The sequence below is a fragment of the Paraburkholderia steynii genome (genome assembly GCF_900100565.1).
GTDB classification, from domain to species: Bacteria; Pseudomonadota; Gammaproteobacteria; order Burkholderiales; family Burkholderiaceae; genus Paraburkholderia; species Paraburkholderia terrae.
In genome coordinates this window covers 1-57,671 of sequence record NZ_FNDI01000019.1, presented here as the reverse complement: position 1 = coordinate 57,671, position 57,671 = coordinate 1, and the positions used below count along the sequence as shown (strand labels likewise).

The following is a 57,671-nucleotide window of genomic DNA, read 5'->3' as shown; positions in this document are numbered from 1 at the left end:
CCTGAAGTTGTCACGAACTTGCTATCAATAATAAGAAGCTGGTGTTTTATGCCTAGCGAATTGCTGCACGACTCAACAATCTGATCGGGGCGACTCCGGTATGAAGAAGACGGGGACAGGGGCACCAGGCACAACGCTGTCGCTTGTCACGCGTACGGCAAATCAACTGCTGCGGTTAGCGGTCTGCTAGACCAGACAGACTGAGCGTAACTAGACACATCGTCGGCCTTCAGTGCCCGAAAGCACACTGACGCCGCGCGAGCGAGAAATCCTGGATTTGTTGCGCCAGGGGATAAGCAACAAAGCAATTGCGGCTCGCTTTGGCATAAGCGTCGATACTGTGCGTCGCCACTGCAGTCGCATCAAACGAAAATGCGATGCACCCTCCGCGTCAGCCGTCATCCTTCGGCGGATACCTGACCCACAGCGATATTCCCTGGAATTGACAGAGGCTGCCGCTCTGCTAAGCGCAGCCGAACTGCGCGTGATGCAACTGCTGTGTGAAGGTCTGACGAGCAAACAGATCGGGCGAACCTTGATGATAAGCCACCGAACCGTCGATAAGCATCGAGAAAATCTGTTTCGCAAGCTCGGCTGTCGGTCTACGCGCGAGGTCACCGCCTGGCTCGCTCGTCAATACGCAAACAGTGGCATACCGGTTTCGTCAGACGAATCCTAACTTACACATACCGCGGTCTCCAAGAAGAACGCGGTACTGCCTGGGTAAGGTCATCGCAAGCCGAGCGACCTTACCTCTTCAAACGAGCATAGGAGCTTCAAATGCCACGCACTTTGGTCGTTCCCGGTGACATCCTGAAATCGTGGACTGGAGTAGAAGTTTGGCAACGTCAGAAAGGTCGATTTGTCGACATCACGCATGAATGGTCATGGCCTGAGACAGTCCATCAGCACTATGAGGTGTCGGTGGTTGCGGAAAAAGACGGTTCGTATTGGGTGCCAGCCTCTACGCATCCGCCGAAAGTATGGTTTGGAGAAACGTTGATTGAAGGGACAACACCTCGAGGTAGCCGACCGGTCAACCGCGACGACAACGAATATCGCCCCAACCAGACCTATATCTGGATCCCCAACGGAAGCATTCCATACAACTATGTCTGCGGATCGACGACGAACGCCGTCGTGTGCAAGGCACCGTCAGATTATCGCCCCGACGCAGGCAATCAAAAGGTGTTTTCTGCACCGCTGGCCAGCAACGCCCATATGCTGCTCGACAGCGTCATGGCTGCTACCGGCGACAAGGACCAAAGTGCCTTTCAAGATTCCGATGGTTTGATCGGTTTCGTCAACCTCTCGAGCTCTTTCGTCACGGACAATCCGGAATTCAAAGTCGGCCGTGACGTCTGTGACAAAGTTTCGAACTTTTTTTCGACGCTTCGCATCAAGGTGTTTGGCGCACTATTGAAGGATCCGTCGAAGGTACTTCCCGGAGACAAGCCGCCAAAGTCTCAGTGGGATCTGTCGGTGACTCACTATATGCAGTACATGCTCACACAGGCGGGCGGGCTCACCAACTACAAAATCACGACGGAGACTTACTCAGTCACTCAGATAGTCGCAGAATTCAGCACTGCATTTCTGAAACTGATCTTCGATGCTGCAGTCGTACCGGAAGCGGTGATTGTCGATGTGACCAACTTTATCCAAGGTGTAGGAGGTAGCCTTCGAGCAAGTTGGGATGACCGTTCCAGAAACTTCGAGACGGCATTGCTTGGGCAATGCCACGAAGCCGTCCAGACGGATAGCTCGGGCAAGACAACAGTCTACTTCCCGAAGATCAAGTACTACCACATCAAGGTTGACTCCAGTCAACAGGAGTTCACTTCACCTTGCTCATCCGTGAAAAAAATCACCTTCAACTTCAAGTACGAATATTACGTGACGGCGCTGAAGCACACGATCCTCGATCCGACATCCAAAGACTACAAGGATTTTGTTGCGTTTCTGGATCGGGCGCAGGGCATCTCGTACAAACAGGCCAACAACAATCTCGACCAGATTCTCGAAGATACAGTATCTACGCCGGGTGGCCACACGGCGGCGTTCGCGCTGCTGTCGGGACAAGACTTGTTCGGAGTCAACCTTGAGGAATATCCGCGCACTGTGCGTACACCGCCCTCGATCATTGAAACTGTCTTGAACCAGGCAGCGAGAGATGTGGTCGAGGCTGGCTAGTCCCTCCAGTGCTTGACAGGACCAACGAGGTCCTCGCCTCAAGTCAGTCGGCGAGGCCGTTTATCGCAACACGGAGGTATCAAGTGAATATTGTGATTAACGTGAACGTGGAAGATGAGCGCACGTACGACAAGGTCGCGTACGCGGCGCAGGCACATTACAGGAAGGACGTGGGCACGATAACATTGGTAGATGGTGTGAACATCTACGTTCCGCTTGTGCCCGCGAAAAGGTACATAATCAGCAGCAAATTCATCGAGAAGCCAATCGCAACCAGTTACGCTGGACCGACCGCAAGCGGAAATCCGGTCTTCCTGACCTGATCGTAACCGTTGATCTCACCAGTAGATGCCGAAGACACTGCGGCGGCCGCCGAAGATCCTTTCAAAAGACGGTCGCCGCGTATGTCTGAAAGCAGCCAGTTGCTGTACTCTTTGCAACCGAAATTATCCGCTACAGCGTGCGTGATCTCTCACCGGCCTGAAGGCCGGTGCTTCCAGCTTCGCAGCTATCAATTTCTGCTTCGAGGCACACTGCGCGCCTGTCATCTTGCGATAGCGGTAGCAAGAGCCGGCATTTACGCACTACGCTGCCTCGAAGCCCGTAGATTCGGCTGATCGAAGGTGCAGACCCGCCTTGCCGGCGGCCTTCGTGAACGAATTGAAGTCCAGCCCGACAGGGATCGCTACTCGCGCTGCCAGACCTCCAGCTATAGCCAATGAAATAATTCCAGACGAAGTTGACCTCGCACGGCAGTTCACCCAACGTGTTCGCGTGCTCGTCTTTGAGACTGAAGCGCAGAGTGCGGGCAGCGAGACCCCTGTGGTGATACGTTTTTTGCTCCGCACCCCTTGTTTTTGCCGCCAGAATCAGGTCGCTTCTGCTGCGCCGTTCGCATGCACCTTTCGTCTCCGGCCCGAAAGCCGAAGTCCCCAAGCCAGCCTTTGGATAAAGTACCATCAACGCCCATCAACCCACCGCGGCATCATTTGCGACCTTTGCCTCCGGCGTTGGGACTCGATCTCTGCGCGGTGCCGTTTCCCGTAAAAACAGCGACGCGAACAATGAAAGAACTGCCGATCCCGCTGCAATCAAAAGCGGTGCGGTCGGACCGAACGTATCCGCAGAAAATCCAGCAAGCGTGGGGGAGACAAACCCGCCGATCACCTCTCCAGTGCCGATAACCGTTGCCACCGCACGGCTGATGAAGTAACGAGGCACGCTCTCCGCAGGAATCGTCGCGAGGAAGATCGCAGAACAACCGTAACCGAAGTAAGCAACGAAAATGGCGAGGCAAAGAGTCGTGAGTGTACCCGGCAAGAATCCGATGACCAGTGGTGCGCACACAGCGACCGCGGAAAAAACAACCAAAGTCGGCTTGCGCCCGACGCGATCGGACAACGCCGGAACAGCGAAGCCGGAAATCACACTAGAAACGCCAAGCACAGTCATGAACACGCTCATGTCCATCGGCGAAAAGTGCCGTTGTTCAATCAGGTATGCAGGACCGAATGTGACGATGGCAAGAAACCAAGTGATGAAAAGACAACTCATGATCATGCAGATCACAATATTTCGATCCATCAATACTTTCTTGAACGACACGTCTCGCTGATCCACCGGGAGGAGGCGACTCTCTTTCTTCTCGGCCACAGCCGGTTCGCGGATGTAGATTGCCAACAACAATGCGAGTACAAGCCCCGGGATGCCTGCACAGTAGAAGGCGAAACGCCATCCGTGGGCACTTGCCAACGGTACGATCACCGCAGGCGCCAGCACCGAGCCGAGCAACCCCACCGCTGAAGCCTGAATAAACCCCATATTGAAGCCGCGCCGTGAGTCGCTCGAGGCGAACGTCATCAGCGACTGGCTGACTGGTAACACTGGTCCTTCCGCCAATCCCATCAATGCACGCGCCAGCAGAAGCGCGCCGAAGGTGCTCGCTAGGCCCGAGGAAATCGAACACAACGAAAACACGATAACAGCCGCAATCAGCACCAACTTCCGACGATTCTGATTGTCGGCATATGCACTTAACAAGACCCCCGAGATCGCCCACGTGAGCGCTAGTGCAGACGTAAGCATACCAATTCGAGAGTTCGTCAGGGCGAAGTCCCCGCGCATGAACGGAAACAGAAAACTGATCGACAGTCGGTCAAAGAACACTGATCCGACCGTAAAGAACAAAAGAACCACTAGAAGGTTTTCGTACCTTTGATTTCTTGCTTGCATGGTATATCTCCTCTGAATTTTCCAACCTCGTGCTATGAATTGCATCGAGTTCTATTTTTTTGTTTTTAAATAGGTAGAAGCACAATCCACGCATCGTTTCAACGTCAAGCCAAGGAACGTTGAGACGACACGCGACAAATCTGTTTGACGCTAGAACAAGTGCCGGATGCCGACGTTGGACCCAACCGTGGTACCGGAAACGCCGAACAACGCGCCGTTGACGGTCAGCCCCGTGTTCATCCGACCATGGTTGTCCACAACGCCGACTTGCCCGTACAGCGTCGTCCGTTTTGACAGGAAATACTGCGCCCCGAATGCACCCATTACCGAACGATTTGCGTGATCGTTCCGGTCGACCGTCACGTAGATACCCGAATCCAGGGCAAGTTGCGGAGCCACCTGATAACGTAGTCCAGCGCTGTAAACGTAGTCGTTGAACGAATTGGAAACCTTATAGTTCACTACCGCAGCCGATGCGGTCACTGTGCCGAAGCTGTACGATATGCCAATCATGCGACCGACAAATGCCTGGGTGGAAGGCACTGGAGTCTGCGCGGTGCCACCTGCATTGCCATCGTAGAATCCGGCATCTACCAGCAGCGGTCCGTTGTGGTATTGCAGACTCGCCGAATATTGCCGGCCCGCCTGAAAATCACCCGCTTGACCTCCCAAAGCCAGCATCGCACTCCCTTGGAATCCGGCCAACTCCGGACTGGTATACGACACCGCATTGGCATTGAATGCACCCGTGACAAATACGTTGTCCGCGTAGGTGACGAGCCCGCTCACGAAGTTCGAATAACCTCGGGTGTCGGTCGCATGGATTGCCGTGAAAAACGGCGAAAACTGCAGACCAGCCTTCAGCTCGCCGAACGTTCCCGACAATGCCAACCACGCCTGACGACCAAACAGATTGCCATTTGAATCGTTAAAGCCACCATTAACCATGCTAATACCGCTTTCGAGTTTGAATTTCGCCTTTAGGCCGGCTCCCAGGTCCTCTGTGCCAGTCAATCCAAACTGGCTCGGCGAAAGCCCGCTGTCGACCAGCGCGAATCTTTTACCCGCGTTGCCACCGGTCTGTGCATCCAGTGACTTGTTTGTAAAAAGCAACGCGCTATCGGCAATCCCGTACAGCGTGATGCTCCCCTGCGCATGGGCCCCCATCGAAGCCAAAGCAGCTACAAGACCACTGATCGGCACGACCTTGCGGAATTTACTCATAAGTTGTCTCCTGATTTTTTTGTCTGCACGAGCTTGCGTCGCGCATTTCGATAACACCAACTTCGTGGTTACTGTGCTATTAGTCTCGACCGGCAAGCATGATCGCTTCGGCGAAGCGCGCGGGATTCGTGAAAAGGACTTCGTGGCTACCGTCGATCTCAACGTAGCGGAACAGGCCGAGACGCTCCGAGAGTCGCGGGTGCCAAGGCAAGCTATGTGGCATCGCTACGTCCTGTCGGCAATTAATGTAGGATTTGCCTATCGGAAGTGCGGCGGTTGGTTGAGACAGCGACACCTGATCGACAAAGCAGCGATAAGGCTGTGGATTCAGTTGCTCATACGCATGGCGTGCGAGTGCGGCATCTGCATCGTTGATAAAATTTTCTCGCCAGATCTCGTATGGCAGAGTCAATGCCCCGTTGTTCGCGGCTGCCATCTCATTAAACAGCACCATGTTGTGCGGTGGCGCCATGTCGGCGAGTCTTTCTCCTGGCAGAGGCACAAACGCGTTCGCGTAGACGACCCTGCGAATGCGCGCTGCGACGCGATCCGCGGCAGCCGACACTAGCATCCCACCATAGCTGTGGCCCACGAGACGTACATCACGAAGATCGTTCCGCTCAAGATAATTCACGAGCGACTCTATTGCGTCCTGCAGACCGATTTTGTTGCAGTCGTCACCAGGACGATTGCCTGCAAGCGTCGGACAATGCACGACATGACCCTGAGCACGAATGTGCGCCGCGGTAGGCTCGAACATCTCGCCCACGTGCCAAGCACCGTGGACGAGAACATAAATGTCGGACACTCTGTCTCCTTTAAGTTATTGACTGGATCTGACGTCCATCTGGGCAATCGCGAAAGATGCTGATGTGTCGCGGCGAATCGGACAGCACAGCCGCCGTTGTGAGTGCTCAGATCAGAGCACCTTCTCGCAGACACTTGCACTCTTCGGTGAGCAGATCGTAACTGGCTAATTTTTAAAAAATGCCCCTGAAACGGATCGTTCTGAAAATGGAACGATGGATTAGCATTCCTATGAATATTCATTTTTCCATCGTGAGATAACTCACGACACAAGGCCGACTACATTTGAGCTAGTCAGACGACCTATAGTCGTTCACGTTGTCCCGCGCGCACGCCTGGATATCAGACCTATGTCGAATGTTCTCAAGGGAATATGCAGCGCTCGGCTTACACGAGAGTCTTGCGTGACGGCCCGGAAACCTTGCCGATCATCGGCTGACGTCAACGAGACTTCGTCTGGCAGGGATTGTTGGTTGACTTATCATGCTCGCGCGCAGAGTTCAGCCGAAGCGCCAGTGCACGCTGAAAGCAGAATCCACCACTGCCTGGTTACAGAAGGTCATCTTCACGCTCGAACTGGCCACGCCGATGCACCCGCGGTGTATCTAACGGGCGTCAACCCTGGAGCCGTGTTAGTGAGAGATCACCGTAGAAGGGTATCTCCCGGCCGCTCGTGTGGCTGGGCTGGCGGGCTCGCGGCCAAACCTGTAGGGTGGACGGCGGACCTAACAGCGACACTTCTGCCGGCGGCCCTCGTGAAGTCCATGAAACTCAGGATTCTCCATCCTTCAGGCGAGCCGCCGTGAGCTGAAACAATACTGTGTCAACGACCATGCACGACATCGCTATGCTGACCCCTATGTTCGATAAGGCTCCAATGCTCGCGCCCCCAGCTCTCTCTCGACACCTCAATTAGCCTACGCGCTACTTATGACCTACGGCTTGTCGCACTCACTTCCGGCTGTGCATCGTAAAATTGACGCTGAGGATTTGACGCATATTAGAGCGGACGTACCTCGTCATCGAGCTTAAATACCAATACGGCGCCGCTAAGGTTCTTAGCCTGCTCCTCAAGCGCGTGGGCTGCCGCCGCAGCCTCTTCCACGAGCGCCGCGTTCTGCTGCGTAACCTCGTCCATTTGACTTATAGCCTGACTGACCTGCTCGATGTCCCGGCCTTGTTCTTTGGACGCTATAGCAATCTCACCAACGATGTCGGATACCTGTTTGATCGCACCCTTCACTTCGCCCATCGACGCCCCCACCTCGCTCGCCTGCTTCGCGCTATCGTGGATCATTGTGACGGAGGAACTGATGAGCTCCTTGATCTCCTTCGCAGCCGCAGCCGAGCGCTGAGCGAGGCTGCGAACTTCGCTCGCCACAACAGCGAAACCGCGCCCTTGCTCACCAGCACGGGCCGCCTCAACGGCGGCGTTCAAGGCGAGAATGTTTGTCTGGAAAGCAATGCCCTCGATGACGCCTGTGATATCGGATATCTGTGTCGAACTACCACTGATTTTTTCAATGGTCTCGACCATGTCGCGCACCGCGCTGTCGCCGGCGTTGACAACTGCAGTCGCCCGCGTCGCCAACGAATTAGCCTGCAGCGCATTGTCCGCATTCTGCTTCACGGTCTCGGTAAGCTGCATCATGCTCGCGGCCGTTTCCTCAAGCGAGGCAGCCTGTTCCTCTGTACGAGCCGACAAGTCCTCGTTACCCGATGCAATTTCCAATGCAGTGGTATGCACCGCGTCAGCGGCACTTCGAACGCCGCCGATTGTATTGGCCACGCGTTCGATCAATTCATTGAACGCCAATGCAGTTCGCCCAATCTCATCGTTGCGTGACGTTTCGGCGCGCCTCGTCAGGTCGAGCGAGCGGCTCGCGCCATGCAGTGTCTCCTGGATGCCGGTCAGGCTAAGACCGAGCAAGCGCATCTGCCACCATGCAGCTAGCCCGCATGCGATTCCGCCAGCCATAAGAGCACTGATCATCCATGCTCGCATGTGCGCATAACCGCTCTCGGCCCGCGCGTGTGCAGCCTCTACCTCCGAATTGAACATCGTCGTCAATTGGACCATGTCCTGACCCGCCGCAATGCCAGAGGGGCGCATCCGCAACATCGCGTCCATCGAAGCGTTGACATCGCCTTTTCTCGCCAGTTGCTCGGATTCGAGCAAGCCGGACATTGTCCTGTCGAAATCGCTCACGAATGTCGATTCGACGTGCTCCAAAACCGCCGACTTTCGGCTGCCCTTGAATAATTCCATGTCCTTCTTCAGAATGGGTAAGATGCGATCTACCATTTCAAACTGTGGCTTACTCGCATTCAAGTCGTTCAGCCGGTTAGCTTCATACACCTGCAGCACAACGATGAGCATGTTCCGGTAGGCGTCGGAAAGATATTGACTAGGAAGCGCAAGTTCCCGGTAGCTCTGCTCCGCACGTTCGTTGGCTTCGGTCAGTCCATGAAGGGCCATCGAAGCAATGGCGAAGCACAACACGCCAAGGGCCACCAAGATAAGTGAAAGTCGCGTTCTGATGTTCGTCATTGCTGCATTCCGGGGTGAATAGCCAGGAGACGTCGACTGGCAAAGGTTTAGAACCTCTTTTGAACTCCAAGGCGCACGACCGACTGGAGACCCGCCACTGGACGCGCCGACCGGATCAGACTCGCCGCTGAACTGTGCTTGCCCACCGTTGCTCGCTATTTGATACACTGCCGTCGCGTAAGCTAACGTGCACTTCGACAACGGATGCTACGGCGCGAACCGGATTTGGTGTGCGTGGTTCTCATCCGCTCCAGATTGCCCTTTATGTACGTGTAGCTCACGCCGAAAACCCATTGCGGCACCAACCGCGACGCGCCTCCGGCTCCAGTCATCCACGGTGAGCTCCTCTTCGACCGTAACACGGCACTTTATGAGCGAATGCATTGAAGAGTGCATTAGAACCCGACCGATCCCGTAACGTTCGTCCCACTTCAATGTCGAGATCGATCGCTCGCAACTCACCGACTGAAACGAATTCCGGTCTCAGCAAACGCCGATGAACTTGCTAGATGGGTGAATTGCGGAATGGCAGTTTTACTTCAGCTCGCGTTGCCGACACAGTTCACCTGGAAGCGAAACACCCGTCGATAGCATTAAAAGCTGCGCAAAAATCACACGTCTAGGAGGAGGTACAACCACATGCAAAGAAACCGAATAACTGGACGAGCGAAGCAGACACCGCAAGTGGCGAGTTGACAACATTCTTGCCGAGTCTTTTTCTCGGAAAACGGCCTTCGAGAAAGTTAAACGATGTCTCTGAATTGTGCGCTTTCAGGCTCATACAGAAAATCGCACGCTGATCTGAACAACGAACCGTTTGTCGTTGCTAGCGTGCTCCGCGCTGCTCCTCGCGTCCGTCCCTTGCCAGTCTGAAAGGAGCAGCGCGAGGCGCGGAGGGGCACGACAATCAGACGTAAGTCGACGCCAGACCACCGTCGACCGGCACGTTAACGCCGCTCACCCAGCGTGCTGCGTCACTGCAGAGAAATGCCACAACCGATGCGATTTCGTCGCTAAATGCCGGTCTCTTCATGCGTGACTTTGCATTTTGCATATGCTCCGGGCCGACCATCTGCACGAAGTCATTGAGGATAGGCGTGAACACCGGCCCGGGCGCGACGCAATTCATGCGCACTCCGCGGGCGAGAAAGATCTTTTGTGATTGCGTAAGCGTCCAGACGATTAGTGCTTCCTTGAAATACTGGTAGCACGTCTCCTGCAGCACCGGATTTGCTTCCAGCCAAGCGCGACCAGCCTCGAAGGTGGGAGTCTCAGCTAGCGCCCTGTGTTGCGCCAGTCGTTCAGGCCACAGCCTGCCGAGCATGGAGGAAATGTTGACGACGCTGCCACCCTCCGGCATTCGCTCAACGAGCTTGAGCGTAAGGTGTCTCAGTCCCAGGTAGTTGACACGTGCCACAGTGTCCGTCGGCGCGGTCCCCGGCACGCCGGCGATATTTGCGAGTGCGTCGACGCGCTCGGGCAACTGGTCCAGAGCGTCATCGATGGCACCCGACTGCGAAAGGTCAGCCTTCACGAATCCATCGACAGTGAGCGTTGGATCGTTGCGGTCGACGCCAATCACCCGCGCTCCCTGCAGACGCAGCAGTTTGGCAGTGTCGGCGCCGATGCCGGAACTGACGCCAGTAACAACGATGGTCTTGCCGTGAAAGTCCATGTTTTGAGTCTCCATTTACGTTTGTTTGAGCATTGCAAGACTGGCACAGCTATGGCTGCCGGAGCGGCCAGACGTTTGCCTTAGCCGCACGGATGCGAGTCAGAAAGGGAAGGACGGAGGCGCCGACTTTACGGTCATCCATTGCCAGCGCGTGTACTCCTCGATATCCGCCGGTCCGCCCATTGCACTGCCGTTGCCACCCAACCCAGTCCCTCCAAAAGGATTGGTGCAGTCGTTATTCACAGTCTGATCATTGATATGTACCATTCCGGCGTTCAGCCGTTCTCCGATAGCCATTGCTCGCGCCACGTCACGGCCAATCACAGCGGAAGCGAGCCCTCCCTGGCTGCTGTTTGCGAGCTCGACCGCTTCTTCGTCGGTGCGGAACGTAATCAGATTAACCAACGGTCCGAACGGCTCTTCATCAAAGCTGCGCATTCCGGGCTTTACACCAGACAGCACTGTCGGCTTGTAGCAAAGCCCGTTATAGGTGCCGCCCGCTTCGAGGTTGGCGCCAGCGCGAACGGTGTCCTTGACCAGTGTGTCAAAGCGTTCGAGTTGTCTCTTGTCAATCATCGGTCCGAGCGCCACCTTGCCACTAGCGCCGTCGCCCACCGGCAGCGCCAGTGCCTTCGCCACGAGGCGCCGTTTCAGCGCTTCCGCCAACGATTCATGCACGATAATGCGGTTGCTCGCCATGCAGATCTGGCCTTGATGAAACCACGCACCGAAAGCCGCCGCGCTGGCCGCTGCATCGACGTCGGCGTCGTCGAGAATGATTAGATTGTTGGCGCCGCCGAGCTCAAGCGAAACCTTCTTCAGATGACGGCCGGCAAGCTCGCCAATGCGCCGACCCACGCCCGGCGACCCAGTGAACGCGATCATTGCTACGCGCGGATCGGACACCAGTACCTCGCCGGCCTCGGCGTCCCCTGGCAACATTTGCAAGACGCCCTCGGGCAGCCCGGCGTGCCGGAACGCTTCTGCCATGATGATCCCGCCTGAAAATGGTGTGCGTGGATCCGGCTTGAGTACGACCGCATTACCCAATGCCAGCGCAGGCGCAACCGAACGAATGCCGAGAATCAGGGGAAAATTGAATGGTGTGATCACGCCCACCACGCCACGAGGCATTCGCCGTGCCAAGGACAAGCGGCCCGGCGTGCTGGGTAGTACCGAGCCTTGAGCTTGCATCGGCAATCCCGCTGCGACCTGGCAGAGCGCCATTGCCTCCTTTACTTCACGCTGGCCCTTGGCCACGATGCCCCCAGTCTCACGTGCGATCGCTAGCGCGAGCTCTTCCCCGTGCCGCTGCAGCCACTGGACTGCGCGAAGTAAAACTGACGAACGGTCGCGCGGACTTAATGCTGCCCAGCCCGGTTGCGCTGCATGTGCGCCGGCGATTGCCTCACCCATGTCTACGGTATTGGCGATCGCGGCCTCGCGCAGTACTGCTCCAGTGGCTGGTTCCGACACTGTGCGCACGCCACCACGCGCTGCGCGCCAAGACCCGTTGTTGAACAAATGGCCGCTGTGCGCGTCCAGGTCGATAAATGTGAAGGTTTCCGTGTCGGCCATGTCGTCTCCTAGCATCGGTATAAGCCGATGATATTTAGTAAGTGAAAAGTCGTAAGTGGGAGGCTTAGCAAGATGCGGTGACCAAAGCCAGACTATCAAGGTAACGAGCCTGCGCGCTCCTTCTATCTCCCCTCGCTCTAAGAGATGATCGTACCGCTGCGGCAGCGCGATAGTACAATGGCAACGCTTCGTTACATAAATGGAACGATCAATGGATTCCATGGACCCCAAGGCACTATTGCTTTTTGCAAAGGTTGTTGAGTGTAGCGGCATCAGCAACGCCGCTCGGACGCTATCGGTGCCGAAGGCAACGATCAGTCGCGCGATCTCAAGGCTCGAAGCATCGCTCGGAACCAGACTACTCGAGCGAACATCGCGCCAGATGCGGCTAACTGAGTCTGGTGAAACAATCTATAGCTACTGTCAGCGCATCGCGGAAGAGATTGAGGAAGCAAAAGCTGCGGTCGGGTCAATTCAAGGCGTGACCCGCGGCAAGCTTCGGCTGGCGTCACCGCTCACTTTTGGACGGTCCTTGCTGTCACCAGCACTGCCAAAGTTTCTTGCTCGATACCCAGAATTACACATTGAGCTGGAATTGACCAATCGAAGAGTCGATCCCGTTGAAGAGAATTTCGATGTTGTAATACGGTTGGGACCGCTCGCAGATACATCACTCATCGCAAAGAAGCTGGGGGTGGTGGAGTTCGCGCCATGCGCGAGCCCGGCTTATCTGAAAGCAAAAACGAAACCGAAGCATCCTCATGATCTGGCTCGGCACGCGATTATCGATTTCTTCGGCGGAGCCGAGCGGCATAACTGGATATTTAGTCGTAGCGGGGAGAAAGTGGAGGCTGAGGTTGTACCAAGTTTTGATGTAAACGACCCAATTGTCCGTCGAGACGCAGCAGTGGCCGGGTTGGGTGTCGCGCTGTTGCCTTTGTTTTTGGTCAGAGAAGAGATCGAGAATGGGCAACTGCAGGTGATCCTGCCCCAGTGGCAGTCGACAAGAACCAATGGCATTTACGCGCTGTACCCGAATCGCCGCAGCCTATCCTTGAAGTCCCGAGTATTTCTCGCGTTTCTGGAAGAAGAAATGCCATCGAGGCTGGCTGGTGAATTACTCCCGGAAACACCGATTCCGGCAGAGCGCCGGTAACTCGGCAAACCGTGGACCGACACAAACTCTGCCTGATGCCCGGAGGCACACACCGACGTGTCAGGCGGCGCCCCCTCGAACGGTTCTGTTGACGTCACTGGTCAATCGGACGGCCGATTAAGATCATCCGTCAACACACTCCCCGTGCAACGCTTACGGTGAGAGGGAATCCGAGGTAATCATGCCGCAATCTATCGGTCCAATGACGCTAGTGAAACGACGGTGCAGGGAGCACATAGACTTTGTGTTAGTCGCGCACCCAACCCCGTCGATCTGGCGAGTGCACTCAGGACATAAGCACTTTGACGCTCATACTCCCCAAACCGTCAATGGAAGCATCCATCACATCACCTTCCAGCACGCGTCCGACTCCCTCACAGGTTCCTGTCATGATGATGTCACCAGGAAGAAGCGTATAGAAAGTCGATGCCCATGCAATCTGGCGGGCGATGCCCATGAGCATGTTGCGAGTATTGGATTGCTGTCGCAGCGTACCGTTAACGCTTAAACACAGATCCAACGTTTGCGGACTAGCGATCTCATCGGCAGTAGTCAACCACGGCCCGAGCACAGAATAGGAATCCACGGATTTTCGAAGGGAGCGGTCCTCCTTACCTCGCACAGTCATATCCAACGCGATTGCATACCCTGCTATGTATAAGAGCGCATCCGCCTCCGAGACGCAGTTAGCCGACTTGCCGATGACGACGCCCAACTCTATCTCGTGATGCGTCTGGCGCTCCGGGAAGCGCAGTCTTACGCCTTGTCCGCTGCCTACCAACGAACTATTCGCCTTCAAGAAAAGGCCCTGATCTTCGACACCGCCCTCGTAATGCTTGAAAACGTCCAGATTATCTTTCGCCTCTTGCACGTGGCTCGGGTAATTGACCGGCACGCCGATGATCTTTGATGGATTTGCGACCGGGCTTAGAAAACTCACATCTTCGATCGGATATCGAACCGCGAATTCCTGCAAGCGCTCGATCTCCAACCGAATCGCATCCAGATGGGCCACGAGCATATCGCCAAATGGTGCGGGATAGCGAACCGCCGGCAGTATATTCAGTGCTGTAGTCACGTCGCATACTTGATCGCCCGCCACAACTCCCAGCCTGTTCTCGTTAAACCAACAAATCTTCATTGGGAAATCTCCCCCTGTTGAAACACAGTTCGCCCAACCATCCGTCGGCGTAACTTCAGCTTACGGTCTGGCGGGCGTTGGCTCGATGCATGCCCTACCGCCGGAGATCTTCCTTGGCGAAACCCGCAACCTTTCGATAACGCGCTTGCCACTGCTCAAACTCCTCCTTGGACAACACGTCCTCGATCGTATTAAAAGGCTTTCCGCCCGTTCGTTCCTCTACTACCCTGAGGATCGCATCTGGAGATATCTGCCGGTTCGCCAGGACGACCTTACCCGTCACCTCGAGTCGTTTCTCCTCGTACTCCTTTAGCGCTGCGACCGGGTCGGAATGGTCAGCCAGCAGGCCGGCGAGCGTAATCGCGTCAATGATTGCGTGTGCCGAACCGTTCGAGCCACGGGGCATCATCGGATGTGCGGCATCGCCCAGCAACGTTACCCTGCCTTGAGACCAGAACGGCAATGGATCCTGGTCCACCATTGGATATTCAAAGATGGAATCCGCGGAGCGCATGATGGCAGGAACATCTAGCCAGTCAAAGGCGCAATCCTTAAAGTTATCAATAAACTCTTCGACCGAACTCGGACGGTTCCAATCGCGCAGCAGCATTTCGCTGGGTCGCGAAATCTCCACGACCCAATTAATCAGCTGGTGGCCCTCGTCATCGATATCGTTGCGAATGGGGTATATCACCAGTTTGCCGGTTTCATGGGTACCGAGGTACACCATGCTGCCTCCAGTGAGAAATGGCTTCCAGCGTGTCGTGCCGCGATACTGCATGGTCCCCTCGTAACGTGGCACGGCTTCGGCGGGATGCATGTGAGTCCGGACCACGGAACGCACCCCATCGCAAGCAACGGCGATGCTGCCCCTCAGTGACGCAAGCGGCTTCCTGTCTGCATCCTCGAGATGTATTTCGACAACATCCCCTTTGTCCTCCACGCGTGTGCATCGATGTCCAAGCTCTACAGCGTCCGGACCAAGACGCTCGCGCACTGCGCCGAGAAGTACTTCGTGCAGGTCAGCACGGTGAATGGACAATTGCGGCAGTTCATACCCTGCGAACCGGCCTCGTGGCTCACTGTTGACCAGTTGACCATTGTGGGTATAGAAGCAAACCTCTTGCGTCGCCACACCTTTCTTTTCAAGCTCTTCAGCCACACCGAGTTGATTCAGCGCGCTCATCGCGTGTGGCAGCAAATTCAACCCCACCCCGAGCGGCCTTATCTCTGGAGCTGCTTCAACGATACGACACCGCACGCCTTCTTTGTGCAGAGCGAGCGCAAAACTCAGCCCGCCGATGCCGGCACCAATGATGATCACGTCCGAATCCTGGACGCCGTCCTTCTTGTTGACCGCTTTGGTCATGAATGAAATCTCCTCTCTTTCGCGATGGAGCAATTGCGCCATCGGAGAATATGTAGTGGAATATGCTCTGCGCTAACGCGAACCGTTGCCCTTGGTCGCCTGTGGCACGGGCATTTCTTGAAGCTACGCCCGACGAACGGGCGCGCATATCCGCCCGAGCCCCTGCAGCCACCATAAGGCTCTCTGGGAAGTCGATTGGAATGTAATCACCTTCGAGCGGCACGCCGGAAATTGCAGTGCAGACTAGCCAGATATGAGTCAGACCTGCCTGTCTTGCACTTCTTCAACGAGATAGCCGAGCCGAGCTAGCACTTCGCGATCTGTCATCATGAAGAGGCGTGCGCCAGTTCCCTTCGCTTGATGCGAAGCCCAATTCCAGTGCGGAATAGTGAAGATGTCGTTGCGCTGCCAGCGAATCAGTTCAGACCCAATTTGTGTCTGGCCCTCGCCCTCCAGCACGGCAACGATCGTATTGTGTGTGGTCCGGCGAGCGACGGTCTCGCTATTGGCCTGAAGCTCAAGTGCGTAGCAATCGATTGTAGGCATCACCGCGCCGCCGGTAAGCGGATTCGTGTAGCGCAACAGCTTGGAGCCATCTGCAGCCGCAGTGGTGGATTCGAACGTCTGAAGCGTCGATTCCCAGCTGTAGCGTAGCAGCGGCGAGTAATGTCTGGCGCTCGTCTCCCCTTGAGGAAGAATACCGCCTTGAGTAAAGACATTGTCGCTCGGCATCGGATCGGCAACGGGACCCGCCGGACCAGGCTGAAACGAGACGATACCCAGGTCATGCAGCGCCAAAGGTAAATCCAGGCCATCGAGCCAGACCATACGCTCGTCACCGTCGTTGACATGACCATGCCACGTCAACGACGGCGTCAAGATCAGATCGCCGCGCTTCATCGCGCAATGCTTTCCGTCCACGATCGTACTCGCTGTATTGCCTTCCAGCACCAAGCGTATCGCGGAAAGCCGGTGCCTATGCTCGTGCGCGTGTTCGCCAGGCTCGAGTATCTGCAAAGCCGCGTTCAAATTCGTCGTGGTCTTGACCTTGCCGCCAAACGCGGGATTGGCAAGCAAAAGCACCCGCCTCTCCGCGTCATTCATGTGTACTTCTCTCGCTGCACGCTCAATCAGCGGGAGCATTGACCTCCAGCTCCAAATATGTGGTGCGTCGGGAGCCTTTGGTTCGGGCGTTACCAACGTCTTGAAGCGATCCCACAAAGGTTGCGCGTTGACTCGTTCGAGAGCCGCAATCAGGTCGCTGTAGTCAGTCTGGTGCGGAAGGGAGGATGGGTTCATGCTTCGTTCGTCTCTAAGTTAGAGTTATCTGTACGGCTGACTATAGCGTTACATTTTTGTCATCGACAGACCTAGACAGTGAACGAATCGTTGCATATTCGGAACGACCGCCTTGCTCGCGAAGGAAGGCTGGAATCGTCGACTCCGTTTAGCGCCGACCATTGCGACTGGATGACCTATCAACTGCCGCGGCGGCCGATTGGCTGTGGTGCTGACCGCGGTAGTACTGCCCCGCGAACGCGGCTATCCGGGTAAGACGGCGTGGAGTCGCATGCACCCAGCTCTAAATTATCAATGTATTTCTTAAGCGGGAACGAAATACAGGACTTGTGGCATTGGATTACGACACGATCCCATCAGCGGAAAGCATCTATTCCGACCCGCGAGAGCAGGCGATGAAAAATCTAAACGCGAAAACGAGAGAAAATGCGGCCTGCCTACGCCGCGTGGCGTAAGCACGTTACCGCATGGTGATTGGTCGGAGCGGGGGGCCCCGTGGCTCTACAACTACACCAAGTATTACAGTGCGAACAACTCCGCCGGGCCCGATGGTAAAGGTTTGGCACCTGGTTCATCAACAACGTGCAGGTGAACGCGCCGCACGTCATCCTCACCCGTGGTAAAGCGACACACCCCATCGCCTTATCGAATGACATCGCGGTACAGATTTGCAATCTGAGTGTGGATCGCGCCCATTTCGCTCACAGCGACAAAGAGCCATTTCATTGCTTCAGGCATAAGTGAATATCGCCTTGCTAATCATTCCGGCGGCAGAAATACCGCGCTGACCAGCACACCGACCGCTCACAGTGGCACAGGACCGGTACAGTCCCCCCTAGCTTTGACCCGGTCATCAATTTATCAAACCCCGTGACTACCCACAAATTTCGCCCGAGGACGAAGCAGGAATCCCATTGTCCTTTGCTCAAGAACATGGGCGACCCAACCACTCGTGCGGCTCAGGATCCATATGGCAGTCGCCGAACCGTCTGGCATACCAAGCGCGCGCGCAAGCGCGACAAGTGCGACTGCGACTCCCGGATAGGCCTGCTGTTGCGAGCGAATATCGTCAAGAAACGCAAGTGTATTGCGCGTACCGGCATTCAATTTAGGCAACGTTCGGATCACATCCAGGATAACATCAGCCCGCGGGTCACCTCCCGGATACATCGGGTGATTGAACCCAAAAAGACTGGCACCATACTCCTTGACAAGATCTTTGCGTTCGGCAAGGTCCTTTGTCGACGTTGTTTGCAACAGAGCAGACTCTACTTTTTTCGTGGCCGTACCAGTCGAAAAGCCAACGTGCGAACCAATCGCGGCCGCCACGCAATTGAAGAGGTCCGCATTCGTCGATGCAGCAATACGAGCAGCAAAAGTCGCCGGCGCAAGTTCGTTATCAGCCAGCACGATCATTGCTCCATTAAGCGCTCGCATCGATTCTGGTGTGACCTCGATCCCATTGATACGCAAGATGAAAGCCGCAAGCGACTCATAGGGACGACGCACGGCAAAGCGGCGCGTCGATTGCAAAAGACCGAGGCATCCGGCCATGGTTTGCATTAAGAGTCGAGCAGCTGGAACCGAGGCGCCGTCTGCAATCTCCCCCATTCCCCGCCCTTGCATGCCCAAAGCGAACGTAACCATTCCCAGCAGATCGCCGATGTCGCCTGCCACTTGCAAATCCTGGTAGCAGTGCAAAAGGCGCCTGACATCCTCGGGAGTTTCGATCGCAGGCCACGGAGCAAAGTTGTCCTGCCACACCCCCGTTATTAGCAACTGTGCGACAGATTCGAATGACACACCTGCACGTGCTGCATCAACCGCTGACCGACCTCGATAGAGTGGCCCAGACGCTGTGACCTGAGTTATCGCCGACGCGACGACGGGCGCTCCCCAATGCATCGTCGACTCTGCAGCGGCCGCCTGCGACGGCCTCCCCCGCTTTCGGCTCCGAACCCTTTCGACATCCGTTCTGTAGTAAAGGCTCTTGCGTCCGTCGGGGTGCGGCGCCGTCTTGATCATGCCACGACTCACATATGCATACAGCGTGCTCTGCTTGATGCTGAGGAGTTCGAGCACTTCATTACGAGTCAACAGATCTTTGCGCATCGAGTAGATATCCAGCCGGGAATTTTGGTCGGATCGATTGTACAGGTCTGCTAGAAGCCCCTTTCGAAGGACACTTTCAGCCTCAGTGGGCAGTTTAGTTGATTTAAATTATCAATCTTGATAATTGATTGGATGAAGTCTATCGTCTTTCCACCAGCCGTAGAGGCGGCGCAAGACGCTTGAACACCAAGCACATCCATAAGTTCGGAGATAACCATGCACGATTTGAAGCGCGAATTCGAGCGACGGCAAGCACTGTTCGTCGATCAAACCGCGAAACACCCCCGCGACAATCATTATTGGGACCCCGTTGTCATTACCGGTGAAGAGATCGAGGCGGAAGTTGCACGCCTTGCAGACCTCCCGGCTCCGGTTGATGGCCGACGGCAGTCGTTGATCGTACATCCGGCCGCGCGCGAACACGCACCTGGCCTTGCGCCGGGTATCCAAGTGATGTTGCAGGTGTTGTTGCCCGGGGAATCAACGCGACCTATGCGCCACAACGCGACTGAGGTCAATTTTTGCATTCGCGGGGCTGGTCGCACAATCGTCGCAGGACGTTCCATTGCTTTCAGTCAGTACGACGTCTGGAACCATCCGTCTTACGTGCCGTACCAGCATATCAATGACACAGATGAGATCCAGGTCCGACTCGTCTACTCGAACATTTCGCTTTTGCAGCAATTAGAGATCTACGTGCCCGACTTTGACGTATCGCTGAACGATGAAAGCGGCGCCGCGGTCATGCATGCAGGGGACGATCCGAAGAGAAAGAATCCGTTTGGCACATTTCCGATTGGTACCGACGGCGGCCTGCTGATGCCATACGAGACGCTGATCAATCCGACCGTCGTCGAATCGAAGCCCCTTCATTTCCCCTGGCAAAACGTGAAAGCGGAACTCGACAAGCTCGCTGCGCTCGGCAGTGACTACATCGGACGTCGCCTTTACATGCTCTACAACCCGACCACAGGTCGTACGAACGGCATCACACCGAACTTCTTCGCGACGATGACCATCCGTCCGCCGAAAATCGTCGATCGTCCGCACCGTCATGTGTCAGCCGCAATCAACTACTACTTCTCTGGTTCGGGATACAGCATGGTCGCCGGCAATCGCTATGAATGGAAAGCGGGAGATCTTATGCTCTCGGCGCCGGGGTGGGCGGTGCATAACCATGCATCCTACGACGAACCCGTGTACGAACTGACGATTCAAGATCAGCCGCTCAATATCCAGATGGAATCGTTGCTTTGGCAGGAGAGCATGAAAGAAGCACCGGCGCTGCTCGGCACGCAGACCGGTTTCCAGACCAATCGTCAAAAGACGCCGGCTTAAGGATTCGACTCATGCATGAACTTTCTTCTCTGAAGGGCTCAATTACGCCCATCATTACACCGTTCAAGGGCGATGCCGTCGACTACGATACCTATGCCAAGCTTGTCGACTGGCAAATCGTCAACGGAGGGCACGGTGTGCTCGTCAACGGCACCACAGCCGAACCGAGTTCGTTGACAGTGAGCGAGCGCAACCGACTCGTCGACGTTGCGATAGAAGCGGCTGCAGGACGCGTGCCGGTGATCGCCGCGACAGGTTCGCAGTCGCTCGCTGAAACGCTAGAGCTGACTACGCATGCAGACAAGGCCGGCGTCAACGGGTTGCTCGTCGTAACGCCCTACTACATCAAGCCGCCGCAACGCGGGCTAATCGAGTATTACGCCGAGGTGGGACGTCGAACCGAGCGGCCGCTCATGATTTACCACATCCCGGGGCGCGCGGCGGTCAATGTCGACCTTGATACGGTCAAGGCAATCAAGGAGCGCGTACCTAATCTTGTCGGCATGAAGCACGCTGTGAACGACATGGGCTTCGTCACGCACATGCTCGCCGCATTCGGCCCTGAATGGCGCGTATTCGTAGGCCTCGAGGAGTTGAGCTTCCCCATGCTGACAGTCGGAGCATGCGGCCTCATGAATGCGGTCGGCAATCTCGCTCCACGTAAGGTATCAGCACTCTACGAAGCAGTGGCGCGGGGCGATCTCGAGGCGGGGAGAGCCTTGCACTTTGATCTCTTCGATCTAAATCTCGCGGTGTTTTTCGACACAAATCCGATCCCGATTAAGTACATGATGAAGCGCATGGGTCTGTTGCCAAACAATGAGCACCGCTTGCCGATGATGCCTGCCACGCGCGATCTCGAAAAGCGTCTCGACGGTGTACTCGAACGCGCAGGACTTATTTGAGGGACGCGCGTTCAAATGAACACCACTACAGACGAAACTATCGTGCCTGCACTCTCGCGTCCCGAACTCCTGCGTCAGTCAGCTTATGTCGGCGGAACGTGGCTCGACGTTGGCGAAGGTCCTTCAATCATCGTGCGCAATCCGGCCACAGGCGACGCTATCGGAAGCGTGCCGGCACTTGACGCCGAAACTGTGCGCACTGCGGTCTCACATGCTGCACATGCTTTCCAGGAATGGCGGCGAGTACCTGCAAAACAACGCGCCCGTGTACTTCGAGCGTGGCACGACAAGGTCATTGCACACATTGACGACCTTGCGTTGATTCTGACGACCGAACAGGGCAAGACCTTGTCCGAGGCGCGCGGCGAAATCCAGTATGCGGCATCGTTCATTGAATGGTTCGCTGAAGAAGCGAAACGCATTAACGGTGACATTCTTCCGGCGGCAGCAGACGGCAACCGTATCCTCGTATTGAAGCAACCGGTCGGCGTATGCGCGGCTGTCACGCCGTGGAATTTCCCTGCGGCCATGGTGACACGCAAGGTTGCCCCGGCCCTAGCCGCAGGCTGCACAGTCGTCCTGAAGCCAGCCAGTGCGACGCCATTCACCGCGCTCGCGCTTGCCGTACTGGGAGAGGACGCAGGTATTCCGCCGGGCGTATTCAACATCGTGACGGGCAGCGCACGCCAGATTGGCGATGAACTTTGCCAGAATCCGCTGGTTCGCAAGCTGACTTTCACCGGGTCGACCGAAGTCGGACGCGAGTTGATGGCCAAGTCCGCGACCACGATCAAGAAGGTGTCGATGGAGCTAGGGGGCAACGCCCCGTTCATCGTTTTCGACGACGCCAACATACCAGACGCGGTGGCCGGCGCGATGTTCTCGAAGTTTCGCAACTCCGGGCAAACATGTGTGTGTACCAATCGCATCCTCGTACAGGCCAGCGTCTACGACGCGTTTTGCCACCAATTCGAGCACGCAGTCTCCAAACTGCGTGTTGGACCTGGCATCGCCGATGGAATCGACCAGGGTCCGCTAATCGATGCAGCTGCCGTCGCTCATCTGAATGAACTGGTCGCCGATGCAGAAGCTCTTGGCGCCACCGTTACGGTTGGCGGCAAGTCCCATTCGCTTGGTGGCAATTTCTTCATGCCCACGGTGGTGCGCGACGTCGCGCCCGAAATGCGACTGTTCCGTGAAGAAGCGTTTGGCCCGATAGCCCCGATCGTTCGCTTCGACACCGAGGAAGAGGGTATCGCACTGGCAAACGATACGGAGTACGGACTCGCAGGTTACTTTTTCGCGTCACGGATGGACCGTGTTGTACGCGTATTTGAGGCACTCGAAACGGGCATGGTCGGCATCAACACCGGTGCAATCTCGTCAGAAGTCGTGCCTTTCGGTGGTATCAAGGCGTCGGGTATCGGACGGGAAGGATCGAAATACGGTATCAACGATTACCTTGAGATCAAAGCCGGTGTGCTCGCCGGCGCATTCTGATCCTGAAGCCAAAATGGAGACAGGCATGAGTACACATATTCCTCGGCTCGAGATGGACGCCCTGCGCCCGGATCTCGCCGAGTATCTTGAGCCCCGCGTGAAGCGTCTCGGGTACCTGGGCGAACTCTTCAAATGCGCAGGCAATGCACCCGACGTAATCCTGCATTTCATGCATTTCACCGACGCGTTGAAAGATGCCTTGCCTGACCGCTTGACTGAACTCGGCGCCCTCACCGTCGCCAGCTACATGGAGAACCAGTACGAACGCCATCAACATGAACGCCTGAGCATCAAACTCGGCTTTCCCCGAGAGTGGATCGAGCAGATCAATCAGCTCGATCCGGCAGCAGCCGATGCATTAACGGAGGTCGAGAAGACCGCGCAAACGTACGCATTGGCAGCATTGCGCACGCGCGGACTCGACGTCCAGCAGGAGTTCAAGGCACTCGCACAGCTTGTCCCGCCGTCCGAAGCGATGGCTTTCGTAATGTTGATCGGGCGCTACATGACACACGCCCTTGTGGTCAACACGCTGCAGTTGGCGCCTCCGGTGCCATCGATCTTTGAAGGATGAAAGCGAGATGAACTCACCGATCTGGATTTCCGAGCAGACCGTCGTCAGGCTGATGAACTTGCCCGACGCCATCGGCGCGCTTGAGCGTGGCTTGGCACAGCAGGCGAGCGGCGACGCACGCAACATGGTGAAGACGCATGTCGCCTGGGGCGAGAATAATTTGCATGCGATCGGAGCCACCTACCCGAAAGCCGGCATCGTCGGGACGAAGACCTGGGCACACACGCTCGGCGGAACGTGCCCGCTCCTGATGCTGTTCGATGCTGAGACAGGCCAGCTAAAAGCCATCATCGAAGCGTTCGCGCTCGGGCAAATGCGTACTGGCGGAATATCGGGCGTTGCAACGCGCTGGCTCGCACATCGCGACGCCGACGTGCTCGCCCTTATCGGTACCGGAAAACAGGCCTTGGCGCAGCTGGCCGCGGTCGCGGCAGTGCGGCCGCTACGCCTCGTTCGGGTTTTCAGTCCCACACCAGAGAAGCGCGCGGCCTTTGTTGCACGCGCAAGTGAGCAGTTCGGCTTCGAAATTGTCGAAGCCGACTCGGTGGAAAAGGCCGTCGCCGATGCCCCTATCATCACGACTGTCACGCGCGCCAGGCAGCCATTCCTCTCGACCTCTGCGATAGCACGCGGTACGCATATCAATGCGGTCGGAGCCATTACAGAAGAGCGGATTGAATTGGCAAACGATGTATTTGCCCGCTGCACGCGCGCAGTGGTCGACGATCTGCCTGCTGTGCAACGCCTTTCCACCGAACTCATTCATGCTTATGGCGATTCACAGCGATGGAGGGAGGTGACTCCGTTATGCGAGGTGATCGCTGAATCCGTTGGACGCACCGACGACGACGACATAACCATCTTCAAGGCAATGGGAATGGGGGTATCCGACCTGGCCCTCGGTATCGAGATTCTCGAGCGGGCAACAAGCGCAGGGCTCGGTACACCGCTGCCACTTCCACAACGCGAAGCTCCGCGGCTGGTGTGAAGGTTTCCAGCTTTCCAGGTCCCTTTCGGTACTACTGGGAGGTTTGGATAATGCCGCTGCACGCGTCATATCTGACGTCGCATAGAGGTCGGATAGCGAAAGAATAAAGATGCGAGATATAGGAGACAAATAGTGAAGAGTAAAGCCGCTGCCGCGATAGCTATCGCCGTATCATCTGACGCCAGCTATCAATCGGTCACTCCGGCGGTCACCGCCGATGCTTCTTCCCCGCTTGATGTACGGAAAGAGCTGGAAAACGCGCCCCTCGGCATCTTTCACCTGCGGATAGGCTTGCTGATTTCTTTAATACTGTTGTCTGACGGCTACGACCTGTACAACTCGGCCTATATCGTTCATTCCGTTGCGGGTCCGTGGGGACTCTCGCCGAGCGGCATTGGCGTGCTGCTATCTAGTGGCCTGGCAGGTTTTGCGGCAGGCTCGACCATCTCCGGATTTTTTGGCGATCGGCTCGGCCGCCGGAAGGTTTTGCTGTTTGGATGCTGGGCATCGGGCATCATGAGCCTCGCTATCGCCGTCCTGGCGCAGGATCTCGCTTCCTACGTTGCTTTACGCGTGTTGATGGGTCTCGCGCTCGGTCTGCTCATGCCGATTGCGGTCACATATATCAACGAAATCGCGCCGTCTCGTGCATCGAACGTATTCACAGCATGGTTCTTTTCGCTCGGGTGGCTCGCGGGTGCTTCATCGGCCGGGCTGGTCGCAGGGTGGCTTACGCCTACCCATGGCTGGCAAAGCCTCTATTACGTTGGCAGCGCAATGCTCCCGTTCGCGCTTCTCATTCATTGGCTTCTGCCCGAATCGCCGCTTTTCCTCGCGGGTCGCTCACGCTGGTCCGAGGTGAAGACGCTACTCGTCAAGATCCGTCCCGACCGTGCGGCGCAATACGAATCGGTGAAGCTCATCTCGACGCTAAACGACGCGCATCGGGGATCGGGGAGTATTCTGCTCTCTCGCGGTTACTTCGCCCCTTCAGTCAGTTACTGGTGCGCCGGTGCACTGAGCCTGTTCGCGGCCTATGGCCTGTCTGGCTGGTTGCCTACCATCATGCTCAAGCGTGGTGAGAACCTGTCTTCAAGTTTCGCTTACGGCTCCCTGCTCGCCGGTATGGCTGTCGCTGGCGGGCTGCTGGCAGGTTACATTGCCGATCGTTTGGGCGATCGCCGACGTGTCGTTGCGTTGAGCTATGTGTTCGGTACCGTCGCAATCGCCATTCTCGCGCGCTCACACGATCATGCGACAACCCTAGCGGCCGTTGCTGCGGCAGGTGCATTCGTGGTGGGATCCCAGATAGTACTCAACAATCTGGTCGCGTCCACTTATCCCACGGAAGTTCGAAGCACAGGCGTTGGCATCTTCCTCGGACTGGCACGCGTTGGCGCAATGCTGGGACCGTCTGTGGCCGGCCTGCTGCAGCAGTGGTCAGGCACTACGGACATTATGTTCGCGACGATCGGCACTGCAACCTTGCTAACAGCGGGATTGGTGTATGGAGCTGCGTCCACGAGCACACCCGAGTCTACTGTACAAGATAGCTGACTCGCTATTTCGGGGACCTGACAACGAAAGGGCACTCTTCGTTGATGCGATCGAGTGCAGCGGTGCTGCGTTTAGTCTTCTGCTCGGAAAATCGAACAATTCTACAAGGACATCCGCTGGATACATGAGAAGGAAAACTAGATCTTAGCTCGCTGTAAGCGAAGACTTCGGTACCTATCGCGCGAAGATCAAGGGCTTTCCGAGTAGTCTGGGACGGTGTCGCGCTGGTAGACACCTTTTACCATCGTTCCATGCGAACGTTTCATGGTCGACACCGAGCCTAGTGTACAGGTGTTGAAAGTTGCTGACGTTGTCGGTTACGCGAACACATTTTCCCCGTACCTCGGCTCAATTTTCAGGTTCTCTGGCTCGGAGGCTGGCGAGTCGACCTACCAGATAAAGTTTGACGTAGAGGCTATCTCCCTTTTCGCCGAGAAGCGTACGAGCGGAATGTACAAAAATGACTGCTTCGCCAAGGAAGTTCTTGCGGAAGCTCCGCTGGAACTGACGCGTCAATCGAAAAAGGCGGCGGAGAAAAGGAAAGCGAACCCGGTCGCTCCTGTTGGTCTTTGAATCTGTTGACTTCTGAAATCGTTAGTTTTTAAGCGACAATACGGAGAGTCACTGCTATCGGCGCGACATCGTTGTGTATGCCGGTCGCCCAGCATTCGAAAACTCCCAAACGGCACACGTGACCGCAACGGCGATCATCGTTCGGCATTTCCTTTGAGCTAAACACATCATGGAACCTCTCGTCTCCGCATCCTGGTTACACAGCAATCTAGACCGTGCCGATCTTATCGTGCTGGAGGCTGGGCTGCCGTCGGCAGTTTCCACCGGGGCAGTGTCAGTCTCTGGTGACAATGGGATACCCGGCGCGACATACGTCGATCTCAACAAACAGTTCATCGATGACGTCCAGCCGTTTCCTCACATGCTGGCGGCCGCAGACAGATTTTCGGAAGACGCACGCAAGCTCGGCGTCAACCAGAACGATACGATCATCGTGTACGACAAATTTGGCATCTATTCCAGCCCGCGCCTGAGACTGGCGTTCAAGGCGATGGGACACGAGAAGGTCGCAGTGCTGGACGGTGGGCTACCAGCTTGGCAGGCGCTCGGTCTGCCCACGATACGTCTCCAGCAGGAGAGTCGCCCCACGGGAGATTTTGTTGCCCTCGTCCGGTCAACCTTTTTTTGCAATGCTGAATTCGTGGTCGAGTCGACACGATCCTCCAATTTCACGGTCGTTGACGCCAGATCAGCTGGCCGATTCAAGGGAACCGCGCCTGAGCCGCGCGCCGGCTTACGGTCCGGGCATATTCCCGGCGCGCTAAATCTTCCTTTCGAGGCAGTGCTTGAACATGGCATGATGCGGCCAAGTGCTGAGTTGCGACGAGTCTTTGCCGAGTTATCTCTTCCACAGAGCAATCTCATTTTCAGCTGCGGCTCCGGCGTCACGGCATGCATTCCCGCGCTAGCTGCGGAGCTGATCGGTTTTAATGACATCAGAATCTATGACGGCTCATGGTCTGAATGGGGTGCCCGATCCGACCTACCGGTAGCCGTCGGCTGACGCGTCTGTAGCCCCGCTGTCTCAACGGCAGCGTGTACCCGTTTTTCTCTCCCACCAGCCAAGACTGACGCATGACTCCCGATAGGAAAACGCGGCAGCGACCAACGACCTCTACCGTCAAGTCATCCGCCTCAAACAGATACCCAGGGGCGCTCCATTCTTCCGGCTGTAGTCAGGGCGTCGACCGTACTATTTGACTCCGTCGAACAGATTGCTGAACAAGCAGAAGCCATTTGATGTGACTCGCTGCTTCGCATAACAGTTACGACGGCGACCGGCAAGCCTCTGGTCGTCGACTGGCGAGCAGCCACGAGATTGAATGGGATGCCGTGCGCCGTCCCTGATGTGCAGCAAAGCGGATCGCCTGCAACGCGAGGCAGCCCTGGATTGGTGCCGGACGGCTCATCGGAATGAGTGAATCTTCTTTCAACCGGTCACCCCTTCCAAGGCACCACGACAGGCATGCTCCAACTCTAAATTTATGCACGATAAATGTAGAAAAACTACAAGCTAACGTCCAGGTGTTTTTTGTCGAGCCGATGCCGTATGCATGAAATATATCCACATTTTCGCTCGTTCAAGGTGCTTGACGGTGGCGACACTTGCAAGTATTGTAGAAATACTACATGCCTTAAGTGATCATTCTCCTTGGCGGACTGACCCGTTTATTTGGCGGCGGCGCCCCCTGAAAGCAAAAACGATAGTTATTACGAAAAAGAAAGGAGTGCAAGGTGTTTTGTCTGAAACTTGGATGATGTCGAGAAAGAGGGGTTCCTTGTCGAATGGGGCTCCAGTACGAGCCATCGCTTGCTGGTGGAAAAAGACGGAATGGACTATGACGTGTGTCACACGGTGGTACGCGCGGGCACCGATTCGCTGCTGCAATACCGCAATCATCTCGAGGCATGGTATTGCATCGCGGGTGAACGAGAAGCCGAGGACATGAACGGCAACGCCATTCTCATCCAGCCGGGGACCATTTACGTGCCCAACAAGCACGACCTGCACAATCTGCGGGGCGGCAACGACCAGGACCTCGTCCTCATCGTTGTGTTCAATCCACCGCTCAAAGGACACGAGCGGCAAAATCTTGAAGCCGCCCAAACGTTCACCTACTAGAGCCCGATTCGATCATCCCGGAAAGCCTCTGGGTTCTGGCTCTTCAAGAAATGTACACAGGAGCGCGAACACAGCACGTGCTCCACGCAAAAGAAAGGTGACCGTTCGTGCGCGCCCAGCATCAAGCATTCTTCTATTCGCTTTTCTTTGCCCGCCTCGCGGATCAGATTCTGCTGTTTCTCGTGCCGCTGGTCATCTTTCAGACGACCGGGCGTGTGTCCTGGTCGGGCATCGCGTTTTCGCTCGAGACGTTCCCGAGATACCTGTGTTTCCCGGTTCTGGGTGCGCTTTGCGACCGGTATTCGCCGACGAAGCTGATGCGCATCAGCCAGATTCTCCGCGCGGTAGCCTGCGTCGTCGGCATCACTGCACATGATCTCGTCGGTGGACTAGGATGGCTGATCGCGCTGTCTGCATTGTGCGGCATGCTGACGAGTCAGGGCGTCGTCGCACGCGAGGTGCTGCTGCCGCAGATCTTCAGCAGCCATCGCTTCGAGAAAGTGCTGTCGTATTCGCAACTGGCCGACCAACTCGGCTTGGTGCTGGGTCCGATGCTCGCGGCCATTCTGCTGTCCTGGTGGCGCTGGGAGTTTGTCGTCGCCGCCGCAGCCGTGCTGTTCTTTACCGCCGATATCGCGCTGGCCTATTGGCAGAAAGCGAGCGCCTTCGAATTTACCGTACCGGAAGGCACACACGGCACCTGGTTCAAGCCAATCAAGACAGCGCTCGATCACGTCATCCATCTCCCCGGCCTCAAGTCTGTCATCCTGCTGGCAGCTGCGGAGAACCTCGTGATCGGCGTGACGCTCGCGACGTCCGCCGCGATGGTCACCGGCTTTCACCACCAGAGCGGACGTTACTACGCGGGTCTGCAAACGGCAGGTGCCTGCGTGACAATTGCGATTCTGCTGATGACAGCCAGACTGCATTTTTCGAGGCGCATCCTTGGCCTCGTGGGATTCAGCTCCATCTGCATCGGCGGTGTCGTCGCGGCGGCCAGCCCGGGAATAGCGGGGTACGTACTTGGCTTTCTGCTGATCGTCGGATTCGACAAGATGTTCAACGTATATATCCGGAGCACGCGGCAGAAAATCATTCCGGCGCGTGACTACGGGAAAACCACCGGCGTCGTCATTCTCCTCAACAACATGACGCAACCACTCGCCGGACTCGCGGTGGGCGTGTTCTCGACCCGTCACGGCCCGGGTGCGGTGATTCTGGTTATGTCGTTGTGTATGGGCGGACTTGGCCTGCTGGTCTCGCTTATCCCCCACATCCGGAAAGACCAGAACCCCTCGGCGGCGTCAGCGTCCTCGTATGAGCGCTAGCAGCATGATGGAACGGTTTCACGAATACTTCGAGCACGGCGCGATTCGCCTGCAATACAAAATAGCGCTGACAGTCGACGGACGTTCGACAACCTACAGGAAATTGCTGGACTACACGTGGACTATTGCGGAAACACTCTACCATCTCGGCGTTCCTGCCGGCGCGCGGGTTGCGATCTGTTCGGAGATGTCGATGAACGCAGTAGCGGCCGCGTTCGGCATTCTGAAGACCGGATGTGTACTTGTCTGCGTTCAGCATATGAATTCCACCGTGGAACATCTGCACGGGTGGAACGGCCACCACGGCCGTCCGTTGTAGCGCGAAGCTCGGCAAAACCAGACGCAGTCTTTGACCCAGGTTTCGTAGTTCCTGTCTGGTGGCGGATATCGCACTTCGAATGCAGATGATCCATCGCAATTCCTCATCTTCTTGATCGGAGCAGAGATTTGCCACCCTAATGCGTTTCTGGAATAGGCGAAGAGGCTGTACCTTCAAGAAAGTGTCTCAGGCGCCGCTCGGCTTCAATCACCTTGTGAAGTGGTGTGATGGCTAACTGCGAGTCATGTAACGCAAGCAGCCTCTCAAACGCCGGAATGGCGTCCTCCGTGAGAATCCATTCCTTAGATTCGTGAGCGCGTGCTAAAGCTTCCTCGACCGCGTACTCGGCCGTCTTGTACTGCTCGACAGGTTCGTTGCCGTAGCCCGACTGCTGAAGAAACCACGCAACGTAAACGGCGCGCATCAGTTCATTTAACAGATATCCGTTCCCGTGACCGTCGCGGCAAGTCGCGAGCGCCAGATGATAAGTCAACGATTGCTCTCGCACCGTAGCCTGATCCATGGGCAACAACATCGTCTTGGTGAGGGGGCGCCTATGTTTTACCGCACCTCCGCCGCTTCGCTTCGAGCTCATTTGGCTAATCACCGGACTTCTGACAAGACACAACATTGTAGCGAAATCGCACACTAAGGCCGATGAAAGCCAGCAACATAAAGTTAACGCTGAAGAAGTATGGTCAGGTCCTGTCATGTTGCTCGAATCGGGCATGCCGCGATGGCTCCCCCGGAAGCGAGCTACGACGCATTCACTGCGTCCTTGAATGCTTTACCTGCGGTGAACTTGACCGTCTTGGCGGCGGGAATCGTAATGGTTTCTCCCGTTGAAGGATTGCGCCCACTCCGTTCTGCCCGCGCGCCCACCGAAAACGAGCCGAATCCGATCAATTGCACCGTATCTCCGCGCGAGAGCGCGTGCGTAACCGCCTCGATAATGGCGTCAATTGCCTCGCCGGTGCTTGTTTTGCTCTCATCCGTGGTCGTAGCCACAGCGTCAATCAGTTCCTGCTTGTTCATTCATGAGCTCCATCATGGCGTCCGCTGTTGCGAACAGAACTGTCACGCTACAACATCTGGAGGGTAAAAGGCAAGATCGCACCGTCTTAGTATTAGTCGAGCGTTCACAGCTTAGCTTTATTGGGCTCAAAAGCCGCTCGCAATTGCTCCGCGATTTTCGCGCAGACCTTCGCTGACGGCTGTTCAGGCATTGTGGCGCGAATTAGAACTCTCGCCGCTTGCCTTTGACGGCAGACACACCGTGAAACTTGTGGATCGCCGGGACTTTAATCCTCTTCCTCATCCATTGCCTGACCAATTCTCCGTTGTTGCTCGATGTCCGAATCCGCGTCACGAAGCAAGGCTTCATACAATTCATACGCGGGCTCGAAGCGACCAATCCTCGACAATACGGCGTCGGCCGCATCCCGAATCGCTGGTGCCGACGGGAGACAGATGGAGGAATTAAAGGGCTTCCTGTTTAGCCGCCCTGTGTCGCTCGACAATCCTGTCGTGTGGTTTGCGGGGACAGCGTCCGGATATCGTCAACCCTGAGCGAAGGCATTCGCAGCTTCTATTGGCTTAGGTACGCGTCAAGCTAGCGCGCGCATCAGCTCATGCGTGATCGTGCCGGGCGCTACTGTGACTTCGTCTACCTTCACTGGGTCGCTCAATAGTTCGACATGGCTGTCGTTACTTCGCCGCGTTTCGTGATGGCTGAGAACTGTGAGTCACCTCAAAGCAGTTACGACGCCGTGCTCTGGGTAAGCGCGGCGTCACTTACGGCGCTTAGACTCCGAGAGTCAACTGCACCTGAGCTGGTGCCGTAGCCCGACGCCAGAGCCAGGCGTCGAATTCGCGTCGCGGTAGTGAAAGAAGATCCGCTGCGCAGCAGAACGACTTACGCAGAAAATGATAGTCATCGTTTTCGACACCGACCGTTTTCGCGAACGTCCGCACATGACGGTCGACCGCGATGGAGTCGATACCAACGAGACACGCCATGTAATCCACGGTCTTCGGGCCAATCCCGTTGACGGTCTGAATCGCGTCGCAGAACTCGTCGGACGCCAGACCGGCGCGCAAATCACTCACGTCCTCGATGCCCCAATTCTTCATGAAAACAACCAACGCTTCGAACCGGGTCACCTTCTCGTGGTGGCGCCAGTTCAGGAACACCCCAGTCTTGCCATCTTCAATCACCGCGAGCAATGACGAAATCTTGTGGTGGTTCGGGTACGCCCGCAGGATGGCCAATACCCGCGGACGCACCACAGTCGTGTAGTTGAGGCCAGCCTGGAGCACCGAATCCGCCAGAACGGCTCCCAGGTGCCCACATGTAGCACGCGGGTGCTTATCCTCGAGAAGCGCGCCTTCGTCCTTCGCATGGTCAGCGATGCGCCGCGCTGCAAGCAACACCTCAATGGCGGACCCTTTGGCTCCAGTCCTGCTCATACCAGCTTCGCCTCTTTCAATGCGTTCAGACGCTCGACGCAGTTCGGACACGCGCCGCACGGAAACTGTGCAGACGCCTGGCATGAGTAGGTTCGTCCGATAGGCACGCCAAGCTCAGCAGCCGCCCGGGCCACGTCGGCCTTGGACGAATTGCGGAACGGCGAGTGAAAGCGAACGGGACCAATGCTCGATGTGAGTCCGTCGAGGCTGTTCATAAACGTGGCGGTACAGTCAATTTCTTTGGCGTGGTTGCTGTTGATGAAACCAGTGTAGACATCCAGGATACCGATCGTCTGTGCACGCGCGGCCGCGGCAGCGAAGAACAGCATCGTTCGATACGGGATGTACAAGTCATCGTCCTTGACCTCTTCAGTCCAGAGATCTGCTTCGCGAATCAGCCGCGACTGCGAGCCTCTGAAAATATCCGATATGTTGAAACGCTCAGGCCGATGCATATCGGTGGGCAAAACTTCGTTTACGCGACTCCACTCGACTTCTACGCAATGTTGTCCGTAGTCAAAAAAGATTGGTACGACTTCAATGCCCGTTGCCACGAGTTGGTACCCAACGGTCGTTGAGTCCAGGCCTCCGGAGGCCAGAAGGAGAGCTTTTTTCATTGCGATTCGGCCCTCAATTTGGCAAGAGCGTCGAAGGTTCCGTTCAGGCACGCATCAAGGTCCGCGGAGTATACCGAACTTCCGACGACCACCATCGTGTTCTCGTTTTCTTGCCGAGGGTCGAAGGTGATAACGGGTTTCCCCATCGCGATTGCCATGCCGATTTCGACGAGCGTTCCAGGGTCGCGACCGAGAGGCACTGCGAACACAGCATCGCATTCCTTTAGCAACTCGTAGTCCATGTGATACGTGCGATGCAGGTCTGCCTCACTCGCCGGCCGTGCCAACTCGCCATTCTCCTCAATGGGACGCCGCAGCTTGAAGTTGTGATACACGAGGCTATCCGCAGCACGGTCGAGTTCCGGCTTATCGACATAGGTGAAACCTGGGCCGGCCAGGTAGATAGAGTAACGAGGCCTGTCGTGCCACGGCAGCACTGTGCCGCCCAGCGCTTGCAGCACCTCCAGCGGAAGCTTGAATCCGCGCTCCACATCGCGCTTGAGGTCGTCAGGGAACGTCGTCTGCGAATACGCCGTCGCAACCTGACAGCCGCGCCACGCAGCTTCAGTCCAGCCCTGCTGCGAGAGCCCCGCCATCACAGCGGAGTAGACGTCGCCTACGCCAACTGAGTTGACGGTGCGCCCTAGCGTTGCGGGGATTTCTTCGACGCCACTATCGCGCATATCGAAGAGCCTGCTGCCACCTCGATTCTCCTTCAGCAAGAACACGCTCGGCGACAGCGTCTGCACTGCCGCTATCAACCCGCCGACGTCTTCTTTGCCCAGCTTATTGAACAGAGAAGATGACGTCGAGATGATGACCGCATGGACGCGCCCACTGAACGCCCTAAGCGACGAAAGGTCCTGAAGGTCATACGCAATATCAAACGAGAAGCGTGCGTCATTCGAGAACTGGTTGGCAAGGGCACTGATATCGAACCTGCCGGGGAAGACAACGACATTCTGGTAAGCGTCGAGGCGCGGCAGCGGATCGTGGAATTTCACCGCTTTGGTGTCACGCATCAAGTCTTCATAGCCTTGATGTGAGACCTCCGTCGCGTCACCAATCACGATGACGCTCGGGGCGCCGACGACATCGCCGAGCCAGATGAACTCCTTGCAGCCGCAATCCGACAGATAGCGCTTTGCTTCGTCAACAAGATATTGTGGACAGAACGCCGCCACGGAGTATTCGAGCCCTGCGGCCCATAGCCCTCTCGCTGCATGGCCCACACCACCCAAACGAAGTTTGCACTTTGCACCATGTTGAGCAAGCGTGAAGTCAACTATAAGCTCTCCAACAATCAGAACTGCGTCTGTTTGGATCATGGTCTATTGCGGACCGAAGTCAGCCTCCACGATGGGTACAGGCTTCTCAGCCGACGACTTCACGAGGCCGACATACGTAACGCCGCTCGCCAGGCACGCCGCAAGGTAGTTGAGCGCTGTGGGGAGCGCCCCAACCTTCACACCGTTCACGTCGACGGCGAAGATACGCTTCTTGTCGAAGACAATGCCCAACTGGTCGCCGACAATGGGGACTTTCTTGAATTGTGAATAGAAGTCGCTGTTACCGACATCCTCCAGCAGGCAGGAAAACGCCTGTTTGCATTTGTCGACGCCACTCGCGCCGCCTGCAACGCCAACTCCATCCCCCTCGACGTCCTTGGCCTTCGTACCAGGATAGTCCGAAAAACGACCCGAACCTGAGCTTCCCATGATGCCCCCGCTGCGCGATTAATAAGATTTCTGTTCGTGGTGTACGTACTCAACCCTCTCCAAAAGTGTACAAGAGCCACGCCGCAACTGCTGCGATTTCAGCAGGCGATCCTCTACCGATGCATATTGCATCATTCAACATTGGCTATTTCCGAACCAAACCTTTGAACGAAGTTGGTAGAACTGGTCTGAGCCAGGAAAACGCACGAGCGCTTCTGGGTTGATGTCCTCTCTGCCCTAAAGGCCGGAGCATCCCGCGTGTCTAGGTAAAGTAAGCTTGCCCCGGAAAAACGAATCCCTTGCTGAGCAGGTAAACTCAAGCAAGGAGAAGAACGATGACAAGCAAGGCAAAGCGAGCGCAGTACACGCTCGAGTTCAAGCTGGAAGCGGTGCGACTGGTCGAGGCCGGGCAAAGCATGGCGACGGTGGCGGCGACACTGAGTGTGGTTGAACAGACGCTGTACAACTGGGTGCGCAATCGACACCACTGGCCGGTCTCGGTGCTATGTGAAGCGCTGGAAGTCAGTCCAAGCGGATATCATCAGCGCAGGCAACGCACCGCGCAAGCCAAGCCGCACCGAGGCCGCGTGAGTGACGACGCACTGCTTGCGCACATCAAGACGATTCACACGCAGGTCAGGGGCGAATACGGCTGGCCGCGCATGTGGAAGGAACTGCTCACGCATGGCGTGCGCGTGGGCAAAGAGCGGGTGCGCAAGCTGATGGCGCAGCATGGCATTCGAGCCCGGCACAAGCGCAAGTACATCGCGACGACAAACTCGAACCACGATTTGCCGGTTGCGCCAAATCTGCTGGAGCGCAATTTCACTGCAACTGCGCCGAACCACGTCTGGACGACCGGCATCACGTATCTGGCGACAGCCGAGGGCCGGGTGTACCTCGCGGTCATCATCGACCTGTTCAGCCGGCAGGTGGTGGGCTGGTCGATGCAGCCGCACATGAAGGCTGAACTGGTCACGGACGCATTGCGCATGGCGTGGTTTCGACGCCGCCCTGAAGCCGGCGTAATCGTGCATAGCGACAGGGGCAGCCAGTATTGCACCGGCCTGTTTCAGGACACGTTGAAGGCCTATGGCATGCGTTCGTCAATGAGCCGGCGCAGCGATTGTTGGGATAACGCGCCTACTGAAAGTCTATGGAGTTCGCTAAAGGTCGCACGTATGCATGGGCGGCACTTCGCCACGCGGCGTGCCGCAATGGATGAAGTGATTGATTGGCTCGGCTTTTACAATGCGCGGCGCCTACACTCGACGCTCAACTACGTCAGCCCCATGACGTTCGAGAAAAACTGGGCCGCAGTTCAGCGAGGCGAAGCGGCCTTATTTCCGTGGCTATGGGATTCGTCAAACAGGGGCAAGGTCACCGTTAGATCTCTGATGGGTACTAGACTCGCCCAGCTCCTGTACATTTACAAGACAACCGTCGTTAGACGGCTCACTATTTATTTATCGTAGGTCAAGGTTCGTATTGATCAATTTAGGCGTTACCGAAATGTATCCATCCCGATTGGAAATCGTAACGTAACGAGGTGTTTCTCCATTAGGATAGCTGCGATCTGACCGTCGAAATATTTGATTTCGACGCTTACATCGTCAACCAAATTGTTGACGTGTACTGGCGCTAGAGGTATGCGCTGCTTTATTTGACCGGTCCACAGTAGGGGGGCGAAGGAGTCATTGATTGGAGGCCATAGCTGTCTATCATCGGTATTATGTTCGATATGTCGAAGTATCGCTAGTGCACGGAACGCTACGCTCACCGACTCTGCCCCGGGTCCGCTACCACCGTACTCAAAGCAAAATTCTTTCTTGTCTGCTGTCTGGGGTAGCTTATTAGCGTATACCGTCCGATTATCCTGCCCTCCGCCGTCAGCCCCTGGACTATCATCTTGCTTTATCGGATCCGCGTCGACAATCTCCCAATCCGAAGCGTCTGCGGTGCCGTTGTATTGGGCCCCAAGCCGAGCACAGCCCTTGTCGTGAGCCGAGCCCGCTCCGGACGCTGCAAAAATCTTTTCCTTTGCCGGGTTGGTTTCCTCGGAAAGAATTGCGCGCGTTATGACGTACTTGTCGAAAGTCCGATGTAACGTAATCTTCACGTCGCCCACTTTTTTGGGGAGCAGATAAAGAGCGATTTTGTATGACTTCGTTTCTTTGAAAAAAAGATATGACGGAGCGACCAATTCAAGATTCATCGACATTGTAGTTATCGCATTATCGGCAGACGGAGGTAAAGCGTCGGCGGGTACCTCGAAAGTTGCATGAGGATCAATAAGGCCCTTCAGCGAAGCTGACTTGCTTCCTATTTTCAAAGTTCCTTCGCCATTTGCGAGAAAGGAACCATCAACATGCAATCTTATAGGGGCGTGGTTCGACACAATGAATAGAGGCGAATACGATCCGACAAACGGATAATGCGATGCTCGCGAAACACGAACTAAAGTATCGTCAAATTCACTTACCATGTTATTTAGCTGAATGATATCGACATTCATTCCACTATTTATCTTGTCTAAAGTCTGGTCCACTTGGTCGAAGAAGCCTTGCCGTTGCTTTTCAACATTACGCCACGCTTCGCTTTGCTGATCTCTTGCCAATTCATTCAGACGGTTAAGCATCGCCTCAAGACGCCGAAGGAAGTTCAACAGCACCATGTCGCCGCTCGCGGTAGCGTGATCTATCGCCTTGTCCACTTTCGTGCCCACTTTGTCTACAGTATCTGCATACGTGAGCCCGGTAAGAAGTGCAATCAGCCCGCAGCAGAAAAGTGCACGGGCAATTAGCGCTATAAGTCGATCCATAGCACGCTCCTTAGTGACGGTGAGGACGTTGAAGACATTCTAGGTTCTGTTGCCGTCATTTCAACATCGATAATCGAACCGTCGAAGACCGTTGCATGACCGCCTCGATCGCGCAGTTCGGATGCGTTGAGCTGATGCCACATCCATGCTCAGTGTTGAGCGAGTTCGCATATTCCTAAACCTCCGAACCCGCAGTTCGGCCAGAGAGGTCTACTCAGGCATAGTCTGCATGCAGACGGCCAGGCGCGCCACAGCAGAAATCCGGCCCCTTCGCAATAAAACAGGTGAGCCATCTCTTTATGGTTCAGCAGGAACACCGCGGACATTCTCGATAATCGCAATGTGTTCGTCCGCTGGCACCATCTCGATCAACGAACGCATCAGGGTCGTCGTGCGGGAGCCGGTTTTGCTGGCGGCCACGAAGTTGTGCCTGAGCTTAATCGTGCGCCGCAGAGAAGGCCAGGCGACGTGAAGACGAAGAAATCAAGCTGGGGTTTTAATTGCCGCGGCGATTTCCGTGTACCGAGCCGTTGCGCATTCGCGCGGACAAGGTCGGTCGGCAGAAGGACACGAATGGCTGCTCCCGTGCTACGAGCGAACGCACGAGGACCGTAGCAGACTGTCCGGTTGTGGCCGAGGCCGTGTGAAAACACAAAAGTACTCGGTTTTCGGGTGTCGCTTTACCCTTCGAGAGTTGCCACCAGCCCGATACGCGACGAGCTGAAGGGTCGACTTTTGAGAAGACCCCGTGCAAAGCGCGTTTTCACCCGGCCTCGGCCGGTTTCACCCGCTCGAAGATGATGCCGCGAAGACGACGCTGGCCTGAATCAACGGTTTTGAACGGCGGCTTACGGCGACGGCGGCGACCGCGTGCAGTCGGCCAATAGTTGTCATTCGCGAAACCCAGACAGCCGTCATTCCAATGGCCGGTTCGCTTCGTAACCTGCCGGACGGTCCATGAAATCTTGTCGGCCAAACCCGACATTCAGGTAACGGAATCCGTAAAGCGGCTACAGGTTCCTTTCCCAACATTCGGACTTCATGTTGAACGATTCGCCGAGTCACTAGGCGACCCGAAGTGACGCCTCGTTGCGCGATCCGCGCCATTGTCGTTCGGCTACATGGCAATACTTACTAACGCTGGCTGCTGCCCCCTCATGCTTTGTTCCATAGAAGCCACAACGCAAATACCATGGCCAGAAAGCAAAGTACCCACAGCACGACCTGACCCGCAGCACCGCTGAACTTGAAGCTCAGTATGTCGAATTGAACCGCACCCGTTGTAATTTGTAGAACGGCGACAATAAAAAATGCCGAGATGGCGGAAATTCCGATGCCGATCGTCGCTGCTGGATGATGCTGTACCATTTGAAGGAACCAGTTCTTTGGCTCCTCCGCACCCCACAAAGATTGGTAGACCAGTATTGCGAAGAAAAATCCAGTCCACGCCATTATTCCAACAACACAGATCCGAGACACCCATCTTTGGAACGATATGTCCGGCGTGTCCTTGATTTCCGGATTGCCCATTGCGTTTTCTTCCATGCGACATTCTCCTATTTAACGGGCTCGCTACACGACGCGCTAACGCCGTGAGCTCGCGTCTGTCCAGTCGATTCGCGCCGGGAAGTCCGCACGTCCGAAGAAGTTTGAAGGCGGCCATTTACCTATCAAACAGAACACGTCCGAAGAGGGTCCCGTAGCCGTCTTCTCCCTGACATCCGCGAAGAACCTCGTTCTCTGTGCCTAATTCCGCGGCACCACGTTCGGGAGTTGAACCGAATCGGCGCGCGGGCACCAGTGAGAAAGCCGGTGATTTGTTGATTTGACGATAAACAGATTAGGAAAATTACGGACGACTTACACCCTCGAACTCGGCATTGTGTAGGAATTCGCACATTTGCATGGAGCGAAACTGCGATGCCAACCGTTTCGCGAATATAGAAATGCTCACGATAAGCGCTGGTGTTTGCGCCCGAGCCTACGCAACCAATTGATTAGTCGCTTAACGGCCACATTGTCGTATGGGCCTCGGCCCTTGCAACCTATCGATCTTAAAGTGGATCACGTCCGCACCAGGCACGCACTGTACATGGCCCGCTTGGACATAAACCGACACGTCCAAAGATGTGGACGGTGAATTGGCGTTAGTCCGCCGGACGCCAACTCCAGCCGTTCGCCCTCGCGCGAGTAAGGCCACTAAAATGTCGGTTCTGTCCAGTTATCGGACCCTCCATTAACGATCATGTTGGGCAGATCGACCTTTGCGCTCGGTCGCTACACAGCGAGACCCTATACGGTCACTGACCGCTTTCCATGATCGATTGAACGCGAATGGCTGATGGTCATCTCGACAATTCTTGGTCCCATCCTGACCGTGCAGGCGCAGAAGTTTGTCGAACGCGCCCGAGCGTCTGCGCAGCGACGAGACTGGGTGTTCAGTACATTGATGGCCACTCGCCAAGCTCGTGTCTCCTTCGATGATGTTCGCGCCCTGAACATGATCGATCTCACCTTCTATGGCCGGCGTGTCCTTGGACGATATGGCGCAGCAAGAGTTCTCAAGCTGTGCTCGACGCGTGGTATGACTACCATGCTCATCTGACTCTACCGCAGGAGCGCCGCCCCCAGACTGCGGCTGAGCAACGCGACTGGACGGGCCGTGGTGACGAACTGTTCACCAACCTCTTAGACCGTGTCTGTCAACTACCTTGCGATTCTTTCACGGCTAGTCGTTCGACGATATGGCGAACGACATATGGCAGTAGATACCGTCACCGTCTAAACTCATATTGCGCGCCGTGTGCGAAGTGGCCCGACCACGCAACCGGTCGATTTCCACAATAGGCCTGCATGGTCTGAATAAAACCCACGGGACGCCTGACCTACGCCAGACCACCCCCGAGTTGTTTAGTCTTGTGAGCCCAACGGTGTCTACCTGACGATGATCGCGGGCAAACGACGTCTCATGGTCATTTGCCGAAGTGACCTAAAAGAAATGCCGTTGAAGGTACGGGGCCGAGCGGCTGAAGTGTGTCGACTTGCGACAATCGCTATCCGCGCAACGACCAGCGACCTGTCGTATCAACAATTGACCGGACTCGGCTATATACCGTCACCAACGCCGTGACTTTCTTCGTCCGCCTGTAGGGCGACCGAACAATCATTCTAGACGCACGGGCATGAGCAACGCGAGTCGCCGACAGGAGATGGACACATGGACGCAGTTTCTGACGTGCTGCGCGTCGTGCGCTTAAGCGGCGCGGTGTATCTCAACGGGACCTTTACGGCACCGTGGTGCGTGATTGGCCGCCCGGTTGCCGCGCTCTGTGCCGCTTACCTGCCGCGATCCGAGCGTGTGGTGTCATATCACCTGATCACGGAAGGTAACTGTCGGGCGCGACTGGCTGACGACCCAAGTTCGGCAATACAGGTTAATGCCGGTGAATTGCTGGTGGTGCCTCAAGGTGAAACGCACTTGATAGGCAGCGGCCTGGATATCTCCCCCGTTCCAGCGGAGTTGCTGTTGTCGCGTCAGATGGAGGCAGCGCCAGGCGAGGTGATGACGCTGTCGTATGGCGGCGGTGGAACGCCGACTCGCATCGTTTGCGGCTTTTTGGCCTGCGACCATACGCTGAGCAACCCCTTGCTCTCCTCCCTGCCGCGAATCTTCAAGATTGATGTGCGCAACGATCCACGTGCGGCCTGGCTCGAGGCATCACTCAAGTTTGCCGCCGCCGAGGCGGCCGATTCGCGGGTGGGCGGCACGATCGTTCTCGCCAGACTGTCCGAACTACTGTTTGTCGAAGCGGTCCGTTGCTGTATTGAAGCGCTGCCTGCGGACCAAACTGGATGGCTGGCCGGGGTCCGTGATCGCTTTGTGGGGCGTGCACTTTCGTTGCTCCACGCTCAGCCGGTCCATCCCTGGACTGTGGATGAACTGGCACGTAAGGTGGGACTATCGCGTTCAGCGTTGGGGCAACGATTCACGGATCTGCTCGGACGACCGCCAATGCAGTACCTGGCGCGGTGGCGCATGCAAATCGCGGCGCAAGAACTCCTGATCCGCGGTAAGTCGCTTGCCGCTGTAGCGGAGCAAATTGGCTACGAGTCGGAGGCAGCATTCAGTCGTGCCTTCAGGCGGGAATTTGGAATGCCACCGGCAGGCTGGCGTAAGAATCAAGAGAAAGTGGACGGCGCTGCCGAATCTGCACGCGCCCGCACTTAGCACGCGTGGAACCATACCACCGGATCAGCAACAGTAACCGTTTGGCACGGCGGTTTTGCATAGCGCAAGCGAGACGAATGTCACCCTTTTTGATGAGGATTGCTTACTCCGTCCATACGTCGACTTGCCACTCGTGCTCCGATACACGCCAAGCATAACGGTCATTCGCGCTCGCCATACCTGATCCGGCGTTTCGGCCATATCTCACGGCGGCCCCATCATAGAAGGCGCCATCTCCCGATCGTACATTTGAGCGTACCGGCCTGCCAGAACAACCTTTTCGTTCTTCCCGGCAAAGGAACCCTTTGGAGTGAGCCATGAAAGCTACGAGAGCGAAGTCCCTGCGTTCGCAGGTCGAAAAATGGTTGGCACCGCGTTTCCCGACGATGGTGCGTGTAACGGTGTTCAGTCGCACAGGCTCGTGCAACGGCCGATATGTGTGCGTTGAGTCACTGGAAGCTGCGGGTACCCGCGCGTTGTTTTTCTTTCTGCATGAAGGACGTTGCTGGAGTGTATTACCTCCCAAAGCGGAAAGTCCGAAGATGGCAGCAGATCGCTTTGCCACTTGAGAATCCAGCGGTGTTTGACTCTCGAAGCTCTTTGTAGCCGATACTAGTTCGATCCGATTCTGGGATTTGACCGAACCTCACTGCATCGCGCGGTCACGGTATGTCGACCTCACTACGCAGCGGGTGAGTCGTGAGTAAGGTAGTCCGTTACGCTAAAGACGACATAGTAGAAGCCATCGCCGCAGCAGTTCGCGCAGGCTTTGCGCATCCGAATACGAACCGAGTTTCGCGACCCTTCGCGTTGGGGTTGCGTGTGCTGGTGATTACAACGCGTGAGTATGTAAACATCAATTCTCGCGAAATAAAAAGCGAGAGAAGGAGTGCGACATGGGTGGCAAAATGGAAGTGGACGTCTACGATACTTATATGCCGAATATCCCCCCAGGCCCAAATTACTGGGTTTGGCCGATCAATTGGGAGTATGTGAATCTAACAGTCATACCGATCAGCACCGATGGCGCTGTAGGGATTACGGGCGACCTGTGGGTAACATCGGACGCTGCAGGAAACAGGCTCCTGCACTATAACTTCCAGAACTACACGCAGGTAAACCTGGATTGCTTTGCCACGCTGACGGTTCCAAACGACAGCGTGAGCTAGTCAATAAAAAGTCGTCACCTTTAAAGGAGTTTTCGGATATGGTAAAGAACATTTACGTGGCCTACGGTCCCGATGGCACAATTCTGGCCGCATCAGGATCAAAGCATCCTTCAATACCCGGACGAACAGAGGGCGTTGTCGTGGATGAGTTTGAAGTTCCTAGTAAATTCCACAGTAAGGATATGCACGAATACATTCCCCACGTGGTGGTCGATGTACGAGCCCGCAAGCTTAGAGAAAAATGAAGCAGCCTCGGCCGGTGCGCGACGTTGCGAACCGGCCGGGTGGCTTGTAGTGGTTATCGAAGTACTGTTCGTTTCGGTCGCGCCCCTAGATACGTCGACCTTGGGCGCCGATCGGCAATCACAAGGTGGCCCCCCAAGCCCCGCGTCTGCCATTGGCGCGGGCAATGCTCCTTCGCGCCCTTCAAGCAGCCTTCCGGCACATCGCTGGCGCCAAATAAAAATGGGACGAAAAGAAAAGGACGTAACAGTGTGGAACAGCAGTGGCTAGCGTCTTGCCTTATCTGCACCGACCGTTTTGCCATCCGAGCCAAGTACTCGAATGGCCGTTGTACCTTGGATGCGGTCGCTGCGGTCGTGCGAGTTCGAACGGCGGCTCCGGTCGTAATTGTGCGTTCGGTTGCGGCTTGAGTTGTCATTCCCAGCTGACGACAAGCGAACGTCAGGAATGCAGCCTGCAGCCGCCTCTCGATGGCGGGTAACCGAACGTCGGGTATGGCCGATCTGCTTCCACCGGGCATCCGGCAGGTTACGAAGTGAACGAGCCATTGGAATGACAGCAGTCTCTGTTGCGCGAACGTCAACTATTGGCCGATAGCACCAATTCGAGAACGCTCTGCGGAGCGATCGTTGAGATCCTCAGTAGCTAGCCGCACGCCGTCGATGTGATCGACCGACATCACCTGAGCGATACAGCACCGAGCCCGATAGCTTGCGAGAGGAACCAAATCAGTGCTCGTCCAGTGAAAAGGATATGCGCGGACCCCGCCTCCATCGCTCTCCAGGAGTGGCGGCAGATAGATCGGAGAAGATATGCATCGTCCCCGACATCCACAAACGCACACCGCCTCAGCCCTTACAACCTCAACCCTCCCGCCCGCGTTTGGAACTACAGCGAGCGGCACGCCGGTGTGCGCCGATGCCATCCCTTAGTCGCGCCCTATCCCTCCATGGTTCGCATCACCAAAACGCCACGCCGCCCACACTCATTCCCTGGTAAGCAAAGAGCAAAACGCGCGTACGCGTATCGCCCCCAAGGATTGAGCATATGCTTTAGCAAACATATTCTTCCTTAGGGTATAGCGTAGATATGCTTGATCAAGCATATCAAAGGGATAGCCGAAGGCCCCCAAGCAGCTCGTGCCGAGGTTCCTTCCACCGATCCGTGCTGAATCGATTTCCGCCAGACTATTTTCAGGTCCCGCGCCTCTAGCTTCGCCAGCGCGTCCGTTATCTCAGGACCCATCCCCGTGGTCGGATATCCCTAGCGTGCCACCGGTCCTAACCCGTCCACGCTAGCGGTCACCACCGAAGCTCTTCAGTCGGAAGAGGCGGCCCTAACGCCGGGCGGCTCGTGCTCGGCCGACGTGTGACAGTCTATGTATATCATCGAAATCGGCCCCATTTCCACCCATTCTTTAAGAATTTTCAGCCACGAAATGGTTGCTCAGAAATCTCCCTGTATGCGATGGAAGATGTCGTCATGCTTCCATTTTCCGTCGAGCCTCTGGTTGCAGCATCTATTGGATGCTGAGCACTCAAGACGGTGGTCTGCGATAGAGGAACGCACCCTAACCCGGCGGAATATCGCAGGCACTCCCAGGACATCGCTAATCGGCGGCTTGAGCGGTCTCAGTCTTTACGGGCTACGCGTGCCAACGATCTGGGCCCGGCGAAAAACTCACTGCTTGATCTGCCAACATCGAGAATGCGCATGCCGGGAAGCCCCTTCGAGCGTATCAGAACCTCAGTAGTTCGCTGGTACCGGGAGTCAGTGCTGAAGCAGCGGATGGAAAGGAAGGCGCCTGCGAAGATAGTCGCGAAGAAGGAAGTGACGGAGAAGAAGGCTGCCGCGACGAAATCGGTTGCACCTCCGGAAGCACCGGCGCAGGTGTCCGCGCCGACAAGCGCTGCCGTGGCTGAATCCTTGGCCGATGCAACGTTCTTCTTCGCGGCAGCCTTCTTCGAAGCAGCGGTCTTGTCCGCAGCCTTTTTGGCAGCCGTCTTCCTAGCACCTACTTTCGTCGCAGCAACTTTCTTGGCCGTTACCTTTGTTGCCGCGTTCGGTTTCGCGTTGTCCTCGTCCCCAATCAGAAATGCCGTCCGGGCCTTCGCGCGCGCCCGCCACGCCGGCGCGGGGCCACCACCCGCTCCACGTTGCCCCGCTCACCGGATCACGATACTTCGGAGCCTGCGGCCCACGAACGTAATTTCCAGCCGTGGCACCTTTGTCCATAGCGGGAACCTCGGCTTCCAGTACGCCATCAATCAAGAACTTACTACGGTCCTTTGCGCTGGCGATCCAGGCGGGCGCACGACCATGCCCGGTCCAGGTAACGCCACTCTTCGGATCGCGGTACTTTGCTGCCGACGGAGACGATTTGGCGGCGACCAAAGCGGTTGTCCGCACAGCCATGACGAAGTTGATTCTAGGTACGAGTGAGTGACATCGTGGCATGCTTTCTCAATCCCGATGCGCTCTCGTACGATTGATGTGAGCTTGCCCTAACGGCGGTCGATGTAAGCAAATAAAAAGTATGACGGAGGAGGAAATGCTTCTTTTTAGATCTGTACCTTTGATTGCTCGGCGACCTGAACGTCGGTCGACACATAAAGCCGCAGAATATGCGACAAGCGGTACCGGTGCTGCCTTTCGAGCTCTCCCACCCAATAAACTCGCGACGTGAAAGGTTGACAATGACATCAGCTTTTAACCAAACCGTGATCGATGTCAGCCTTATGACACGCATCGATCGTGGTCCGAGTTTATTCGACTCAGCAAGCATATCTATAATTTCTGCCCCCGCAATACCCACCGCGGTTTGCGCACATTTTCGGAATTGCGCCCGACTTTCTTTCATTTTTCTTGAATGATGCTGACACATCGCATACTCTTGTATCGTGCCTAGATTAAAAAACGCTCATGCATTTCGCCAAGTCGCCGTAGCGTATTCATGGTTACAGCATTGTGGTGCTGGAGTGCACAATGGAGGAGCTTGGGTGACCCGGCCCAAGTAAGTCTTGACGCTTAGGCTGCAAAGTAGCGACAACCGGTTTTTTAATTGCTCAACCACTGATACGCAATTAAAGATAATTCCTCTCGCTTCATATTTGAAGGCAGAGCCTCGTCCGATTCGAATTAATTCGAGGCCGTGACGATTAACTAGGATTGTATAAATATGCCGTAGAATATTTTTTACAGATTTAGGAAAACGAAATATATAACTTGGTAGTACGTCAGCTTTATTGTGTGCACGCCGCAACCGGCACCGATGCGGCACTGAATCAAGCAATTGCAGCGCGGTGTCCGTCTTGATCCGGAAGTCGCGTTGGATTTCCGATGATTTATCGGTGTTCACTCCGGACCTCCCGTAAGAGGACACCGCGCGGTGAACGGTAATGAGCCCACTATGCAATGCGCCCGTTCTGCGAACACTTTGGTTGCGGCTTTGGCATTGGCTGTGGGGCTCTTGTGTGCTTGTGAGAGATCGCCACAGCCGCCGCCCTCGTCACCGCCAGTATTGACGCCTCAGGTCTCCGCGCCGACGAATCTGAGCACCTACTCTCCGAACAATCCCTACCGCCAGTTCGTACCCGGACTGATGATTCGAACGCTGTATGTCGCGGAGACGCGCGGCGCGAACAGCATCACGGTGTGGGACCTGCTGGTCGGCCCAGGACAGAAGACCGCCACCTTCACTCTGCCAGGCGCCGCCGTGCTGTCGATTAGCTCTGGGCAGGGCATCGTCACCGCGGCCAATGCGGCCCACGAGGTCAGCAGCGGGCAGACCACCGTTGTCGACGAAGGCGCCGAGATTCAGATCGAGAACCGTACTGCCGGAGCCGGACTGATGATTCGAGCGACGCTCGTCGGCCGGCCTACAAACTAGAGGGAAATCGTCATGCTACTCCGGTCGCTTGGCGTTCTGGTCGCAGGGCTCAGCCTGTTGTTGACAGGATGCGCTGATGGAGATGGCGGCAGCCCTGACAATCCCGATGGACGCGTGGTCAGGAGCGACACGAATCGGGACGATCCGAAGACGCTGTCGGCGCCGATTCTCGAACAGCCGATTTATGAATGCACTAACGGCGTCCATGTGTCGGGTTTCGTGCCGGGCGCGCGTGTCGACGTCTTCGTGGTTGGTACGACACCACCGGTCGGCGGTGGGACCAGCGAGTTTGGCAGCGCCGGATTCGACCTGAAAATCACCTGCAATCCGGGGATGGTCCTATTTGCCACACAGACCGTTGGGGGTGTCACGAGTGGACAGTCGAATTCGGTAACCGTTCGCAAGGTCGCCGACGATTATCCGAACGGGTTGCCCAAGCCACGTATCGATCCACCACCGGTGTATAAATGCGGGCACGCCATCGGTGGACGTGATCTCCTCAACGGATCGAAGATGGAGGCCTTGCAGGAGAAGGCATCGCCGGGTGGCGGCTTCGACCCGGCTGCCGTCGTCGGCTCAACAAGCAACGCCGCGCCGGCTCAATATGTGACCACGAGTCCCTTTGAGGAAGGCGCACGTGTGACGATCCGCTTCCACATCTGCAACGACGACAGCCCGTCCTCAGATCCTCAAATCGTGCAGCCACAACCAGTAATTCCTCCTCCAACGATCGACCAGGGTTATGAAGGACAGAAGATCGTCGTTGTCCGCAACGTCGTCAACGGCGCCGATCTCGGTGTCTACGCGAATGCCGTGGCTCCCGCAAACCGGGTCGGTGGGCAGCCGACTCCGGGCGGATCCGGACAGCAGATTTTGGTGAAGCCGCCCGCCAGTCCCGGCGTGCCGCTGATTCCGACGCAGGCTCTTTGCGACCCACCCGTCGTCGGGCCCCCGATGACGCCGAAACCGTGTGCCGAACTGCCGGCACCGCGTATCCGCCGGCCGTCGGCCGGCGATACCTTCGTCGAAGTCATCGAGGCAGTGCCTGGCGCCCGGATTCACGTCAAGGTCAACGGTCATGAGATCGGTGACGGCGGCGGCGCAATCGTGACGTTGACCCCCACCCACCCGCTTGCCGACGGAGAACTCGTCGAAGTGTGGCAACAGCTTGGTGATTGCATCAGCCAGTGGGTGTTCCAGGTGACCGTGGGATGCACCATCAGCAGCAATCCTCAGGCATGCGGGGCCGACTGGTCCGCCTTCGGACACGATCCGACGCGCGCCGGACATCAGCCAAAGCTCTCGGCGCTAACCGATCCATTCCGGGCACGAACACTGCATGCGGGCAAAATCAAATGGCGCTTTACGCCTCCGGACCCGCCGCTGCGCGGCTTCAGCGCGGCGCCGATCGTGTACAAGGGAGTTGTCTACATCGGCAATGGCAACGGTCGCTTCTACGCGGTCGAGGCGGCAACCGGAAAGATGTTGTGGCGTTATCCACCGCCGAACCAGCCCGCCCTCACCTCTCAGTACGAATCAAGCGGTCGCGTCAACTCGTCGACATTCGGCATCGCGAATACGGCTTCGATTGCTCGAATTCACCGAGAGATCGACGCCGTGATCTTTGGAGCGCCGGACCAGTCGCTGCCTCCGGGCTTGGGCAGCAGTCGTCTGTTCGCGCTGACCTTGGGCGGCACCGAAATCTGGAAGTCGCCGGCGGTCGCCGTCCTCGACGGTATCACGCCAGATGCCCTCAACCAGCGCCACGAGCAAATCGGCTATTCCTCTGCCGTGGTCGCAAATAATCGCGTCTATGTCGGCGTAGCGGATCACGCCGACAGTCCGATCCAGAACGGCAAGGTCGTGGCGGTAAATCTGGACACCGGCAATATCGAACCCGGGTTCAGTTACCAGTCGACCAACGATCGTGGCGGAGGCATCTGGAGCGCGGTGGCGGCAGGCCCCGGAGGCGAGATCTTCGTGACGACGGGGAATACCAACATCGGCGGTACGCAACCGTCGATCAATCATGGCTTGAGCTTGCTGCGGTTGGACGGCGCGTCCGGCGCCATCGTCTGGGAGCTTCAGCCTGTCCCCTACAGACTGGACGGCGATCCTGATTGGGCGTCTGGGCCGCAGTCGGCGACGACATCGTGCGGTCCGGTTGTTGCTTCAACGCAAAAGGATGGGTGGAGCTACGCCGTTCGCGTGGCGCCGTCCGGCGTCGCGGCGTCCGTGCTCTGGCAATTCCCGCCCACCGGATTTCCGTTCACGGGCTACACGCACGGCGACACCAGGTACCTGCGCGCGGGCGCGATCTGGGAGGGCGTGTTCGCGACGAACACGGGCGGCATCACCGTACCTCAAGGCGTGCAGGAAGGTTACGACAAAGTGCATGGCTTGAATCTCTGCGGCGACCCGAAGAACCCCGTGCGATGGCTGCTGAAGCTTCCCGGAACGACGGCAGGGCGGGAATATCAGATGGGCGCGATGTCAGTGAGCCGAGGCCTGTTCTTTGTCGGCACCACGCAAGGCCACCTGATCGTGTTCGCCGACCCGAGCGTCGTTCCGAGCGCAGGGCTGGTCTGTGTCAACTCGACGCTCGCACCCGCCGCATGCACCGCGGCTGGTTATAACCTCGTTCCAGAACCGTGGGTGGTGGCCGATGTGCCGCTCGGCGCAGGCGGGATCTCATCGCAGGTAGCGATTGCCGACGGTCGCGTCTTCGTGGCGACCCAAGGCGGAACTCTGCTCATGCTGGAGCCCTAGGGAGAAGGGGTCATGAAGCTCGCCTTGATGCTGACGATGCTCGCCACGACGGTTGCCTTCGCTCAACCACCCGCAGGCAAGGTGGAGGTCACACGCGTGTTCGAGGGGACTGTTAACGTGCGCGGCGCCAAGCCGGCACCGGTTCGAGTGGCGATCTATTCGTGGGTCATTCGCGAACGCCAAAGAATCGCAACAGTCGAATTGCCTCTCCGAGGCACTGCGATCGTGCAGGTGCGAGCGGGAACCGTCACGAGCTTCATCGGCGCGGAGCGCAGGCCTCGTCAGACAGGTGACTTCTTCACGGTCCCGGCCGGTGTGCCGTGGGGGCTCGAAACCGAAGGCGACACCGCCATCGTCGAAGCCGTGGTGGTCGCAGAGTAGGCAAGCGGCGCCACAGATTCGGTGATTCCGTCTCCTCGCCGACACCGCAACCGCTCCTTCCACCAAGCCGACCCGTTGCCGCCACTGAGGGTTTCCGAATGCGGCCTCGACTTTCTCCATAGCAGTCGTCCGCCGCCGCGTGGCGCCGATCTGCCCAAGATTGATCTGGTTTGGTCGAGTCACGGAGCGGTGCAGGCAAGTTGGGTAAAGCATTCGCCATCTTCATCGCCTCCATTGCCTTGCCGAGCCCCAGAATCTTAATGACTCGCTTGATGTTATACGCGAGCCCGTGCAAGCTCGTTTCGGCTGCGACTCGACCGAGCCCGCGAGTCTGGAAGTGAGTGGAGCCCAGTCCGACAGCTGTAACAACAACCGAGTTAACTTTGAAGGATCCACTATCGGTCGGCGGACTTGTGGGTCGCGCCTTCGACATGTAGTGCCAATGCGGTGATTTCACCGTTCTCCTTGTCGGCCGTCTTCAACAGTTTATTTTCCTGATGCTGCAACGATAGTTCCCTACATGTACCGGGCGTCGGCATGCGAGCACGTTCAGCACTGGTGAATTCAATTCTCCGACTAGCCCCAGAGCGAATCTCCGCATCGCTGCAGCCGGACGCTTCAAGGAGGGAACTTGGAATGCCTTTGCGGCATTCCGGTCGCTTCTTCGAATTCCACTCGACCACGTGTGCGACGGAGCCTCCGGGCATCAGAGCAAGTTGTTGACGCGCGCGGCCTGCACTTTCGGCGTTTAGCGCGATTGCTTTCTCATACATCTTCCGCGCCCTTTCTACGCCGGTGTGTAGGTCGGAAGACGAGACGAGTGGCGGCCGCAAGGCGTCACCCAAGTTAACGTAGGCCTCTTGATAGCCGGGATTGAGTTTTATTGCTTGCTCGGCTTCCACCTGAGCCTTCGCACGATAACGAGTGAGCGACGCCTGGGTCGATTCCGAATTTCCCTTCGCCTCCGCGAGCGCGTTATAGGAACGCGAGAGTGCATTGTGTGCCGGCGCATATTGCGGGTTCTGATTGACTGCTTCGGTCAACACCTCAGCACCGGCTGCGTAGCAGCCGAGATCATTCAGTGCGACGCCCCAATTGTAATAAGCCCACGGCAGCGCTTTCGCCCACGATTTATCCTGTCTGCTTCGCTCCACGATCACGCGAGCATGCTCGACGGCACCTCCGTAGTCTCCTACTAGGTCGTAAATCTTGGACAGCATTAGCTCAGCCCAAGGTGCATTGTCATCTGCACTGTCCTGATCGTCATTCACGACATGAAGCTTAACCAACGCAAGCGTCAGCCAGCTAGCTTGTCTTTTTTGACTGGTCGGCTGCTCAGCCCCCACGCCAGCAGCAATCTGATCGTAGGTTTCCTGGACCTCCCGAAAGTCGCACTTCCCACTTTCAGAAAAGCATTGATGTTGCTGGTTTTGCAGAAGGTTATCGGCGTACAGTAAAACGCTCTGATGCTTGAGTATTTCCATCGCCGCACGTCGAAGTGTTTCTTCCACGGCCAAAGTCCCGCTGGATCCATTCGTAGGCTTTTGGCCGCTCCCATGCACAGGCAACTCTCTGGTCGATGTCATTCGATGAACCGAGAACGCCTCACCTTGTGGATCGCGAAGAGTGAGATCCACGGAAAAGTTAGACTTCGTGCCAGTCATACTTCCATATACCGACGAGTCAAGTTTTAGCAATGCACGTGCATAATCGATGAGCGAACGCATGGAAAAGCCCGTGCCCGGCATGGAAAAGTCCGGCAGGTTGAACTCGGATAACACGACTTGAGCATCCTTGGATTCCGGGGTGACGCCTTTCGCCGTTAAGCGAAGTTCGCCCAGCGTGTCGACCAGCATGCGTTGGAGGGCCTGCTCCGTATAGCCGCTCTTCTTGAATTCTTCCGACACCTCGATCGGTTGGACTATCGTCGCCGGCCCAGCAAAAATGTGAACTGCCCCGACCACGATAAACGGGACCGCGACACCGCAACCAAACGCCTTTAAGCTCATGCCTATCTCCATGGACGACGCCCTCCGCCGCGAAGCGCAGCAATGCATCGTCCGTGCCATTTGTGCTGATCATTGACCTGCAATGCAATCAGCGGATAGCCACGCCCTTGAAGTGTGAAAAGTGTTGGAATCGCACCGACGATCCGTAGGGACAGTTTGCTATTGCCAACCAATCGAATCCGATAGCCGGAAGCAGTTCCTCTGGCATGCCAACTTACGCCGCGCGCACCAGACAGGCCATCTTTACCTCTCCCCTGAGTATTAGATGACTTATACCCTAACCATACATAGTTCGCGAGCAAGTGGCCGGGGATTCAGTTAGGGCGGTGTTTTAAGCATCAACGCCTTGCGATGTATAAATACATCGTAATACACCGAAACTTCCAAGCGCCAGCGATAACGCTGGCGCTTTTTCTATTGCGTAATTCGTACGGCAGGGGGCCTGGTGGCGTTCCCTTAGAGCCTGTTATTCCCCGAGAGACGCCTCCCACTCCTTGCCGTCATCAAGGATAGGATGGGTATCACCCACCACAACCAGCGGCTTGCCACGATGTGCCAGCGCGAATCGCGATATCGCGGCGGCTTGCCCTTCCGGTATTGCCTGGCAGTTCGAACCTAGCGCACCGACCCACACGTACCGCCTGGATTCAATGCAGGCAAGGTAATAAGCCACACTCATGTTGTTCCCCTTTAATTTTTGCTTTGCCTACGCAAGCACTTTTCGAATCGCCCGCGCGAAACCCACCTCAAACACTGTCCGGCCACGCGCATTGACGATTTCGCCGTGACTACCTTCACACAGGCCGCGTGACTCGAGGAAGTCGGCCGACACCGCTTTCTGCAAGGCCTCGAGCTCAGAAGGCGTAAATTGTGCGGCCATAGCGAGTACGGTCACCGGTTGTAAGCCTGGTGCAGCCGTACCGGTCGCGCCGAGTGGGCGCCGGTCCACCGTCACTTGCGCATTCGCTTTCAGCACATTGAGCTGCGCTTTGAGCTTGTCGCGCTCCGCGATGATGGACTGCATGATGGAGCGGATGGCGGGGTCCTCGATACGCATCAGATATTCGTGGCTTGCCAGCATCTTCGGCGGCTTGGGCGCGGGTGGCCCAGAGTACGCGGCCCAGGCTTCAATCAGTGCCTTATAGTCGGCCGACTGGGCGTTGTAGAGGGCACGCCCCTTCATGATGCTTTCGGCTTCTGCCAGCCGGCCGACGGTCGGTAGAGAGAAGTCGCGCGAGCCCGCCTCATGCTGCCTGCGGCAGAGGTCATGCATTTTCACCAGATTTGCACGCCGGTTCGAACGCCCGCCCTTGGCGAGCAGCGATTCCAGTACGGCGCTCGGGTGGATGCTTGTCATGCCGTTCATGCTTCAGATCCCGAGAATGTCTGGTACCCGCGCATAACCGCCAAGACGGGATTGGTCGCAGGCAGTAACGCGGCGGGGTCGATATCGAAGTGCTCGCTAAGGCGCGCACCGCCGTCCATCAAGCCAATTACTTGCCGCTGGCCCAGCGCGGGATTCCCAGGGTTCATCTGCTGAGCAAGGCGGCGCATGAAGGCGTTGCCCGCGAGCAGTTGCTCCTGTTCGCTCAACAGCATGAACACGGGCGGTAGGTCGTCGCGGTAGAGCACCGCGTCAAGTAATTGGCTACGTCGGAACACCGCCTTGCCCGGTTCAAGGTCGGGGTAGATCTCGACGTTTTCACACACGCCGGCGAGCTGGAGCAATTCCGATTCCGTCTCCTCAAACGCGATATGCACGTCGCCCGCCGTGCCGGCGGCCACCAACTGCGTGCCGGAGCCTAGCGGCGCTTCCATCGCCGCCTTGCAGCGTTCGATGAGACGCCAGCAGGCCACCAGGTCTTCGGCCAGGTCGCTGAAACGCTTCAGGGCGCGCTCCCAAACCCGCTCGGTCTGCCGGCAGGCGTCCAGGCGGGTGAACGGTTGGCCTGTGTCTTCCGCATCCGCCTTTTCCTTCTTCAGGTCCTGCAGCTCGTTTTCCCGAGCGAGACAGGCATTGCGCGCCTCGTCGAAGTGATAGGCGAGCGTGTTGAAGTGGCCGGTCAGCGCCGGTAGGTAGTGCGGCTCGGTCACGAACCAGCGACAGCGCACGCAGTTGCGACTGCCGCCCGGCACAGGCCCGTACTTGGGAGTTGAGAGTGAGCCAACGTTCGGGCCGCCGTTGTAGCAGCCGCCAACCGCGCCGTTGCCTTCGACCTCGCTGGTGTTCCCGCCGACAAGACACAGGCCGTGATGCATGGGCATCCAGCCCGCCGGGTTGCGCGCGGCCGGATGCTGCGGAATGGCGGCAGCGAGGCTGGGCACGCTGTTGCAGATGGCCTTTTGAAGCAGTTCGTCATGTTCGGTATCAAGCAGGAAGTTCTGGATGCTCGCCTCCTTGGTCGCCTCCAGCCGCTCGGCCGCGCCAAGCAGCACGTCGCGGATGTGCGACGCGCCGGGCTTGGTGTAATACAGGGTCATCAGCAGGCGGCTGTGGCCGACGAGCTTCTGCAGAACGGGGAACGGCACCAGGCCTTCGAGCGCCAGCGCGGTGACGAGGGAAACGCGCAGGCTGTGCAGGGGAAAGAGGGTTACCCTGTACCCCCTTGACGAACTCTTGGCTCGCACGTCCGGTGCCGGAAGGAACCGAATGGGCATGCCGTTCTGATGCGTCTCGTTCCGGTCGGCCAGCCGCAGCTCCAGTGCTTCCAGCAGCCGGAACCATTGCGTGTCCAACGTGTCTGCGGTCAGCGGCAGATGACGCCTGCCGTCTCGTGCCTCCGGCATCCGGAAGAGGAAGCAGGCGTCGGGATAGCCCGCGAGTTGCACCTGACTTTTCGCCTGGATGTGGCGACCATCGAGTTCTGTCCAGGGCGTGCGCCCCATGACGGGGTTGTACTTCTCCTGCCAGGCGCGCAGCTTCTCCAGCCAGTGGAAGACGTCCTGATGCACCGGCCCGCCGAAGGGCCACGGCAACACGTAGCCCTTCTCATGACCGGACTTGGTGATGTCGGCGGTCTTGTTGGTGTTGATGTAGAGCACGGCCGCAACGGGCTTGCCAGCGGCGAGCGGGTCGCTGCGGCGGAATATGCCCTGTTGCAGCGGCCTCCGTTCACTACCCTGCGCGAGCCGGCTCGGGTTCAACATCCAGTTTCCCGCCGCGTAGCGCCAGGTATCCGCTTCGCCCGAGTCCAGCATGCGCACCTGAAACGTGCGCAGCGGCAGGATAAGCTTCACCAGCAGTGCTACCCAGCGGACCGGGCTCCACATTTCCAGTCGCGTGCGGTCCTTCATCGGGCGCTCGCGCCATACGCAGTCCGGATCGTTCCGGTCAATCTGGTCCTCGGTCACCTCGAACCAGTCGGGGGCGGAATTCCCGCGCTGGACGATGTCAGCCCCCAGCGCGCTCTGCGCCCATTGCCAGTCGCGGAAGTGAGGGCCGGCTGAGGGTGACCCGCTTCAACGGAAAGATCTGCAGTTGGGTTAATACGATATTGATCCTCCTTTAAGCGTTGAGTCGCGGGTTGTCCACGGGCGGGCGGCGGGTCGCCTGTCACGACCATGACGCTGTCCGCCGGTGGGCAACCCGCGAGACGATGATTTTTGTTCTTGCGCATGCAGACTTTCGAATTCGAGCGGCGAGCAATAGCCGATGCTGCTATGAAGGCGACGGATGTTGTACCAGCCTTCCAGAAAGGAGAAGATGCGCCGCCGCGCCTGCTCGTGAGTAGCGAAGTGTTCGCGACCGAGCAGTTCGGCTTCTAGTGTTCCGAAGAACGACTCGCACATCGCGTTGTCGTAAGCATCACCCGCAGTCCCCATTGACGGCTGCACACCTGCTTCGCGACAGCGCCTGCCAAAGGCAATGGACGTGTACTGACATCCCTGGTCCGAATGGAGAATGACGCCCTCGTGGCGCCGTTGCTGCAACGCCATGTCCAGGGCACGCAACATCAGTTCCGTGTATAGATGATTCGACATCGCCCAGCCGACGATGCGCCTGCTGAATACATCCAGCACCACGGCGAGATACAGAAAGCCTTCATCGGTGGGCACGTAGGTCGCGTCAGCCACCCACAGCACGTTCACTGCGTCAGCGCTGAAGTGCCGGCGTACCAGATCCGGTGCTCGCCGGGCTCCCGCACGTGAGCGCGTGGTGCGCGGCCAGCGGCCCCGGCTCGCGCCACATAGCCCTGCCATGCGCATCAGACGCGCGACCCGCTTGCGTCCAACGTGCACGCCTTCGCGCCCGAGTTGCGCATGAATACGCGGCGCCCCGTATGTGCCGCGCGAACTCGCATGTAACGTACGGATACGCGTGAGCAGTTGCGCATCGCTACATGTGCGGCGCGATGGTTCGCGTATCAGCCACGCGTAGTAACCGCTCGTCGAGACCCCGAACAGCCGTGCCATCGTGGCAATGGGCCAGCGGGCCCGGTTCGCTTTCATGAATCCGTACCGCCCTTCGGTGGAATAGATCCCGTCTCCCTCGCGAACCAGGCCGCCGCGTGAGAGAGGATGTCGCGCTCCATCTTCAGTTGTCGAACTTCACGGCGCAATCTTGTCAGTTCCTGCCTCTCGGCCGTGGTCAGTCCGTCATGACGCACACCTGCGTCACGATCGGCCTGCGCCACCCAGCTGTAGATGGTCTGCGCGGTCGGTTCGAACTCCTTCTCCAGCTCCTCAGGTCTGCGACCAGCTCTCACCAGCTCGACCATTTGCGCCCGGAATTCCGCCGGGTACGGGGTACGATGCTTGCCCATCATCGGCACCTCCTGATCAAAAGGATAGGTGTCCGTTTTCGCGGGTCAACTTCA

The 57,671-nt window shown here is 57.0% G+C and carries 44 protein-coding genes and 3 pseudogenes; 23 read left to right on the top strand and 24 right to left on the bottom strand.

Annotation, left to right across the window (positions count from 1 at the left end; all coding sequences use genetic code 11):
- Positions 1 to 232: 232 nt before the first annotated feature.
- The 3 genes from BLT65_RS29375 to BLT65_RS29365 all read left to right on the top strand — a co-directional run bounded on the left by BLT65_RS29375 (position 233) and on the right by BLT65_RS29365 (position 2,516).
- Positions 233 to 679 (top strand): response regulator transcription factor, encoded by a 447-nt coding sequence (locus tag BLT65_RS29375; protein WP_091784291.1) that lies wholly within the window; start codon positions 233 to 235, stop codon positions 677 to 679.
- Positions 680 to 780: 101 nt separating this feature from the next.
- Complete coding sequence (locus tag BLT65_RS29370) at positions 781 to 2,193, top strand: hypothetical protein (RefSeq protein ID WP_143036580.1); 1,413 nt, start codon at positions 781 to 783, stop codon at positions 2,191 to 2,193.
- 83 nt (positions 2,194 to 2,276) lie between these two features.
- Complete coding sequence (locus tag BLT65_RS29365; RefSeq protein ID WP_143036579.1) at positions 2,277 to 2,516, top strand: hypothetical protein; 240 nt, start codon at positions 2,277 to 2,279, stop codon at positions 2,514 to 2,516.
- A gap of 646 nt (positions 2,517 to 3,162) precedes the next feature.
- Here BLT65_RS29365 and BLT65_RS29360 read toward each other — a convergent pair.
- From BLT65_RS29360 to BLT65_RS29335, 6 genes are all read right to left on the bottom strand, one after another.
- Entirely contained in the window at positions 3,163 to 4,425 is a 1,263-nt protein-coding gene (locus tag BLT65_RS29360) for an MFS transporter (protein ID WP_091784284.1), read from the bottom strand.
- A gap of 150 nt (positions 4,426 to 4,575) precedes the next feature.
- Positions 4,576 to 5,649, bottom strand: a complete 1,074-nt coding sequence (locus tag BLT65_RS29355; RefSeq protein ID WP_091784281.1) for a porin — start codon at positions 5,647 to 5,649, stop codon at positions 4,576 to 4,578.
- 79 nt (positions 5,650 to 5,728) lie between these two features.
- The gene (locus BLT65_RS29350; RefSeq protein ID WP_091784278.1) at positions 5,729 to 6,457 is read right to left on the bottom strand and encodes an alpha/beta fold hydrolase; all 729 of its coding nucleotides are present in this window, start codon (positions 6,455 to 6,457) and stop codon (positions 5,729 to 5,731) included.
- Between the two features lie 999 nt (positions 6,458 to 7,456).
- Complete coding sequence (locus BLT65_RS29345; protein WP_091784274.1) at positions 7,457 to 9,007, bottom strand: methyl-accepting chemotaxis protein; 1,551 nt, start codon at positions 9,005 to 9,007, stop codon at positions 7,457 to 7,459.
- A 907-nt stretch (positions 9,008 to 9,914) separates the two neighbouring features.
- Positions 9,915 to 10,682, bottom strand: coding sequence for a coniferyl-alcohol dehydrogenase (locus tag BLT65_RS29340; RefSeq protein WP_091784271.1), 768 nt, complete (start codon positions 10,680 to 10,682; stop codon positions 9,915 to 9,917).
- A 99-nt stretch (positions 10,683 to 10,781) separates the two neighbouring features.
- Positions 10,782 to 12,260 (bottom strand): benzaldehyde dehydrogenase, encoded by a 1,479-nt coding sequence (locus BLT65_RS29335; protein WP_091784268.1) that lies wholly within the window; start codon positions 12,258 to 12,260, stop codon positions 10,782 to 10,784.
- A 211-nt stretch (positions 12,261 to 12,471) separates the two neighbouring features.
- On the opposite strand from BLT65_RS29335, the gene BLT65_RS29330 reads away from it, so the two are divergent.
- On the top strand, positions 12,472 to 13,416 hold the full coding sequence (locus BLT65_RS29330; RefSeq protein WP_091784265.1) for a LysR family transcriptional regulator: 945 nt from the start codon (positions 12,472 to 12,474) through the stop codon (positions 13,414 to 13,416).
- A 286-nt stretch (positions 13,417 to 13,702) separates the two neighbouring features.
- On the opposite strand, the gene BLT65_RS29325 is transcribed toward BLT65_RS29330, so the two are convergent.
- The 4 genes from BLT65_RS29325 to BLT65_RS29310 form a co-directional block, all read right to left on the bottom strand.
- A complete protein-coding gene (locus BLT65_RS29325) occupies positions 13,703 to 14,557 on the bottom strand; it encodes a fumarylacetoacetate hydrolase family protein (protein WP_091784262.1) in 855 nt (284 codons plus the stop codon).
- A 94-nt stretch (positions 14,558 to 14,651) separates the two neighbouring features.
- The gene (locus BLT65_RS29320; protein ID WP_091784542.1) at positions 14,652 to 15,926 is read right to left on the bottom strand and encodes a flavin-dependent oxidoreductase; all 1,275 of its coding nucleotides are present in this window, start codon (positions 15,924 to 15,926) and stop codon (positions 14,652 to 14,654) included.
- Between the two features lie 258 nt (positions 15,927 to 16,184).
- Positions 16,185 to 17,225 carry a cupin domain-containing protein gene (locus BLT65_RS29315; RefSeq protein WP_091784259.1) on the bottom strand — a complete coding sequence of 347 codons (1,041 nt, stop codon included), beginning with the start codon at positions 17,223 to 17,225 and terminating at the stop codon, positions 16,185 to 16,187.
- 861 nt (positions 17,226 to 18,086) lie between these two features.
- Entirely contained in the window at positions 18,087 to 19,130 is a 1,044-nt protein-coding gene (locus BLT65_RS29310; protein ID WP_244186738.1) for a citrate/2-methylcitrate synthase, read from the bottom strand.
- 423 nt (positions 19,131 to 19,553) lie between these two features.
- On the opposite strand from BLT65_RS29310, the gene BLT65_RS29305 reads away from it, so the two are divergent.
- From BLT65_RS29305 to BLT65_RS29255, 11 genes are all read left to right on the top strand, one after another.
- Entirely contained in the window at positions 19,554 to 20,675 is a 1,122-nt protein-coding gene (locus BLT65_RS29305; RefSeq protein ID WP_091784256.1) for a cupin domain-containing protein, read from the top strand.
- 11 nt (positions 20,676 to 20,686) lie between these two features.
- Positions 20,687 to 21,580 carry a 4-hydroxy-tetrahydrodipicolinate synthase gene (dapA, locus tag BLT65_RS29300; protein ID WP_091784253.1) on the top strand — a complete coding sequence of 298 codons (894 nt, stop codon included), beginning with the start codon at positions 20,687 to 20,689 and terminating at the stop codon, positions 21,578 to 21,580.
- A 15-nt stretch (positions 21,581 to 21,595) separates the two neighbouring features.
- Positions 21,596 to 23,080 carry an NAD-dependent succinate-semialdehyde dehydrogenase gene (locus BLT65_RS29295; RefSeq protein WP_091784250.1) on the top strand — a complete coding sequence of 495 codons (1,485 nt, stop codon included), beginning with the start codon at positions 21,596 to 21,598 and terminating at the stop codon, positions 23,078 to 23,080.
- A 25-nt stretch (positions 23,081 to 23,105) separates the two neighbouring features.
- The gene (locus BLT65_RS29290; RefSeq protein WP_091784247.1) at positions 23,106 to 23,654 is read left to right on the top strand and encodes a hypothetical protein; all 549 of its coding nucleotides are present in this window, start codon (positions 23,106 to 23,108) and stop codon (positions 23,652 to 23,654) included.
- Between the two features lie 7 nt (positions 23,655 to 23,661).
- Positions 23,662 to 24,642 (top strand): ornithine cyclodeaminase family protein, encoded by a 981-nt coding sequence (locus BLT65_RS29285; RefSeq protein ID WP_091784244.1) that lies wholly within the window; start codon positions 23,662 to 23,664, stop codon positions 24,640 to 24,642.
- 132 nt (positions 24,643 to 24,774) lie between these two features.
- Positions 24,775 to 26,199, top strand: a complete 1,425-nt coding sequence (locus BLT65_RS29280; protein ID WP_244186711.1) for an MFS transporter — start codon at positions 24,775 to 24,777, stop codon at positions 26,197 to 26,199.
- A gap of 264 nt (positions 26,200 to 26,463) precedes the next feature.
- Positions 26,464 to 26,772 carry a hypothetical protein gene (locus tag BLT65_RS29275; RefSeq protein ID WP_091784242.1) on the top strand — a complete coding sequence of 103 codons (309 nt, stop codon included), beginning with the start codon at positions 26,464 to 26,466 and terminating at the stop codon, positions 26,770 to 26,772.
- A 169-nt stretch (positions 26,773 to 26,941) separates the two neighbouring features.
- Positions 26,942 to 27,775, top strand: a complete 834-nt coding sequence (locus BLT65_RS29270) for a sulfurtransferase (protein WP_091784239.1) — start codon at positions 26,942 to 26,944, stop codon at positions 27,773 to 27,775.
- Positions 27,776 to 28,522: 747 nt separating this feature from the next.
- The gene (locus tag BLT65_RS29265; protein WP_091784237.1) at positions 28,523 to 28,894 is read left to right on the top strand and encodes an ectoine synthase; all 372 of its coding nucleotides are present in this window, start codon (positions 28,523 to 28,525) and stop codon (positions 28,892 to 28,894) included.
- A gap of 107 nt (positions 28,895 to 29,001) precedes the next feature.
- Positions 29,002 to 30,222, top strand: a complete 1,221-nt coding sequence (locus BLT65_RS29260; RefSeq protein WP_091784235.1) for an MFS transporter — start codon at positions 29,002 to 29,004, stop codon at positions 30,220 to 30,222.
- Positions 30,223 to 30,226: 4 nt separating this feature from the next.
- The gene (locus BLT65_RS29255; RefSeq protein WP_167306563.1) at positions 30,227 to 30,541 is read left to right on the top strand and encodes an AMP-binding protein; all 315 of its coding nucleotides are present in this window, start codon (positions 30,227 to 30,229) and stop codon (positions 30,539 to 30,541) included.
- A gap of 136 nt (positions 30,542 to 30,677) precedes the next feature.
- Here BLT65_RS29255 and BLT65_RS29250 read toward each other — a convergent pair whose 3' ends face one another.
- From BLT65_RS29250 to BLT65_RS29220, 6 genes are all read right to left on the bottom strand, one after another.
- A complete protein-coding gene (locus BLT65_RS29250; protein ID WP_091784536.1) occupies positions 30,678 to 31,064 on the bottom strand; it encodes a hypothetical protein in 387 nt (128 codons plus the stop codon).
- A 233-nt stretch (positions 31,065 to 31,297) separates the two neighbouring features.
- Positions 31,298 to 31,576 (bottom strand): HU family DNA-binding protein, encoded by a 279-nt coding sequence (locus BLT65_RS29245; protein WP_091784231.1) that lies wholly within the window; start codon positions 31,574 to 31,576, stop codon positions 31,298 to 31,300.
- Between the two features lie 768 nt (positions 31,577 to 32,344).
- Positions 32,345 to 33,010 (bottom strand): HhH-GDP family DNA glycosylase, encoded by a 666-nt coding sequence (locus BLT65_RS29235; protein ID WP_091784227.1) that lies wholly within the window; start codon positions 33,008 to 33,010, stop codon positions 32,345 to 32,347.
- Complete coding sequence (locus BLT65_RS29230) at positions 33,007 to 33,627, bottom strand: 7-cyano-7-deazaguanine synthase (protein WP_091784225.1); 621 nt, start codon at positions 33,625 to 33,627, stop codon at positions 33,007 to 33,009. Before BLT65_RS29230 ends, BLT65_RS29235 begins: the two co-directional genes overlap by 4 nt.
- Positions 33,624 to 34,955 carry a nucleoside 2-deoxyribosyltransferase gene (locus BLT65_RS29225; RefSeq protein WP_091784223.1) on the bottom strand — a complete coding sequence of 444 codons (1,332 nt, stop codon included), beginning with the start codon at positions 34,953 to 34,955 and terminating at the stop codon, positions 33,624 to 33,626. Before BLT65_RS29225 ends, BLT65_RS29230 begins: the two co-directional genes overlap by 4 nt.
- Positions 34,956 to 34,958: 3 nt before the next feature.
- Entirely contained in the window at positions 34,959 to 35,345 is a 387-nt protein-coding gene (locus BLT65_RS29220) for a hypothetical protein (RefSeq protein ID WP_244186709.1), read from the bottom strand.
- Between the two features lie 335 nt (positions 35,346 to 35,680).
- On the opposite strand from BLT65_RS29220, the pseudogene BLT65_RS29215 reads away from it, so the two are divergent.
- Positions 35,681 to 36,685 (top strand): annotated as a pseudogene (locus BLT65_RS29215) (IS3 family transposase); the annotation flags it as partial.
- A 164-nt stretch (positions 36,686 to 36,849) separates the two neighbouring features.
- Here the strand turns inward: BLT65_RS29215 and BLT65_RS29210 are convergent.
- The 3 genes from BLT65_RS29210 to BLT65_RS29200 all read right to left on the bottom strand — a co-directional run bounded on the left by BLT65_RS29210 (position 36,850) and on the right by BLT65_RS29200 (position 39,711).
- Positions 36,850 to 38,166: a hypothetical protein gene (locus BLT65_RS29210; RefSeq protein WP_091784221.1), complete on the bottom strand. Its 1,317-nt coding sequence runs from the start codon at positions 38,164 to 38,166 to the stop codon at positions 36,850 to 36,852.
- 763 nt (positions 38,167 to 38,929) lie between these two features.
- Entirely contained in the window at positions 38,930 to 39,142 is a 213-nt protein-coding gene (locus BLT65_RS29205) for a hypothetical protein (RefSeq protein ID WP_143036578.1), read from the bottom strand.
- 179 nt (positions 39,143 to 39,321) lie between these two features.
- A complete protein-coding gene (locus BLT65_RS29200) occupies positions 39,322 to 39,711 on the bottom strand; it encodes a hypothetical protein (protein ID WP_091784215.1) in 390 nt (129 codons plus the stop codon).
- A 796-nt stretch (positions 39,712 to 40,507) separates the two neighbouring features.
- On the opposite strand from BLT65_RS29200, the gene BLT65_RS48065 reads away from it, so the two are divergent.
- The 4 genes from BLT65_RS48065 (at position 40,508) to BLT65_RS46655 (ending at position 43,808) form a co-directional block, all read left to right on the top strand.
- Positions 40,508 to 40,771 (top strand): DUF6680 family protein, encoded by a 264-nt coding sequence (locus BLT65_RS48065; RefSeq protein WP_244186706.1) that lies wholly within the window; start codon positions 40,508 to 40,510, stop codon positions 40,769 to 40,771.
- 612 nt (positions 40,772 to 41,383) lie between these two features.
- Complete coding sequence (locus BLT65_RS29190; RefSeq protein WP_091784212.1) at positions 41,384 to 42,394, top strand: AraC family transcriptional regulator; 1,011 nt, start codon at positions 41,384 to 41,386, stop codon at positions 42,392 to 42,394.
- An 896-nt stretch (positions 42,395 to 43,290) separates the two neighbouring features.
- Complete coding sequence (locus BLT65_RS29180) at positions 43,291 to 43,563, top strand: hypothetical protein (RefSeq protein WP_091784207.1); 273 nt, start codon at positions 43,291 to 43,293, stop codon at positions 43,561 to 43,563.
- Between the two features lie 38 nt (positions 43,564 to 43,601).
- A complete protein-coding gene (locus BLT65_RS46655) occupies positions 43,602 to 43,808 on the top strand; it encodes a hypothetical protein (RefSeq protein WP_143036577.1) in 207 nt (68 codons plus the stop codon).
- Between the two features lie 2,005 nt (positions 43,809 to 45,813).
- On the opposite strand, the gene BLT65_RS48060 is transcribed toward BLT65_RS46655, so the two are convergent.
- Positions 45,814 to 46,221 (bottom strand): H-NS family nucleoid-associated regulatory protein, encoded by a 408-nt coding sequence (locus BLT65_RS48060; RefSeq protein WP_425273161.1) that lies wholly within the window; start codon positions 46,219 to 46,221, stop codon positions 45,814 to 45,816.
- 1,186 nt (positions 46,222 to 47,407) lie between these two features.
- Between BLT65_RS48060 and BLT65_RS29170 the strand changes: the two genes are divergently transcribed.
- Genes BLT65_RS29170 through BLT65_RS29160 form a run of 3 tightly spaced genes read left to right on the top strand, consistent with a single transcriptional unit; the run spans position 47,408 to position 50,845 of the window.
- The gene (locus tag BLT65_RS29170) at positions 47,408 to 47,695 is read left to right on the top strand and encodes a cupin domain-containing protein (protein WP_091784204.1); all 288 of its coding nucleotides are present in this window, start codon (positions 47,408 to 47,410) and stop codon (positions 47,693 to 47,695) included.
- Between the two features lie 12 nt (positions 47,696 to 47,707).
- Positions 47,708 to 50,464, top strand: coding sequence for an outer membrane protein assembly factor BamB family protein (locus BLT65_RS29165; RefSeq protein WP_091784201.1), 2,757 nt, complete (start codon positions 47,708 to 47,710; stop codon positions 50,462 to 50,464).
- Positions 50,465 to 50,476: 12 nt separating this feature from the next.
- The gene (locus tag BLT65_RS29160; RefSeq protein ID WP_091784198.1) at positions 50,477 to 50,845 is read left to right on the top strand and encodes a hypothetical protein; all 369 of its coding nucleotides are present in this window, start codon (positions 50,477 to 50,479) and stop codon (positions 50,843 to 50,845) included.
- Positions 50,846 to 51,240: 395 nt separating this feature from the next.
- Here BLT65_RS29160 and BLT65_RS29155 read toward each other — a convergent pair whose 3' ends face one another.
- The 4 genes and pseudogenes from BLT65_RS29155 to BLT65_RS29135 all read right to left on the bottom strand — a co-directional run.
- Positions 51,241 to 52,854 (bottom strand): tetratricopeptide repeat protein, encoded by a 1,614-nt coding sequence (locus BLT65_RS29155; protein WP_091784195.1) that lies wholly within the window; start codon positions 52,852 to 52,854, stop codon positions 51,241 to 51,243.
- Positions 52,855 to 53,560: 706 nt separating this feature from the next.
- Entirely contained in the window at positions 53,561 to 54,220 is a 660-nt protein-coding gene (gene gmtX, locus BLT65_RS29145; protein ID WP_091784188.1) for a gamma-mobile-trio protein GmtX, read from the bottom strand.
- A pseudogene (gene gmtZ / locus BLT65_RS29140) lies at positions 54,217 to 56,283 on the bottom strand (gamma-mobile-trio integrase GmtZ); the annotation flags it as partial. The pseudogene gmtZ and the gene gmtX, both read right to left, overlap by 4 nt.
- 186 nt (positions 56,284 to 56,469) lie before the next feature.
- Positions 56,470 to 57,617 (bottom strand): annotated as a pseudogene (locus BLT65_RS29135) (IS3 family transposase); the annotation flags it as partial.
- Positions 57,618 to 57,671: the final 54 nt, after the last annotated feature.

Excerpts from the sequence above, each read along its gene's own strand:
- BLT65_RS29370 (WP_143036580.1), top strand. The coding sequence starts at position 781 with ATGCCACGCACTTTGGTCGTTCCCGGTGACATCCTGAAATCGTGGACT.
- BLT65_RS29360 (WP_091784284.1), bottom strand. The coding sequence starts at position 4,425 with ATGCAAGCAAGAAATCAAAGGTACGAAAACCTTCTAGTGGTTCTTTTG.
- BLT65_RS29355 (WP_091784281.1), bottom strand. The coding sequence starts at position 5,649 with ATGAGTAAATTCCGCAAGGTCGTGCCGATCAGTGGTCTTGTAGCTGCT.
- BLT65_RS29345 (WP_091784274.1), bottom strand. The coding sequence starts at position 9,007 with ATGACGAACATCAGAACGCGACTTTCACTTATCTTGGTGGCCCTTGGC.
- BLT65_RS29340 (WP_091784271.1), bottom strand. The coding sequence starts at position 10,682 with ATGGACTTTCACGGCAAGACCATCGTTGTTACTGGCGTCAGTTCCGGC.
- BLT65_RS29335 (WP_091784268.1), bottom strand. The coding sequence starts at position 12,260 with ATGGCCGACACGGAAACCTTCACATTTATCGACCTGGACGCGCACAGC.
- BLT65_RS29330 (WP_091784265.1), top strand. The coding sequence starts at position 12,472 with ATGGATTCCATGGACCCCAAGGCACTATTGCTTTTTGCAAAGGTTGTT.
- BLT65_RS29325 (WP_091784262.1), bottom strand. The coding sequence starts at position 14,557 with ATGAAGATTTGTTGGTTTAACGAGAACAGGCTGGGAGTTGTGGCGGGC.
- BLT65_RS29320 (WP_091784542.1), bottom strand. The coding sequence starts at position 15,926 with ATGACCAAAGCGGTCAACAAGAAGGACGGCGTCCAGGATTCGGACGTG.
- BLT65_RS29315 (WP_091784259.1), bottom strand. The coding sequence starts at position 17,225 with ATGAACCCATCCTCCCTTCCGCACCAGACTGACTACAGCGACCTGATT.
- BLT65_RS29310 (WP_244186738.1), bottom strand. The coding sequence starts at position 19,130 with ATGCATTGGGGAGCGCCCGTCGTCGCGTCGGCGATAACTCAGGTCACA.
- BLT65_RS29305 (WP_091784256.1), top strand. The coding sequence starts at position 19,554 with ATGCACGATTTGAAGCGCGAATTCGAGCGACGGCAAGCACTGTTCGTC.
- dapA (WP_091784253.1), top strand. The coding sequence starts at position 20,687 with ATGCATGAACTTTCTTCTCTGAAGGGCTCAATTACGCCCATCATTACA.
- BLT65_RS29295 (WP_091784250.1), top strand. The coding sequence starts at position 21,596 with ATGAACACCACTACAGACGAAACTATCGTGCCTGCACTCTCGCGTCCC.
- BLT65_RS29290 (WP_091784247.1), top strand. The coding sequence starts at position 23,106 with ATGAGTACACATATTCCTCGGCTCGAGATGGACGCCCTGCGCCCGGAT.
- BLT65_RS29285 (WP_091784244.1), top strand. The coding sequence starts at position 23,662 with ATGAACTCACCGATCTGGATTTCCGAGCAGACCGTCGTCAGGCTGATG.
- BLT65_RS29275 (WP_091784242.1), top strand. The coding sequence starts at position 26,464 with ATGGTCGACACCGAGCCTAGTGTACAGGTGTTGAAAGTTGCTGACGTT.
- BLT65_RS29270 (WP_091784239.1), top strand. The coding sequence starts at position 26,942 with ATGGAACCTCTCGTCTCCGCATCCTGGTTACACAGCAATCTAGACCGT.
- BLT65_RS29255 (WP_167306563.1), top strand. The coding sequence starts at position 30,227 with ATGATGGAACGGTTTCACGAATACTTCGAGCACGGCGCGATTCGCCTG.
- BLT65_RS29250 (WP_091784536.1), bottom strand. The coding sequence starts at position 31,064 with ATGGATCAGGCTACGGTGCGAGAGCAATCGTTGACTTATCATCTGGCG.
- BLT65_RS29245 (WP_091784231.1), bottom strand. The coding sequence starts at position 31,576 with ATGAACAAGCAGGAACTGATTGACGCTGTGGCTACGACCACGGATGAG.
- BLT65_RS29235 (WP_091784227.1), bottom strand. The coding sequence starts at position 33,010 with ATGAGCAGGACTGGAGCCAAAGGGTCCGCCATTGAGGTGTTGCTTGCA.
- BLT65_RS29230 (WP_091784225.1), bottom strand. The coding sequence starts at position 33,627 with ATGAAAAAAGCTCTCCTTCTGGCCTCCGGAGGCCTGGACTCAACGACC.
- BLT65_RS29225 (WP_091784223.1), bottom strand. The coding sequence starts at position 34,955 with ATGATCCAAACAGACGCAGTTCTGATTGTTGGAGAGCTTATAGTTGAC.
- BLT65_RS29220 (WP_244186709.1), bottom strand. The coding sequence starts at position 35,345 with ATGGGAAGCTCAGGTTCGGGTCGTTTTTCGGACTATCCTGGTACGAAG.
- BLT65_RS29210 (WP_091784221.1), bottom strand. The coding sequence starts at position 38,166 with ATGGATCGACTTATAGCGCTAATTGCCCGTGCACTTTTCTGCTGCGGG.
- BLT65_RS29200 (WP_091784215.1), bottom strand. The coding sequence starts at position 39,711 with ATGGAAGAAAACGCAATGGGCAATCCGGAAATCAAGGACACGCCGGAC.
- BLT65_RS48065 (WP_244186706.1), top strand. The coding sequence starts at position 40,508 with ATGGTCATCTCGACAATTCTTGGTCCCATCCTGACCGTGCAGGCGCAG.
- BLT65_RS29190 (WP_091784212.1), top strand. The coding sequence starts at position 41,384 with ATGGACGCAGTTTCTGACGTGCTGCGCGTCGTGCGCTTAAGCGGCGCG.
- BLT65_RS29180 (WP_091784207.1), top strand. The coding sequence starts at position 43,291 with ATGGGTGGCAAAATGGAAGTGGACGTCTACGATACTTATATGCCGAAT.
- BLT65_RS46655 (WP_143036577.1), top strand. The coding sequence starts at position 43,602 with ATGGTAAAGAACATTTACGTGGCCTACGGTCCCGATGGCACAATTCTG.
- BLT65_RS48060 (WP_425273161.1), bottom strand. The coding sequence starts at position 46,221 with ATGGCTGTGCGGACAACCGCTTTGGTCGCCGCCAAATCGTCTCCGTCG.
- BLT65_RS29170 (WP_091784204.1), top strand. The coding sequence starts at position 47,408 with ATGATTCGAACGCTGTATGTCGCGGAGACGCGCGGCGCGAACAGCATC.
- BLT65_RS29165 (WP_091784201.1), top strand. The coding sequence starts at position 47,708 with ATGCTACTCCGGTCGCTTGGCGTTCTGGTCGCAGGGCTCAGCCTGTTG.
- BLT65_RS29160 (WP_091784198.1), top strand. The coding sequence starts at position 50,477 with ATGAAGCTCGCCTTGATGCTGACGATGCTCGCCACGACGGTTGCCTTC.
- BLT65_RS29155 (WP_091784195.1), bottom strand. The coding sequence starts at position 52,854 with ATGAGCTTAAAGGCGTTTGGTTGCGGTGTCGCGGTCCCGTTTATCGTG.
- gmtX (WP_091784188.1), bottom strand. The coding sequence starts at position 54,220 with ATGAACGGCATGACAAGCATCCACCCGAGCGCCGTACTGGAATCGCTG.